This window comes from Stenotrophomonas sp. RIT309 (assembly GCF_000632045.1).
GTDB lineage: Bacteria > Pseudomonadota > Gammaproteobacteria > Xanthomonadales > Xanthomonadaceae > Stenotrophomonas > Stenotrophomonas indicatrix.
Map to the genome: position 1 here is coordinate 166,186 of NZ_JFYS01000041.1, position 55,816 is coordinate 222,001.

Genomic DNA, 55,816 nt, shown 5'->3' on the forward strand with positions numbered 1-55,816 from the left:
TGGCTGGCCCGCTCCAACTTCAGCCGGCAATCGCTGCGTACGCTGTTCGGCGGCAAGGGCGGCATCGACAAGCCGCATCTTTTCATGATGCAGCCGTACGATCCAGACCGCCGCGTGCTGCTGATGATCCATGGCCTGGCCAGCAGTCCGGAGGCGTGGGTCAACGTAGCCAACGAGCTGATGCGTGACGATGAGATCCGCGGCGACTTCCAGATCTGGCAGTTCTACTACCCGACCAACATGCCGATCGCCCTCAGCCACGATGAGATCCGGCGGATCCTGCACGAGGCACTGCAGCACTTCGACCCAACCGGCAAGGCGCTGGCATCGCGCGACATGGTGGTGGTCGCGCACAGCATGGGCGGGGTGATTTCGCGGCTGATGGTGTCCTCCTCCGGCGACCATCTGGTCGACACCCTGCTGGCGACTGCGCAGATGACTCCGGCGCAGCGCGAACTGCTGCGTACGAAGGGCGCGCCAGTGCTCACATTCCAGCCGGAACCGGAAATCTCACGGGTGGTGTTCATCGCTACCCCCCATCGCGGCACCGATGTTGCCGGCACGCGCCTGGGACGCTGGCTCGGCCGCTTCGTGCGCCTGCCGCTGACGGTGCTGGAGGATGTCGCGACATTGGCAAACGACGGCAAGGTCGAGCGCAACGACGACAAGCACGGCTACCAGATGAACAGCATCCAGAACCTGGACAAGGACGATGCCTTCGTCAAGGCCGTGGCCGATCTGCCGATATCGCCGAAGGTGCGTTACCACTCGATCATCGCGCGGACCCAGGCCGAAGGCCCGCTTGAAAAGACCGACGATGGACTGGTTCCCTACTGGAGCTCGCATCTGCCGAAGGCCGTCTCGGAAAAGGTGATCGTGTCCGGTCACAGCGTGCAGGAAGCCACGCCGGCCATCGTCGAACTTCGCCGCATCCTGCATGAGGACATGGAGGCTCATCCTCTGCCGGCGAAGTAGCGCACGACTTACAGCAACCATGGCCCGCGCTTTCCCGTCCGGGCCACCGACAACGAGGCAATGGAATGCATATCTCAACACTGGTCGAGCTGCTCGGCAGCAAGGGCTCGGATGCTCATCTGCAGGCATGGTTCGCGCAGCACGGCATCGGCAAGCCCCCGACCACGATCAGCGCGAACCAGGGGCAGAAATCGGTCAAGGACAAGCTCCACGACATGGAGTTCTACTTTGCCTTCGACATCATCAACGATCGCTTCTATCCGCCCACCGTCGGAGCGCGTGGCAGCCTGCTGAGCCACTTCAAGTCCGCCACCCTGTTCAGTCGCCGGCCCAAGGGCAATCCGCCAAAGCCCGAAGGCTTCTGGGACGGATACGTGCAGCCATCAGCCACACTGCAGGACTGCCTGGCGTACTTCAACGGCCGGTTGGAAGAATTCGGCGACACCGCCTACTTTGAAAAGCCGCTTACCGGGGACGTCGACATCAAGCTCTGGTTCTGCAAGCGCAGGCAGCGCGTGGACACCATCCAGCTCAATCTGCATGAGGACCGCGAGTTCATCGGCCATCATGATTTCGACCCTGGCAATGAACACAACACCACCCCGCAGGCGGCAACGCTGATACTGAAGTGGCTGTTCGATCGCCGGCACCTGCGGGTGCCGCAGGCACTCTACGAGGCCGGGCTGGAGGATGATCACCAGGCGATCCTGCGCTTTGCCGAGCAACATCTTGGCAACCACGTCTGGGCAGGCCAGCTTCACGATTCACCTGCGCTGCGCAGCGTGCTGGCCCACACCAGGACCACCCGCCCCCTGCAACTGGACAACGGCAGCCCGCTGCACCTGTTCGACAAGTGGCTGTACCTGAAGGCAGGCGGAGCATGGGAACGGCATCAGGCCCTCTACAACGACGACACACTGGCGGACTGGAGTGCGAGCGTGGATGCGTTCGAACGCGCGGTGGTGCTTGATGCCGCGCAGCGACAGGCTTTCCTGGCAATGCTGGACGACGCCTACCAGCGGGTTCAGCAAGCGCACCCTGCCTGATCGCATTGGGGGAAATCCCTCATCGTGCGTACGCATCGCTCTGGCTAAGGTGACCACTCTCTTCCGCAGGAGGTCCGCATGAACACGTCAGAACCCAGCCGTCAGCCCAGCCCAGATCCGGCCGAGCGCGATGCGTTTTTCCCGTCGCCGTACTCGCTGTCCCAGTTCACTTCGGCAACCACCGATCTGTCCGGCGCGGACTATCCCGATGCCCGCCGTGACGGACGCTGGAAAGTGCTGATGATCGCCGCCGACGAACGTTATCTGCCGACCGCCAACGGCCACCTGTTCTCGACCGGCAACCATCCGGTGGAGACGCTGCTGCCGATGTATCACCTGCACAAGGCCGGTTTCGACATCGACGTGGCGACGCTGTCGGGCAACCCGGTGAAGTTTGAATGGTGGGCGTTCCCACGCGAAGACCGCGAGATCGGCGGCCTGTACGAACGCTACGAACCCCGCTTCCGCCAGCCTCTGCACCTGGACGACGTGGCGAGGGCACTCGATGCCGGTTCGGACTACGCCGCGGTGTTCATTCCCGGTGGTCACGGCGCGTTGATCGGCCTGCCGGAAAGCCGCGCGGTGAAGGCCACCCTGCAGTGGGCGGTGGACAATCAACGTCACATCATCACCCTCTGTCACGGCCCTGCCGCGCTGCTGGCGGCTGGCGTGGATGAAGCCGGTGGCGGTTCATTGTTCCGCGGTCATCGGATCTGCGCCTTCCCCGATGCGATGGACCGGCAGACCCCGGATATCGGCTACATGCCTGGTCAACTGCCGTGGTTCTTCGGTGAGCGCCTGGCCCAGCAGGGCGTGCAGATCGTCAACGAGGGCATCGATGGCAGCGTGATGCAGGACCGCCTGCTGTTGACCGGCGACAGCCCGCTGGCGGGCAATGCGCTGGGCAAGCTGGCTGCGCGCACCCTGCTGGATGCGTTGGCCGGTCGCTGAGAGGACAGGCACTTCCTGCCGACGCAGGCTGCGTGCTACACAGGACCGCGCCTGTGTTCTGCTGCAGGTGCGGCGCCGGCACGCTGTTGCCAGCGGCGGTCGGCAGTCATTGCATCAATGGAGTCTGGTAGCACCCACGACAACAAGGAGCGTGTTCGATGATGCTGCACAAGAAACTGTTCGCGTGTTCATTCGGTGCCGTGCTGGCGCTTGCCGCGCTGGTGCCTTCGGCACCGGCAAATGCCGCCGAAGAGGTCGGCCTGCAGGAAGAGTGCGTGCCCTTCCGTGCCGGCTTCGGCATCCACCAGCGTTGCACGCTGTACGTGGTCTATGACGATGGCACCCGCGTGGCCAGCGACCACTACAACCGCGACGAGAACGGGATGATGTACGACCCCTGATCGCCCAGTGGCATCTGCCGGGCGGTCGCACGCCGTCCGCCCGGCCCTTGCAGCCGCCCATCCCGGCATACCGCTGCCCTTGCCTTCCATGGCATTCTCCATGAAACCGCTTTCATGGAATGGAGGGATTCCACGATGTTGTCTCGCTTCCGCACGTCCGCGCTCTGCGCACTCCTGGCTTTTGCTCTGCCCGCCGTCACCTGGGCAGCATCGCCCGCGCCGTTGAAGGTGATGTCCTTCAACGTACGCACCCCTGCCGACACCGACCCTGGCAAGCGCTGGGAAGACCGCCGCGATGCCATGGTCAAGGTGATCCAGCAGGCGCATCCGGCGGTGATCGGCACCCAGGAGCTGGTGCTGGAGCAGGCCAATTACCTGGCCGAACATCTGCCCGACTATCGCTGGTTCGGCGAAGGCCGCCGCGGTGGCAGTGGCGACGAACACATGGGCGTGTTCTACGACAGCAAGGTGCTGGCGGTGGAAGAGTCAGGCAATTTCTGGCTGTCCGATACGCCCGAGGTCGCAGGCAGCATCAGCTGGGGCAACCTGTTCCCGCGCATGGTCACCTGGGCCGTGTTCCGCCGCCTGGATGATGGCCGTCGCTTCTACTTCATGAACACCCACCTGCCCTACCGCGACGAGGACGAGCCGCGCCGGATCAAGGGAGCCGAACTGATTGCCACGCGCGTGGCCGCGCTGCCTTCCGACCTGCCGGTGGTACTGACCGGTGATTTCAACAGCGAGCCCGGCGGCGGCACCTATCAGGCCTTCACCCGGGTGCTTCAGGACACCCGTCGCCAGGTCAAGTCGCCGCAGGGTCCGCGCCTGACCTTCCACAACTTCACAGGAACGGCGACCGCCGAGCTGGACTGGGTGCTGGTACGTGGCTTCCACGCGCGCAGCTTCCTGACCGATGACCGCCGCATCGACGGCGTACTGCCCTCCGACCACTTCCCGCTGGTCGTTGAGCTGGACTGGCCGAAGCACTGAACAATGCAGCGACCCTCGCTACGGCGACGGTCGCTTGCCCAGCAGGCGGTACAACGCCTGATGCTGGTCGCGCGCCTGGCAGATGCGTGCGCCGACGGCAAGGAACACCGCAATGCCGACAAGGCCAACACCCAGCATTGAATCGGGCAGGCGCACGAAGCCGATCACCGCGGCCATCGCTGCCAGTACCAATAACACCACCACGCCGACCGACAGCCCGGCCCCTGGCAGGCCGGGATCACCGAGCAGCGTCCGTTGCGCCGATTGCTTCTGTTCGCCCATGTCCTGTGCTCCCGTGGTTTTTCCCCACTAGTTACACGGCGGGCGGCACTTCCGGCAGAGTCAGAAACGTCACAGCGGCGAGAACGTCCACGGCGGCCCACGCGCTACCCTGCCAGCATCCTCGTTGAGCGGAGACAACGCATGACCCATCGCAGCCGACTGGCCGGGTTCATCATCGATTGCCAGGACACACCCGCCGCAGACAGCGCGCGCTTCTGGGCCGCAGCGCTGGGCCTGCAGGCCGAGCCCGCCCGTGCTGAAGGCGACGCAGAGTATGCCGATCTGATGGGCGCGCCGGCGGGATTGAACGTGGAAGTGCAGCGGGTCGATCACCCGTCGCGGGTGCATCTGGATATCGAAAGCGACGACATCGACGCCGAAGCCGAAAGGCTGGAAAAACTCGGTGCCCGCCGGGTCGGTTTCGTCAAACGCTGGTGGGTGATGGAAGCGCCCACCGGTCATCGATTCTGCATCGTGCGCATGCGTGATCACGATGCTCCGGCCAACCACTGGCCATGATGAAAAAAAGGGACGGAAGCAGATGCTTCCGTCCCCTGTCGATCAGCGCGCCTGCGCCACGCTCGGCGCCTGCGGTGACTGGCCCCAGCCACCGAGTGCCTTGTACACACCCACGACACTGACATTGACCTCTGATTCGGCGGCCGCCAGTGCATCATCGGCCACCAGCTGCGTGCGCTGCGCGTCCAGCAGGGTCAGGAAGTCCTCCGACCCTTCGCGGTAGCGGATCTGCGCCAGCGATTCGGCACGCCGTGCCGCCTGCGCCTGCTCGACAACGATGGCCAACCGCGCCTGCTGCTTGGAGTAGCGGGTCAACGCGTTCTCGGTGTCCTCCAGCGCCAGCAGCACCGCCTGTTCGTACTGCGCGGCCACGCCCTCGGCCTCGGCCTTGCTGGCACGCAGGCGTGCCTTGACCGTACCGAAGTCGAATGCCGCCCAGCTCAACGACGGGGTCAGCGACCAGGCCTTGTTGTTGCCGTTGACCAGGCCACTGGCATCGCCGCCGAGGAAGCCGACGAAACCGGACAGCGACAACCGCGGGAACAGATCGGCCGTGGCCACGCCGACACGCGCGGTGGCGGCAGCCAGGCGACGCTCGGCCACGCGCACGTCGGCACGCTGGCGCAGCAGTTCACGGGTATCACCCAGCGGCAGTGCCTTGGCAAACGCCGGCACTTCGTGCGGTGCCAGCATGGCGGTCAGCACCTCCGGACGCTGACCAAGCAGGACAGCCAACCGGTTGCGCGACTGCGTCTCGGCCACTTCCAGCAGCGGGATGTCGGCCTCGATGGCCTTCAACCGTGCGCGGCTGCTCTGCACGTCCAGTTCGCTGCCGGCACCCAGTTCCCAGCGCGCCTCGGTCAGCCGCTGCGTATCGCGCAGGTTGACCAGGGTGCGCTGGGCCACCGCGATGCGCTTCTGGGTGCCACGCAACTCGAAGTAGTTGCGTGCCACTTCGGCAGCGATCAGCACCTGCGCGTCGGCAAGGTTGGCCTGCTCGGCGTCCAGGTCGGCACGCGCGGCCTCTGCAGCACGGCGCTTGCGGCCGAACAGATCCAGCTCCCAGCCCGCATCGAAGCCGAGCTGGTAGCTTTCACTGAACACCCGCTGCCCACCCAGCTGCGGATCGGGTTGCTTGCGGCGGTCGTAGCTGCCGCCAGCGGTAACGTGTGGCGCCTGGTCGAAGCGGCTCTCGACGAACACGGCACGGGCCTGGCTGACACGGGCGACAGCCACGCGCAGGTCCAGGTTGTCCGACAGCGCGCCATGCACCAGTTCTTCAAGCACCGGGTCATCGAACTGCGCCCACCAGCTGGCCACCGGCGAGGTGGTGCTGAAGACCGGCTGCTGTGCACCCTGCAGGACGACGGGCTCCTGCACCGGTGCCTTGTAGTTGGGGCCGACGCTGACACAGCCCGCCAGCACCAGGCTGGAGACGGCCATCGCCAGGGTGCGGATCACCATGGCAGCACCTCGCCCAGGTAGGTGAAGCTGCCGCTGGCGCCGGACTCGCCGATCAGCGCCATCTGCACGCTGGAACGCGCGCCCTCGGCGATTTCGATCTCGCCGTTGCCACCGTTCATATCGGTTTTCACGTAGCCGGGGTGCACGGTGTTGACCTTGATCGGCGTACTGCGCAGTTCATGGGCCAGAGCCAGGGTCCAGCTGTTCACCGCGGCCTTGGACGCGTTGTAGGCCGGGATCTTGAAGTCGTAGATGCCCGAGGTCGGATCGGCATGCAGGGTCTGCGAGCCGAGCATGCTGGAGACGTTGACGATGCGGCCGGACTTGGCCTGCTTGATCAGCGGCAGGAAGGCCTGGGTCACCGCCACCAGCGCATACACGTTGGTCTCGAACGTGCGACGCCAGGTGTCCAGCGACTGCTCCGACGGCAGTTGCGCTGGGTTCTCGATCATGATGCCGGCGTTGTTGACCAGGATGTCCAGACGACCATGGCGCTGGCGCACCTGATCGACCGCCTCGGCGATGCTGGCGCCATCATTGACGTCCAGCTGCAGCGCTTCCACCGGCAGGCCCTCGGCCTGCAGCTTCAACGCCAGTTCCACTGCGGTTTCGCGCTTGCGACCGGCCAGCAGCGTATGCACGCCGGCCTGTGCCAGCTGGCGCACGGTTTCCAGGCCGATGCCGCGGGTTGCGCCGGTGACCAGCGCGATCTTGTTCTGATGGGTGTTCATGGATTCATTGCCTTGGTAGGGGGAAGCGGGCGCCGGTGATTGCCGGCGCCGCTGTTTTCCATGTCAGTGGTGGATGGTCGGCTCGCCGTGCTGCACCAGCTGGCCACCACCGTTGCGGGTGACGAACTTGCGCAGTGCCACGTAGAACACCGGGGTCAGGAACAGGCCGAACAGGGTCACGCCCAGCATGCCGGCGAACACCGTGATGCCGGTCACCGAGCGCACTTCGGCGCCAGCGCCATGCGACAGCACCAGCGGCACGGTGCCGGCGATGAAGGCGATGGAGGTCATCACGATCGGGCGCAGACGCAGGCGGCAGGCTTCCAGTGCCGCTTCGACGATGCCCTTGCCGCCCATTTCCAGCTCTCTGGCGAACTCGACGATCAGGATCGCGTTCTTGCACGCCAGGCCCATCAGCACCACCAGGCCGACCTGCACGAACACGTTGTTGTCGCCGCCGGTCATCCACACGCCGAACAGCGCGGACAGCAGGGTCATCGGCACGATCAGGATCACCGCCAGCGGCAGCGACCAGCTTTCGTACAGCGCGGCCAGTACCAGGAACGCCAGCATGATCGCCACCGGGAACACGATGAAGGCCGCCTTGCCCTGGGTCGCCTGCTGGTAGCTCAGGTCGGTCCATTCGGTAGCCATGCCCACCGGCAGCACCTTGGCGGCGATGGCGGTGAGGTTGTTCATCGCTTCGGCCGAAGACAGCACACGCGGGTCGGCTTCACCGGCCAGGTCAGCGGCCGGGTAGCCGTTGAAGCGCAGCACCGGGTCCGGACCGTAGGTTTCCTTGACGGTGACCATCGAGCCGATCGGCACCATCTCGCCACGGTCGTTGCGGGTCCGCAGCTTGCCGATGTCCTCGACGCTGTCACGGAACTGGCCATCGGCCTGCGCGATCACCTGCCAGGTACGTCCGAACTGGTTGAAGTCGTTGACGTAGGCCGAACCCAGGTAGGTCTGCAGCGTGTCGAACAGCTCGGTCAGCTGTACGCCCTGGGCCTTCGCCTTGACACGGTCCACCTCGGCATCCAGCTGCGGCACGTTGGCCTGGTAGCTGGTGATCGGGAAGGCCATGCCCGGGGTCTGCGCAACCGCACCCTGCATCGACTGCACCGCGTTCTGCAACGCGCCATAGCCGAGGTTGCCACGGTCCTGGATGAACATCTGGTAGCCGTTGCCGTTACCGAGGCCGAGGATCGGCGGCGGCATCATGGCGAAGGCGAACCCTTCCTGCAGGCCTGCGATCTTCTGGTTGATCTCCGCATTGATCTGCGCCGCGGTACGGCCATGGCGCTCGCTGAACGGCTTGAGCGGAATGAACGCAACACCGGTGTTGGGCGTGTTGGTGAACTGCAGGGCATTCAGGCCCGGGAACGAAATGGTGTGAGCCACACCGTCGGTTTCCTGGGCGATCTTGGCGACCTTGCGCAGCATTTCATCGGTACGCGCGATCGACGAACCCTCCGGCAGCTTCACGCCGGCGATCAGGTACAGCTTGTCCTGGGTCGGAATGAAGCCCGGCGGCACCAGCTTGAAGATGAAGCCGGTACCGACCAGCAGCACCGCATACACCACGAACACCGCACCACGACGACCGAGGATCTTCGACACGCCACGCTCGTACTTTTCCGAGCTGGACTTGAAGAAGCGGTTGAACGGACGGAACACCCAGCCGAACAGACGGTCGATGATGCGGGTCGGGGCGTCCTTCGGCGCGCCATGCGGCTTGAGCAGGCGGGCCGCCAGGGCCGGCGACAGGGTCAGCGAGTTGATCGCCGAGATCACCGTGGAGATGGCGATGGTGACCGCGAACTGCTTGTAGAACTGACCGGTAACGCCCGACAGGAACGCCATCGGCACGAACACCGCACACAGCACCAGCGCGATGGCGATGATCGGCCCGGACACTTCGCGCATCGCCTGATGCGCAGCGGCCAGCGGGGTCAAGCCTTCTTCGATGTTGCGCTCAACGTTTTCCACCACCACGATCGCGTCATCGACCACGATGCCGATCGCCAGCACCAGGCCGAACAGGCTCAGCGTGTTGATCGAGAAGCCCAGCAGGTACAGCGCGCCGAACGTACCGACGATCGACACCGGCACCGCGATGAGCGGGATGATCGAAGCACGCCAGGTCTGCAGGAACAGGATCACCACCAGCACCACCAGCGCGATGGCTTCCAGCAGGGTGGAGACCACAGCCTTGATCGAGTCGCGCACGAAGATGGTGGTGTCATACACCGCTTCGTACTTCACGTCGGCCGGCATGGTCTTCTGCATCTCGTCCATGCTGGCCATCACCGCATCGCGGATCTCCAGCGCATTGGCGCCGGGGGCCTGGAAGATACCGATACCCACCGCGTTCTTGCCGTCCAGCTGCGAGCGCAGCGTGTAGTCACCGGCACCCAGTTCGACCCGGGCCACGTCCGCCAGCCGCACCACTTCACCGTCGGTGCCGCTCTTGAGCACGATGTCGCCGAACTCCTGCTCGCTGCGCAGGCGGCCCTGGGCATTGATCAGGGTCAGGAACTGGCTGTTGGGCATCGGCTCGGCGCCGAGCTGGCCGGCCGAGACCTGCACGTTCTGCTCGCGCATGGCGCGCACCACATCGCTGGCGGTCAGGCCGCGCGCGGCAACCTTGTCCGGGTCCAGCCAGGCGCGCATGGCATAGTCACCACCGCCGAAGATCTGTGCGTCGCCGACGCCCTGGATACGTGCCAGCGCGTCCTTGACGTGCAGGCGGGCGTAGTTGCGCAGGTACAGGGTGTCGTACTTGCCGTTGGGCGAGGTCAGGTGCACCACCATCAGGAAGGTGGGTGACTGCTTCTGGGTGGTCACGCCTTGCCGGCGCACGTCCTCGGGCAGTCGCGCCTGGGCCTGGGCAACGCGGTTCTGTACCTTCACCGCCGCTTCGTCCGGGTCGGTGCCCGGGCGGAAGGTGATGGTCATCTGCAGCACGCCGTCGGAACCGGCCACCGACTTGAGGTAGATCATGCCCTCAACGCCGTTGATGGCCTCCTCCAGCGGGGTGGCCACGGTTTCGGCGATCACCTTCGGGTTGGCGCCCGGGTAGACCGTGCGTACGACCACCGACGGCGGCACCACTTCGGGGTACTCACCGATGGGCAGCATCGGAATCGAGATCAGGCCTGCGGCGAAGATCACGATCGACAGCACCGCCGCGAAGATCGGCCTGTCGATGAAGAAACGGGAAAAGTCCATGGAAGAATTCCTGGAAAAGGCCGTCGGCGGGCAACAGCCGCCCTGCCCCTCGCCAATCTGGCGAAGGCAGTGACGGCTGCCGCTGGCACCGGCAGCTAAGCGGGGACGCGGATCAGGAGCCGGCGGATCAGTGGTTCAGTGCGGCAGTTGCATCGCGACCCGGCGCCGGCGCAGCGGTGGGCTGCATCGCCACCGCCTTCGCCTGCACCGGCATACCGGGCATGAAGACCTTCTGCACGCCATCGATGATCACCTTGTCACCGGCGGCCAGGCCCTGCTCGACGATGCGCAGGCCTTCGGCGGTGCGGCCGAGGCGGATGTCACGGCGCTGGGCCTTGCCATCCTTGTCGACCACATAGACGTACTTGCGGTCCTGGTCGGTCAGCACGGCCTTGTCGTCGATCAGCATGGCCTGGAACTGGCCGCTGCCGAGCAGCTGCACGCGGGCGAACAGGCCCGGGGTGAACTGGCGATCGGCGTTGTCCAGCAGTGCGCGGACGCGGATGGTGCCGGTGCTGCGGGTCACCTGGTTGTCGAGGAAGTCGACCTTGCCCGAGTGCGGGTAGCCTTCTTCACCGGACAGGCCGATCTTCACCGGCAGCTCGCTGTCGCGCTCGCTCGGGCGCTCGCCCTTGCGTGCCATCTGCGCGTAGCGCAGGAAGGTGCTTTCGTCGGCATCGAAGTACACGAACACCGTATCCAGCGAGACCAGCGTGGTCAGCACGCTGGCGCTGTCGCCGGCGGTGACCAGGTTGCCGGCGGTGACCATCGCCCGGCCGGCACGGCCGTCGATCGGCGCACGCACCTTGGTGAACTCCAGGTTGAGGCGGGCGGCATCCACCGCGGCCTGCGCAGCCTGCACCGCCGCACCGGACTGGTCGGCGGCCGCGCGACGCTGTTCGGCGGTCTCGGTGGAAATCGCCTGCTGTTCGGCCAGGCGCTTGGCACGCTCGGATTCGCTGCGGGCCAGCACCGCCTGGGTACGCGCACGGGCCAGTTCGGCGTTGGCGCGGTCGTACTCGGCCTGGTAGCTGCGGGCATCGATGGTGAACAGGACGGCGCCCTTCTTCACTTCTTCGCCTTCAACGTAGTTGACCTTGTCGATGTAGCCGGACACGCGCGGGCGCAGCTCGACGCTCTGCACGGCCTCGACGCGACCGCTGAATTCATCCCACTGGCTGACCTGCTTGAGCAGCACGGGGGCAGCTGAGACCTGCGGCGGGGGCGGCGCGCCGGCTTCTTCGGCATGGCCACCGCTGCAGGCCGCCAGGACGGCGGCGGCGAGGATCGACACGCCAGCCATCGCGATGCGATGACCGAAACGATGTGGAGTGGTATTGGGGGAAGTCATGGCATGCATCCGTACGGAGGGGTGGTACAGCTATTTGAGAATTGCTATCAACTTTCGGCGGCGTATCCTGCGACCTCAACCAAAGTCGAGGTCAAGCAACGCCTGCGGTGTCGCGCCACAGCGGCGGTATTTCCAGGTGCAGCAGGCCGCGTGGCAGTTCGGCATCACTGCTGTCGCAACGGACGATTGCGCGGTTGTCGCGGCACCCGTCGAGCAGGGACACCACGCGGCGACCGACCAGCAGTGAACTCGGCCATTCAATACAGGCGTTGGCAGCGTTGGCCGGCGTGCAGACCGGACTGCACACTTCCAGCATCTGCGCGCGTACGCCTACGGCCTGCGCTTCCTGGTGCACCACCTGCGCGTACATGCGCAGCGCGGCGGTGGTGATCGAGGTCTCGCCATAGCCTGCCCAAGGCTTGAGCCCGGCCGGGCTGCCGATCATCACGTAGCGGCGGGCGTGCACGTTGTCCTGCAGCAGCGGCAGCAGGTGGTGCACTGCGTGCACATGCGGCATCAGGTCCGCCTGCAATGCCGCCGACAGGGCGTCACCGCCACGCTCGACCACGCGGCCACGGTTGTACGGGCCGCCCATCGCGGCAACCACCGCTGCCAGCGGGCGCGGGCGCTGTGCCACGCGTTCGGCCAGCGCACGTGCCGAACTGTCGTCGCTGAGCGAGCCCAGCATCGTCTGCAGGCCCGGCTCATCAGCAAACTGCTCGTGCAACGCCGCCAGGCGGCCGGGATCGCGGCCGACCACCAGCACGGGGCTGCCGGCCTCCAGCAATGCGCCGACCACACCCTGGCCCACGGCACCGGTGCCGCCGAGAACCAGGACCTCGGGCGTCAGAATCCCATTCACGGGACATTTCCTCCCAAATCCGGGATAGTCCCGATTCGGCGCAGTCGGTCACCCTTGTGCGAGGCAAGGTGCAAGGCACCGCCACGCTGCTGACGCATGGGTGCGGTAAACTCCCGAAAATCCTTGTTAACCAAGGAGCTGGGACGGGATTCAACGGTCATTGCCAGGTCCAGGGCGTTCTGGCCGGCAATCCGGAAGCGGGCAAGAATGTTGCGCAGGCTCATGGCGGACGGGCTCCAATTAGCGAATGGCGCCACGATAGACCTCAAACCCCTACTTGATTAGTCCTGATTAAGGGGAATAATCATCCCGTCCCCGGTCCAATCGTTCTGTCACGATTGCCCCATCCCCGACGTCCAGGATCCCTGACCATGTCCCACGATCTCAACGAGACGCTGATCTTCGTCAAAGTGGTCGAGCAAGGCAGCTTCATCGCGGCTGCCAAATCGCTCGGCCTGCCCAAGACCACGGTCAGCCGCAAAGTGCAGGAACTGGAAACGCGCCTCGGTGCGCGCCTGCTGCACCGGACCACGCGCCGCCTCGGCCTCACCGAAGCCGGTTCGATCTATCACGAGCATTGCCAGCGCATCGCGCGCGAACTTGAAGAAGCCGAAAGCGCGGTCAGCCAGCTGCAGTCTGGTCCACGCGGATGGTTGCGCTTCACCGTGCCCTATTCGATCGGCATCACCTGGATCGCACCGCTGCTGGGCCAGTTCCATGCGCAGTACCCGGAAATCCGCCTGGACATGCACATGGGCAACGAGAAGCTGGACCTGATCGCCGGTGAGGCCGATCTTGCCCTGCGCGTGGGTGCCCTGCCCGATTCCAACCTGGTGGCGCGCAAGCTCGGCAGCCTGCGCACGCAGGTATTCGCCAGCCCGGCCTACATCGAGCGCTACGGCGAGCCGCTGCATCCGGAAGAGCTGCAGTTCCACCGCATCCTGGCCATGCGCAAGCCGTACCACACCGGCAATTCGCCACGCTTTACCTGGCAGCTGGGCGAGAACGGTGGCGAGCTGCGCGACTTCCCGGTGACGCCGCTGATGACGGCCAACGACATGTCTGCGCTGAATGGCGCGCTGGTGTGTGGCGAAGGTCTGCTGCTGACCGGAGACGTGATGGCCAAGCCGTTCGTCGAGTCGGGCATGGTGCGCCGGGTTCTGGCCGGCTGGACCGGCCCGGAAGTGGATTTCAACGCGGTGTTCGCCGGTGGCCGGCTGGTCTCGCCGAAGGTGCGCGCGTTCGTCGATTTCCTGGTGGAGAAGCTCAACTTCGATGCCAACTACATGCTGGCGCAGTGCCCCGGTGCGAAGCTGGCACGGCAGCAGCAGGAACAGGAAGAAGCGGCGCTGGCGAGCAGCGGCAAGCGGATCCTGGAGAAGGTGGCTGCTTCGGCGGCGTAAGCTGCAGCGATGCCGCCTGTACCCTGCTCCTGGATCGCCTCCGGTAGATGCCGACCTTGGCCGGCACGGCTCTCCACATGGGCTATCGGCGTGCCGAGCACACTCGGCACCCACAGAAAATGCCGCCTGCAAGGGCGGCATTTTCGTTCCGGCTGCGCCGGAACAGCAATAACGCTGCGCGTTATTGCTTGAGAGGAATCACGCGGATCTCGACGCGGCGGTTCTTGGCACGGCCGGCATCGGTGCTGTTGTCAGCGATCGGGTAGGCCTTGCCCGCGCCCAGGGTTTCGATGCGCACGCTCTGCACGCCCTGTCCGATCAGGTACTGCGCAACCGAATCAGCACGCTCCTTGGACAGGCGGTTGTTGACCGCGTCGCTGCCGATGCTGTCGGTGTGGCCGACCACTTCGATCATGGTCTGGTTGTAGTCACGCAGGGTGCCGGCAACGCCATTGAGCGAGCCGTAGAACTGCGGCTTCAGTGCCGATTTGCCGAAGTCGAAGGTGATGCCGTCGGGCAGGTTCAGCATGATGTTGTCGCCCTGGCGCTCGACGTCGATGCCGGTGTTGGCGGTGCGCTCGCGCAGCGCGCGCTCCTGGCGATCCTGGTACTGGCCCACCGCGGCGCCACTCAGTGCACCGATGCCCGCGCCGATCAGCGCATGCTGGCGACGCTCGGTCGCGCTGTCGCCGGACAGCAGGCCCGCGGCCACGCCGATGGCGGTACCGATCAGGGCATTGCGGCCGGTGCGGTTCTGCTGCTCGGTCGGGTTGCCGTACGGATCACTCTGCACATAGGAGCCGCCGGTGGCGCAGGCCGACAGGACGGCCGCACTCATCAGGGCCAGTGCGACGTTGCGGGTGGTGTTGCGGATCATGGTGTTCTCCTTGGTTTCCGGTCGGGCCGGCGGCTTGCGGGCGGCAACGAGGATAAACAGCCGGACGCGATGTCGGGATGATGATCACGCCGGTCGACAGGGGCGTGTTCAGCTAGCTGTCTGGACCGCTCAGCCAGCGCTTTACCCCGCCGCCGACTGACGGTAGGCGGCCAGAGCGGCATCCCGGCCAGCGGCGAGGTCCACCAGCGGCGTGCGTGGGTAGCCCGGCGCGCGTTCGGCCAGCAGGTGCGGATGCTGCCATGGAGCGAACCGCGCCTTTACCGGCAGCGCCGCCAGCTCAGGCACCCAGCGGCTGATGTAGCGCGCCTGCGGATCGAACTTCTCGGCCTGTGTGACGGGATTGAACACGCGGAAATACGGAGCCGCGTCGGCACCGGTGCCGGCCACCCACTGCCAGCCCATCGTGTTGTTGGCCAGGTCGGCATCCACCAGCGTGTCCCAGAACCAGCGCGCACCGTGCAGCCAATGCGCACGCAGGTGCTTGCACAGGTAGCTGGCAACGATCATCCGCACCCGGTTGTGCATGTAGCCGGTATGCCAGAGCTCGCGCAGGCCAGCATCGACGATGGGGACGCCGGTGTTGCCGCGCTGCCAGTCGTGCAGCTGGGCGGCACTGGGACTGGCCCACGGGAAGCGATCGAAGCGTGGATTGAGGTTGTCGGTCGGCGTCTTCGGGAAGTGGTGCAGCAGGTGATGGGCAAAGTCACGCCAGCCAAGCTGGCGCAGGTAGCCATCGATGTCAGCATCGGTACCGGCACTGCGCAGGCCTTCCAGCGCGTGGGCGATGCGCCACGGCGCGATTTCGCCGAAATGCAGGTGCGGCGACAGCCGCGAGGTACCGACCCGATCCGGCAGGTCGCGCTGCTCGCGATAGCCGCGCAGCGCACCATCCTCGAACACGGACAACGCCTCGAGCGCACCGGTCTCGCCCGGCTGCCAGTGTTCCCAGAACCCGGTATCCCAGTGAAGCGTGGGCGCCAGCTGCAGCGTATCCAGCGCGAGGCTGTCGACCGTATGCGCCGGCAGCGTCTCCGGTGCGGCCCGCAAGGCGGGCAAACGCCAGTGGCTGAGTACGTTGCGCCAGTACGGAGTGAATACCTTGTAGGGCTGCCCCTGCTGGGTGGCGATGTCCCAGGGCTCGAACAGCAGGCTGCCGTTGCAGCTCTGCGCATCTATGCCCTGCTCGCGCAGCGTGCGTTTGATGGCGGCATCGCGCGGTTGCGTGGCCGGTTCGTACTTGCGGTTCCAGTACACCGCTTCGGCGCCGGTCTGCTGCACCAGCTCCAGCAGGGAAGGCAGGCTGTCACCGGCACGCAGCACCAGCGATGAACCCCGTGCACGCAGGCCGGCATCCAGTGCCGCCAGCGAACGATGGCGCCACGCATTGGAGGCCGCGCCCGGCGCCCACTCGCCCTCTTCGTGCGGCGCGTGGATGTACACCGGCACCACAGCGTGGCCCGCTTCCAGCGCCGCCTGCAGCGCCGGATTGTCCTGCAACCGCAGGTCCCGACGGAACCATACCAACGCTACCGACACGTGCACTGCCTCTCAGTTGCTGGGCGGCCATGATAGCCAGTGACGGTGAAGGCGATGCGTGCGACCGGCTCTGCTAGGCTGCGCGCTCTTCCGCTTCCGCCCGGCCCACGTCATGGATGATCTTCGCGCCACGTTTGCCCGCTTCGGCGCCCTGCAGCCGCAATCTGCCGACGCGTGGCAGGGGCCGTTCCCGCTGCCGGACGTGCTGGCCGGATTCTACGCACACGTCGGCCCGTTCGGCGAGGTATTCAATCCTGCAAAAGGCCCCTGCGGCATCACCATTCCAGGCCTTGAGGTGTGGATACCGCCCTTGCAGCGCCTGTGGGCCTACCAGGCAGGCTATCGCTGGAACGGCAACGATGGCGAACCGATCAGCGACTGGCCGGCGCAGTGGCTGGTGATCGCCGACCGTGGCGCCGATCCCCTCATCCTCGACATCGACGACGGCCGCGTACTGTTCGCCCGTCATGGTGCGGGCCACTGGGACGCCGGCGGGTTCGCCGCCGACGTGCCGACCCTGATGGCCGCGTTGGCTGCGGCCGGCAGCGTTTACCTCGAGGCTGATGAGGATCTGTACAGCGATGACGATGATGGCGGGATCCGTCCGGTTCATCGCGAAGCGGCGCTGCGCGCTGTCGCTGTGGTGCTGGGCAGCACGGATGAAGCAGAACTGTTCCTGGACGCAATGCAGTAGAGCCACGCCATGCGCGGATGGTGCACGGAAAGGTTCAATCCACGCGTGGCGTGGATCTGCTTCTGGACTGCTGCATCGCTTCGCTGATCACTCGTCCGTCGTTCTTTCCTGCGGCACCTGCTCCGGCTGAGCGGCCAGGAACGGGTGCAGTACGGTATCGGCAGCAGCCACCGCGCCCACCACCAGCAGCAGGGCAACGGCGATGGCGGCCATCGGAACGAGGCGCGGGCGCGCGCTCATCGGTCGTTCCTCACTCCCAGCACCGGTCGGTGCGGCCCTTGGCGGTTTGGGCACGCGCGCAGTCACGCGGCGTGATCCGTCCCTCTCGCTGCTCCACCCGTTGCTTGCCGCCATTGTCATCGCGCTTCAGCTCGAAGGCGTCGTACAGGCGCCCGGTCACCGTGCGGGCCTCGTAGCGAAGGCGCTGCGGATCGATGCGCAACACCTGGAACAGCTGGGTGTCTTCGCCCACAGGGTCCATCGTCCTGCGTGCCTCGTCCGACAGGCGGTACTGCTTCGGTCCAGCCACCGTCACCACGTACTGCGGTGTTGCCGCCTGCCCTTCGCCGCGACGGCCGTAGGTATGGTCATGCCCCTGCAGTACCAGATCCACCTTGTGACGGCGCACCACCGGCAGCAGCACCTTGCGCAGGGCAGCATTCTCGCGGCCCTCGCGCGGCGAATAGAACGGCTGGTGCAGCAGCACGATCGTCCACGGCTGCCGGTTGCCGGCCAGCACCTTGTCCAGCCACTGTGCCTGCGCCTTGGCGGTACCCAGATCCAGCGCCGAGGTCCCATCGACCACGGCCACGCGCACGCCCTGTGCATCGAACCAGTAGCTGGTACCCGCCGCCGCGCTGGCACCGTTGCCCGGCAGGGCGAAGGTCACCGGCCAATGGCGGCCCAGCACACGGCGCTCCTGTGGCGTGTCCTCGAATTCCTCGAAGTACTCGTGGTTGCCGATCGCCGGCGCCACCAGCGTCTCCTGTGCCAGCCAGCTGGTGGCGGCAAACCATTCGCCCCATTCGCTGTCGTCCATGTTGTCGCCACCGCTGACCAGGTCGCCGGCAAACAGACTGATCCGCGCATCCGGCGCGGCCTTCTGTGCGGCCCGCACCACGCGGCTTACATGGCTGACGTTCTTGTTCTGGGTATCGCCGAAATACAGCAGGGTCAGCGGCTGGTCGGCAGCGGCCATCGTACGCAGCTGGTTCCACGCGCTCCAGCTGCCATTGCCCTGTACGCGGTAGACATACAGGGTGTCCGGCTGCAAACCGTCGATGTCGGCGCGATGATGATGCGACAGGCCGTTCTCGGTCTGCAGCACCTGGGTCTTCGCGCGCACCTGGACGATGCCCTCGATGGCCGGCGAATCGTCGGCCCGTGCGATTTCCAGCAGCGGCGACTGCACGCTGCCATCGGTGCGCCAGGCCACTGCGAAGCCGTGGCTGGGGTCGACCGATGGAGAGGCAACGATGCGGTCCGGCACCGGTGTGGCCGCGTAGTAGCGGCTGCCCGACGGCACCCGCGTATTGGGCTCGGCCGCAGCCATCGCCATCGATGGCAATGCGAGCAGCAGCCCGATCGCAAGCAAGCGCACCAAACGCGCGCTCACGAGCCACACTCCAGCGGCAGGGCCAACTGCTTGGCGATGCTCTCCCAGTCGAAGGCCACCACACCCTGGTCATCGTGCACCGCATACAGGGCACCGTGCGGGAACCTTGGCGTCGGCTGCTGCATCATCCAGATGCCATCGGTGTTGGCCACGGTATTGCCCTGGAACGCACCCACCGGCTTCAGCGTATGGCGGTCGAACAGATGGAACACGCTGCGCTGCTTGCCCTGCTCGGTGGTGATCCACCAGCCGTCCTTGCCGCAGGTGCGCAGCATCACGCCTTCGGCCTGCGCCTTGAACACGTCGCGGCCGAAGGTGGTGCCGGTGAAGCGCCCCGCCAGGGTGTAGACCTTGAATTCGCTGGCGTAGCTTTCGTCCTCTTCGGCGATCAGCAGGCGATCATTGGCCGGATCCCCCCAGATCGATTCGACCACGCGCAACGCACCGGCTTCGCTGGTATCACCGATGCTGGCCGACAGTGTTGCCTGCACCTTCGTGCCATCGCGGGACACGTGGTACTGGCGCACGCGCTTGTCCAGCTCAGCCAGCGGCGGCAGGATGTCCTTGCCCTGTGCGTCCTCGCCGTTGTCCCAGGAGTCGGTGACGTAGACGCTGTAGCCATCGGCACGGCGGTCCACCCACAGGCCGTAGGGCTTGCGCAGGTCGTCGGCACCGAAGGTGGCCAACGGAGTGAAGTCCGGCAGCGAAAGCACCTGCACACGGTGGTTGTCGCGCTCGACGATCCACAGCAGGTCATCGATCACCGCGATGCCGTTGGGACGATCGAACTGGCCCAGGCCGGTGCCGGTGCTGCCGACGTCGCGCAGGTGCTGGCCGTTGCTGCCATCGTAGACCACCAGCTTGTCGGTGGCCTTGGCCGTGGCGATCAGCCAGGTCTTGCCATCCGGGGCCTGCCAGGACGCGGGCGAATCGATGTTGTCGGCCGGGGTCATCGGGGTCAGGAAAGCCTCGGCGATGGTCGCCACGTTGCGCTTGACCGGTGCCACAGCGCCGGTCGCTGCAGCCGCTGCCGGCGCCTTGTCCGCGGCCGGCGTGCAGCCGGCGGCAAGAACGGCTGCCAGCGAGGCCGCCATCAGGGTCATGCAACGCGCCATCACAGCGCCACCTTCAGGCCCACGGCGTAGGTGCGGCCATACTCTTCCATCTGCAGGGTGCGCGAGCGCGTGCCCTGGTACAGCTCCAACGGCTTGTCCAGCAGGTTCTGCGCTTCAAAGTACACGCTCACGTTCGCGTTGAACTTGTAGTCCAGCGAGAAGTCGAGCTGGGTGTTGGGCGCCACGTAGATGTCGAACGCACGGCCCTTGCCGATGCTGTCCAGGTACTCGCTGCGGTACACCGCCGCCAGACGGGTGCTCAGGCCGTACTTTTCATAGCCGATGTGGGCGCTGTACACGTGCTTGGAGGCACGCGGCAGGGTGAAATCCTCACCGGCGCGATCCTCGATGCCAGCGTCGAATCCGGTATCCAGCCAGGTGCCGCTGGCGCCCACCAGCAGACCGTCCAGGCCAGCGGGCAGGAAGGCCAGCTGCTGCTGCCAGTTCAGCTCCGCACCACGCACGGTGGCTTTGCGGCCATTGATCGGCTGGGTCACGTCAAAACCACCGTAGGCCGGATCATTGGTGCGCACCGTCTCGACGATATAGCCGTCGATGGACTTGTGGAACAGACCTAGCGAAACGATGCCGGTACTGCCGAGGTACTTCTCCACCGACAGGTCGATGTTCTTCGACTCGTACGGGTCCAGCTCAGGATTGCCCAGGCGCACTTCCTCGTCGCCGCGGCTGTAGCCGACGCGCGGCGAGATATCGCCGAAGGACGGGCGCGAAACGGTCTTGTTGGCCGAGGCGCGCAGCACCCAGTCATCGGCCGCGTCATAGCGCAGGTGCAGGCCCGGCAGTACGTTGGTATAGCTGCTGTTGGCCACGCGCGGGGTTACGGTGTAGCTGCGGCCGTTGGCCGCCACATCGACCTGGTTGCCTTCGGCCCTGAAGCGCGTGTTCTCCACACGCACGCCACCGATGATGCGCAGCGCACCGACATCCCAGGTCCCCATGGCGTAGCTGGCGAAGATGTCTTCACTGGCGGTGTAGTCCTCTTCCAGCGAGGTCATCGCGTTGGCGCCGACATCCTGCGGGCGAGCACTGAACTGGCCACGGTTGGCCGCCCAGTACGCGCGCATCGCGTCCGAATCCATGCCGTCACCCAGGGTGCCGTGGCGGTGATCCGGGGAGCCGGTGGTCCAGCTGGACAGGGCAACCTTCGGGCCGACGCGCAGTTCGCTTTCGTCGACGTTGACGTCGCGGTCGCGCCAGCGCCCCAGCAGGCCGAACTTGATGCTGCTGCTGTCGCCGTCGAAGCGCACGTTGACCTGTGCGCTGTGCTCCTTGTCGTTCACCTGCTTGGGTGAAATCACGAAGCGGTCGAACGCGTAGTTCGCGTTGTCCAGCCACTGCGGATTGTCGAAGCTGTAGCTGGGCATTCGACTGCTCTGGTCCAGCGTACCGTTGAAGGCCTTGCCGTTGAGCTTGAAGCGCGCCTCCATTTCATCGTTCACCCGCTCTTCGGTGCGGGTGAAACCCACCTTGTAATCGACCACGGCGTTGGTCAGCGTGTTCTCGCCGCCCAGGCTGGCCGCAAAGGTGTTCTCTTCCTTGGTGCGGTAGCGCATGCGCCTGTCGATGGAATCCTTCGGCATGCCGTCCAACCGGTACTGGTCGGTACCGGTCTTCACCATCTTGGCGTCATCGAAGTTGAAGATCACCCGCTGGCGGGTTTCGGCATCATCGAACTGGCTGTACAGCGCACGCAGGTAGTACTTGCTGTCCTCGTTCGGGCGCCAGTCCAGGTTGAGGTTGGCGCCGATGCGCTTGCGCTCGATTTCGTATTTGCGGTGCTGCAGGTTGATCGCGGTGACGTCGCCCGGTGCGGCATCGTCTTCGCCGTCGTACTCCACTTCGGTGTTGTCCGATTCGAACGTGCGCTTCTGGTAGTTCACGCCCAGCGCGACGCCGAAGGTGTCGTTGAACACTTCGCTGTAGTTGAAGGCCGCCTTCGGGCTGGTTTCGCCGGACAGCTGCTGGTGGCTGGCTTCGATCTTGCCACGCAGGCTGCGGCCGTCACGATCGAAGGCCGAGGCCGATTCAACCAGGATCGCGCCGCCGATGGCGTCGCCCGGCATGTCCGGGGTGGGCGACTTGACCACGCGCAGGCGCTCGGTCGAATCGGACGGAATCACATCCAGCGGCGCCGCGCGGCTGGAATCTTCCGGGGTGCCGATGGCGATGCCGTCGACGCTGACGCTGTTGAGGTTGGCATCCAGGCCACGCACCACCACGAACCGGCCTTCCCCCTGGTCGCGGGTCACGCTGATGCCCGGCAGGCGCTGCAGCGACTCGGCCACGTTCTTGTCCGGGTACTGGCCCAGCGCGTCGGAGGACACGGCGTCTTCGATGGCATCGCTGCTGCGCTTCAGGTCGACGGCGCGTACCTGCGATTCCAGCTGCGCGCGCACTTCGACGCGGTCCAGATCGGTCGCTGCGGCGGCACCCCCTGCCACGGCAGCGGCAGCGTTTTCGGCCGCCAGCACCGACGGGCTGGCCGTCACCAGCAGCGAGAGGCTGATTGCCAGGCCCAACGTGTTCTTCTTCTGCACAGCTATCCCCAACGGTGTAAAGATTGGGTCAGCACGGTATGTCCGGCAGGTTGCATGGGCATGACACCGGTGGAGCCTGGCCTGCCGGACCCGGCTCGGCACCACCGCGCATTCCGCTTAAAATGGGGGCCTCCCCTTCTGCCAGACCATCCCATGAAGATCGTCGAAGTGCGCCACCCGCTGGTGCAGCACAAGATCGGCCTGATGCGCAACGCCGCGCTCAGCACCAAGGATTTCCGCGAACTGGCCAACGAACTGGGCACGCTGCTGGCCTACGAGGCCACCGCCGACCTGGAAACCGAGCCGCACACCCTGCCGGGCTGGTCCGGCCCGGTCACCGTGCAGCGCATCGCCGGCGCCAAGATCACCGTGGTGCCGATCCTGCGCGCCGGCCTGGGCATGCTCAGCGGCGTGCTGTCGCTGATCCCGGCCGCCCGTGTCAGCGTAGTCGGCCTGCAGCGCGATGAGGAAACCCTGCAGCCGGTGCCTTACTTCGAGCGCCTGACCGGCCGCCTGGAAGAGCGCGACGCGCTGATCCTCGACCCGATGCTGGCCACCGGCGGCACCCTGATCGCCACCATCGACATGCTCAAGCGCGCCGGCGCACGCCGGATCAAGGGCATCTTCCTGGTTGCCGCGCCGGAGGGCATCGAAGCGGTGAAGGCCGTGCACCCGGACGTGGAGATCTACACCGCCGCGATCGATGCGCAGCTCAACGACAAGGGCTACATCCTGCCGGGCCTGGGTGATGCCGGCGACCGCATCTTCGGTACCCGCGTGGGCTGAGATCGACCGGGTCGGAGCGCTTTCGAAAGGAAGTGCTCCACCTGCTCCAGGCACCTTCACGCCGGCTTTGCGGCGACGGGCGAATGCTCCGCGCACCCGCCCTGCCCTGGAGCCACCATGAAAGCCTCTTTGCTGCTCGCCGCCGCCCTGCTGGTCGGCCTCCCGATTGCCGCCAACGCAGCCACCCCACAGCAGCAGCGCATGGCCGACTGTTCGGCAAAGAACAAAGGGCTGAAAGGCGACGCCTACAAGTCCGCGCAGAGCGCATGCCTGAGTTCGCACGCAGCCGCACCGGCAACCCCTGCCACGCCGCAGGAGCGCATGAAGAAGTGCAACGCAGACGCCGCCACCCAAAAGCTCGCCGGCGACGCCCGCAAGACCTTCATGAGCAGCTGCCTCAAGGCATCGTAAAAACAGCGAAGAAAGGCCCCATCCACGCATGGCGTGGATCTACTGCCGATCCATACAACGAGAGTCGCATCAGTCACCTGGAACCCGTCGTCGAATGGGGTCAGAGCCCGAAAGATCCACCGGGTGTCCCATCCGTCACCGGAAAACTGTCGAAGGCGGGGCGGTGTCGGATTGCGGGGTGTCAGCCGCATGGATGCGGCTGCCAAGCCTACAAGGACGTACTTGCGGCGTCCCCGCCATCCGACACCGCCCCGCCAACCCACGGATAGCCCGCTGTTGCTGTTGCTTCGGCTCCGGCCTCTGCAGGTGCAGGGCGCAGCCCTGCCGGCCAACCTCACCCCAGCGCGCGCGCCTTCAGTTCGCCCTGCTCATGCAGCGTCACGAAACGTCCCTTCTCATCCCGCCCGACCTGCGCCAGCGCCACCTGCGGATCATGGGTGAAGAACAGATGCACGTTGCGCGCCAGCTTGTCTTCCAGGAACTGCCGCTTCTCGTCGATCAGCAGCTCGGCGTTGCGGTCGTACCCCATGGTGATCGGCACGTGCACCCACGATCGACCCGGAATCAGATCGGCGCAGAACACCACGCCGCCGTGCGCCCCCTCGCCTGCGCGTGCCTGCCCCACGATCTCGGCCAGCATCAGCCCCGGCGTGTGCCCGTCGCTGTAGCTGAAACGCACGCTGTGGCCCAGCACCTTCGAATACTCGCCGTCCACCACTTCCAGGCGGCCACTGGCCTGCAGCAGGCCCGGCAGTTCTGGAATGAAGCTGGCGCGATCGCGCGGGTGCGGCTGCAGCGCGCGCTGCCAATGCTGCGCCCCGACCACGTACGTCGCATTGGGGAACAGCAGTTCCGGTTCACGGCCTTCGTGCCACGCGGCCAACAGGCCGCCGGCATGGTCGAAGTGCAGATGGCTGAGCACCACCACGTCGATGTCTTCGTGCTCGAAGCCGGCTTCGCGCAGCGAATCGATCAGCACATGCTGGCTTTCCTGCACGCCATAGCGCTCGCGCATGCGCGGCTCGAAGAACGCACCGATGCCGGTTTCGAACAGCACCGTCTTGCCTTCCAGCGGGCTCGCCAACAACGCACGACAGGCCAGCTCGATGCGGTTGAGCTCATCCGGTGCTGCCCACTTTTCCCACAACGCGCGCGGCGCGTTGCCGAACATTGCACCGCCATCCAGGCGTTGTGTATTACCGCGGATCGACCATAGTTTCATGACGCAATTATCGGTGGCCGCTCGTTAAATAATCGCTAGTGGGAAAATGAAAAACCCCGCCGTTGCGGGCGGGGTTCTCAGGTTTGCGTCCGCCGGGCCTAGCCCGGCGCAACCGCCGGCTCAGGGAGCCGGCACGACCTGGGCACTGCCGACCGGGTTGCGCGGGTCACTGCCGCCAAACAGTTTGTTGGCCTTGCGATCCCATTCCACCGTCTGCAGGTTGCCCCACACGTGGCTGGAACCGCGGCCGCCGGCAGCGACCTCGCCCGGCAGGTCGATCTTGTGGCCCATCGCCTGCAGCTGCTTGATGGTGCCAGCGTCGAAAGCATTGCTTTCCGCTTCGATCAGGTCCGGCAGCCACTGGTGGTGGTAGCGCGGCAGCGCGGCGACCTGCTGCGCATCCAGGCCAGCGTCGTAGCCCAGGATACCCAGCAGCACCATGGTGATGATGCGGCTGCCACCGGGCGTGCCCAGCACGATCACCTTGTCGTCGTTTTCCATGAAGGTCGGCGTCATCGAGCTGAGCATGCGCTTGCCCGGCTTCGGCGCGTTGGCCGCGTAGCCCATCACGCCAAAGGCATTGGGCGTTCCCGGCTTCAGCGCGAAGTCGTCCATCTCGTTGTTCAGCAGCACGCCGGTGCCCTTCGGAATCAGGCCCGAGCCGTACAGCAGGTTGACGGTCTGGGTGGCACCGACACGGTTGCCATCACGGTCGATGATCGAGAAGTGGGTGGTCTCATCATCCTCCAGCGGCGTCGGGTTGCCCGACAGCAGGTCGCTGGGGGTCGCCTTTTCCGGGTGGATGGTCGCGCGCAGGCCCTGTGCGTAATCCTTGCTGGCCAGCACCTTCTGCGGGATCTGCACGAAATCCGGATCGCCGAGGAAGAAGGTGCGGTCACGGTAGGCACGACGCATCGACTCGACCACCAGATGGGTGCGGTGCGCGGCATCCATCTGCTTGATGTCCCAGCCTTCCAGTATCTGCAGCATGCTGGCCAGGGCGATGCCACCGGAGGACGGCGGCGGTGCGGTGGTGATCTTCCAGCCGTTGTAGTTGAAGACGATCGGCGCACGCTGCTTGACGCGGTAGCCGGCCAGCTCTTCGGCGGTCCACTTGCCTCCCGCCTGCTTCACGCCGGCCAGCAGCAGCTTGCCGGTCTGGCCCTTGTAGAAGCCGTCGAAGCCACCGGCCGCCAGGCGCTCCAGGGTCTGCGCCAGTTCCGGCTGCTTGAACAGGTCACCGGTGGCGATCGGCTTGCCATTGCGCAGATAGACCTCGCGCGTACCGGGATAACGCTCCATCACTTCACGGCGCGAGGCATATCCCTTGGCCATGCGGTCGTACACCGGGAAGCCTTCACGCGCGATGCGGATCGCCGGCTGCAACGATGCCGCCAGCGGCAGCTTGCCGTGCTTGGCCGACAGTTCGACCAGCGCCGCCGGCAGGCCCGGAATGCCGGCCGACCACGGGCCGTTGACCGAGCGGTCGCGGTCCAGGTCACCCTTCTTGTCGAGGAAGGCCTGCGGCGTGGCCGCGGCCGGCGCGGTCTCGCGCGCGTCCAGCATCACGTCCTTGCCGGTAGCCGCATCATGCAGCAGGAAAAAGCCGCCGCCACCGAGGCCGGAGCTGATCGGCTCGACCACTGCCAGGGTCGAGGACACCGCCACCGCCGCGTCGAAGGCGTTGCCGCCCTGGGCCAGGATGTCGACACCGGCCTGGGTGGCCAGGGCGTGACCGCTGGCGATGGCCGCGCCATCGGGGCGCTCGGCACGGACCGGGGCATCAGCCCAGGCGACGGAACTCAGCAGCAGGCCGAGCAGCAACAGGGGGCGGGCGAACGACTTCATTCGGATGGGGGCTCCGCATAGAGTTCGGGATGATCGTGCTGCAGTTGGCGCAACTTGGCCAGCAGCTCGATTTCGGTTTCGACGATGTCCGGATCGGGGTCGATGCATTCGACCGGGCAGACGACCACGCACTGCGGTTCGTCGAAATGGCCCACGCACTCGGTACAGCGGGCGGGGTCGATCACGTAGATGGTTTCACCCATCGTGATGGCCTGGTTCGGGCAGGCCGGCTCGCATACGTCGCAGTTGACGCAGAGCTCATTGATTTTCAGCGACATGGCGATACTCCACGCCCGCGCCTTGGGACAAGGACCGGCCTGCGCGGGCGCGCGGGCCGGTCAGGTCATCAGCGGCGCCCATCGCAGGGCGCCGCCCGGGCCGTGCCGAAGCACGACCGCCTCGGCTCGGTCTTACTTGGCTTCGACGAAAATGTACTCGGCACCGGTCGGCTGGACCACGGCCTGCACGCGGGCGTTGTCGGCGGACTGGCCGATGAAGACGACGCGCACGCCCTTCATCGAATCCGGCGAGACATCCTTGAACACGGTCTGGATCATGTCAGCCATCTTGCCCGAGGCCGACGAACCGAAGGCCAGCATGTTGCCCGGCTGCACGCCACGGGCCACGGCCTGGGTCGCGCTTTCGGTCTGGCGCTCGTACTTGGCCTGGAAGTCCGGATCCGATTCCGGCGACAGGTAGTACAGGAACGGGCTGTTGGTGATGTTGCCCATGTTCTGGATGGCCACTTCCTGCAGGTACTTCTTCCAGCCTGCGTCGTCTTCCTTGGCCGGCGCGACCAGCGCCTGCTTGGCTTCGTCGACCGGAGCGGCTTCTTCCTTCTTGCAGGCGGTGAAAGCCAGGGCAAACGAAGCGATCAGCATCGCGCGCATGGTGTTGTTCATGGGTTTCCTCCCGGAATGTTGCGTGTTGGTGTGCGTAATGGAATGCGTGGTGCTACAGGATCTACTGCTGGCCAGGGCTTACGACTGGGCCGACTTCGCTTCGCGGACCTTGCGCAGCGCCTCGAGCACGGCGGCCGGCACGAAGCCGGACACATCGCCACCCAGGCGTGCGATCTCGCGGACCAGCGAGGACGAGATGAAGCTGTGCTGCTCGGCGGGGGTGAGGAACAGGGTCTCGACCTCCGGAATCAGGTGGCGGTTCATGCTCGCCATCTGGAATTCGTACTCGAAGTCGGACACCGCGCGCAGCCCGCGCAGCAGCACACCGCCCTGCACCGAACGCACAAAATGGGCCAGCAGCGTATCGAAGCCGATGACCTCGACGTTGCTGTGGTGGCCCAGGGCGCCACGCGCCAGCTGCACGCGCTGTTCCAGCGGCAGGGCCGGTCCCTTCGAGGGGCTCTGCGCCACGCCCACCACGACCTTTTCAAACAGCGGCGCGGCCCGGCTCACCAGGTCGATATGACCATTGGTGATGGGGTCGAACGTGCCGGGATAGACGGCGATGCGGCGGTTGGCCACGGTCATGGGCGGTAGCAGATGTTCAGATGAGGTCAAAGTGTAGCAGCGGCGCGGCGGTACAGGGCAAAGCGCACCTCGCGGGTGCCGCCATCGCGGTGCAGCAGCCATTCCGGGGGCAGCACCGGCACGTGGCTGGCCGGCGATTCCAGGTACAGCCAGGCGTCGGCGGCCAGGTGCCGCGGCAGCTGGGCCAGCACGTCCTGCCACAGGCCATCGGCGAACGGCGGGTCGATGAACACCAGATCCGCCTGCTGTGCCGGCGCGGCCTGCAGCCAGCGCAGCGCATCGGCCTGGGCGACCGTCACGACGTCACCCGCCTGCAGTCTGGCCACGGCCGCCGACAGGTTGCGCGCCAGCTGCGGGTCGCGCTCGACCAGGGTGGCATGCGCGCCCCCCCGCGAGACCGCCTCCAGCCCCAGCGCGCCGCTGCCGGCGAACAGGTCCAGCACGCGCGCCCCGCCCAGCTTGGGCATCAACCAGTTGAACAGGGTCTCACGCACGCGGTCGCTGCTGGGCCGCAGGCCCGGCAGGGTCGGAACCGGCAGTCGGGTATTGCGCCAGCGCCCACCGATGATGCGCACCTGGCCTTCGTTGCCACCGCGGCCGCTCACAGGCGCCCCTGGCGAGGTTCATTCGAGAATTTCAGCATGAGCGGGATTGTAGTTCGGCCGGGCTGCGCCCGGCACCCGCAGAGGCCGAAGCAACGTCAAAAGCTGGTTTCCTGTGGGTTGGCGGGGTGGGTCCGGTTGAGGGGGACGCTGCAAGTACGTCCCTGTAAGCTCGGTCGCCGCATCCATGCGGCTCACGCCCCCTCAACCGGACCCACCCCGCCTTCGACAGTTTTCCGCGATCTGCAGTAGATCCACGCCATGCGTGGATGAACATCTGTCAGATTTCGAAGGTTTGATGAGATCAGAAGCCCAGCCGTTGTCACCGTCACCGGGAATCTGTCAGAGGCGGGGCGGTGTGGGTTGGCAGGACCGCAGGCGCCATGGATGGCGCCTACGAGCCCCCATGGAAGGGTTTACGGCGCGTCCTGCCAACCCACATCGCCCCGCCAAGCAAACAGACAACCCAGAGCCAGCTGTTGCTGTTGCTGTTGCTGTTGCTTTGGCCTCGGCGGGTGCCGGGCGCAGCCCGGCCGACCAACCCCTTGATTTCGGGACAATCACCCCTACCCCTTGGCGAGGCCGCACGCGCTTGCGCGGCACCGCACATGGAGCCCTACCCGATGACCGAGACGACCCAGACCGAAACCCTTGGCTTCCAGACCGAAGTCAAGCAGCTGCTGCAGCTGATGATCCACTCGCTGTACTCCAACAAGGAGATCTTCCTCCGCGAGCTGGTCTCCAATGCCGCCGACGCCGCCGACAAGCTGCGCTTCGAAGCCCTGACCCAGCCTGAGCTGCTGGAAGGCGACAGCGAACTGCGCGTGCGCGTCAGCTTCGATCCGGCCGCCCACACCATCACCATCGAAGACAACGGCATCGGCATGAGCCGCGCCGATGCCATCACCCACCTCGGCACCATCGCCAAGTCCGGCACCGGCGACTTCCTGCGCCAGCTGTCCGGCGACCAGAAGAAGGACTCGCAGCTGATCGGCCAGTTCGGCGTCGGCTTCTACAGCGCCTTCATCGTCGCCGACGAAGTGGAAGTCACTTCGCGCCGCGCAGGCCTGGCCGCCAATGAAGGCGTGCGCTGGACCTCGCGTGGCGAAGGCGATTTCGATGTCGCCACCATCGACAAGGCCGAGCGCGGCACCCGCATCGTCCTGCACCTGAAGGACGGCGAGCACGACTTCGCCGACGGCTGGCGCCTGCGCAGCATCCTCAAGAAGTACTCCGACCACATCGGCCTGCCGATCCAGATGCCCAAGGAAGGCGGCGAAGAAGGCGCCGCGATCGAGTGGGAAACCGTCAACCGCGCCAGCGCGCTGTGGACCCGCCCGCGCACCGAGATCAGCGATGCGGAGTACACCGAGTTCTACAAGCACGTCGCCCACGACCACAGCGACCCGCTGGCGTGGAGCCACAACAAGGTCGAAGGCAAGCTGGAGTACACCTCGCTGCTGTACGTGCCGGGCCGCGCGCCGTTCGACCTGTACCACCGCGATGCGCCCAAGGGCCTGAAGCTGTACGTGCAGCGCGTGTTCGTGATGGACCAGGCCGAGCAGTTCCTGCCGCTGTACCTGCGTTTCATCAAGGGCGTGGTCGATTCCAACGACCTGTCGCTGAATGTCTCGCGCGAGATCCTGCAGTCCGGCCCGGTCATCGATTCGATGAAGGCCGCGCTGACCAAGCGTTCGCTGGACATGCTGGAGAAGCTGTCCAGCGACAAGCCCGAGCAGTACGCCACGTTCTGGAAGGAATTCGGCCAGGTGCTGAAGGAAGGCCCGGCCGAGGACTACAACAACCGTGAGAAGGTCGCCGGTCTGCTGCGCTTCGCTTCCACCCGTGGCGAGGCCGATGCGCAGACCGTCTCGTTGGCCGACTACATCGGCCGCATGGCCGAAGGCCAGGACAAGATCTATTACCTGACCGGCGAGAGCTACAGCCAGGTGCGCAACAGCCCGCACCTGGAAGTGTTCCGCAAGAAGGGCATCGAAGTCCTGCTGCTGACCGATCGCATCGACGAGTGGCTGATGGGCTACCTGACCGATTTCGACGGCAAGGGCTTCGTCGACATCGCCCGCGGCGACCTCGACCTGGGCGCGCTGGAGAGCGAAGCGGACAAGCAGGAGCAGGAAGCCGCAGCCAAGGACAAGCAGGGCCTGGTCGAGCGCCTGAAGAACGTGCTCGGCGATGACGTGGCCGAAGTGCGCGTGTCGCACCGCCTGACCGATTCGCCGGCGGTGCTGGCCATCGGCGAACAGGACCTGGGCCTGCAGATGCGCCAGATCCTGGAAGCCAGCGGCCAGAAGGTACCCGACAGCAAGCCGGTGCTGGAGATCAACCCGGGTCATCCGCTGATCGCCAAGCTGGATGCCGAAGCCGATGGCGCACGTTTCGACGACCTGGGCCGGGTGCTGTTCGACCAGGCCGCACTGGCCGCCGGCGACAGCCTGAAGGACCCGGGTGCCTACGTGGCCCGTCTGAACAAGCTGCTGCTGGAACTGTCGGCCTGACCGATGCCGGGATCGCCCGGCCTGGCGGTGCCAACCTCGGTTGGCACCGCCATTGCCCCGGTAGATGCCAACCTTGGCTGGCGCTGCTGTTGACCTGGTAGATGCCAACCTTGGTTGGCGTTGCTGTTGGCCTGGTAGATGCCAACCTTGGTTGGCGCTTGAAAAGCTGCCGAGCAGGGCTTGACTGCAAAAGCGTGCCAACCAAGGTTGGCACCTACCAGAGCCGGTCGGATCAGGCACGCACCAGAGCCGGTCGGATCAAGCCCGTCCCAGATGCGGTCGGATCAGACCCATCCCAGATGCGGTCGGATCAAGCCTGCCGATCCAGCAGCGAGCCCAGCATCTGGTCCTCGCGGCGGATCAGCGCGGCATTGGCGGCGAAGGCCACCACCTCGGCCTTGGCAGCCAACAGATCGCCCAGCGGTGCGGTCGGATCGGTGTCGCCATGGGACGTCACGCGGGTGTCCACCCCGCCCTGCGCTGCGGCATCGCGCTGCAGCTGCAGTCGTGGCGCATCCGGGGTCGCCAGGTTGGCCACATTGTGCGCTGCCACCTGCACGCCCTGCTGGGCCGCACGCATCCCGCTGAGCGCAACACCTGTCACATCGTTCATCGGCGGTCTCCCAGGCCACCCAACGCAGCCCTCCGGACCGGTTAACGGCCGCGTAGCTGCGACCTTGAGTCCACGCCGGCCATACAGGCCCGGGTGGTAGCATATCCCTCTGATTTCAGCGCCTTTTGCCAATGCTCAGTTTTTTCCGCCGCAAGAAGCCCCAGGACGCCGCCACACCGGACGCGCCCAAGACCCAGCATTACTCGGCTGAAGAGCTGGCGGCGGCATTCCCGTCGGCAGCGCCACCCGAGCAGGCCCCGGCCGCACCGGTAGCCCCGCCGATGGTGGAAGCGCCTGTGCCAGCTGCCACGCCCGAGGTCGTTGCGCCCGCAACGTCAATCGCGCCGGCCCCGCAAGCACCACTGCGGACGGCGCAGGAAACCATCCCCGAAGCCGCGCCCGCCCGCGTGCTGGCGCCGGAGAACTTCGAAGCCGAAGCGGCCGCCGCCGCCGCGGTGCTCGCCCCGCTGGCCCCGGTCATCCCGGCGCAGGAACCAGCCGCCCCCGCCGCCGATCTGCCGGTACTGGTCGATGCCCCGGCTGCTGCGGCGGGCAAGCCCGGCTGGCGCGAGCGCCTGCGCAACAGTGCGTTCGCCCGCAGTTTCGGCGGCCTGTTCTCGCGCAACCCCAAGCTCGATGACGACCTGCTGGACGAGATCGAGACCGCGCTGCTGACCGCCGACGTTGGCGTTGCCGCCACCACCGACCTGATCGCCGACCTGCGCAAGCGCATGAAGGCGCGCGAGTTCATCGATGCCAATGCCCTGCTGGCGGCACTGCGCGCGGACCTGATCGCGATCCTGCAGCCGGTATCCAAGCCGCTGGTCATCGACCGCAACGCCAAGCCCTTCGTGGTGCTGACCGTGGGCGTCAACGGCGTCGGCAAGACCACCACCATCGGCAAGCTGGCCAAGCGCTTCAAGGACGAGGGCCACAGCCTGATGCTGGCCGCTGGCGATACCTTCCGCGCCGCCGCCGTCGCCCAGCTGCAGATCTGGGGCGAGCGCAACGGCGTGGCCGTGGTCGCGCAGGGGCAGAACGCTGATGCCGCCTCGGTGGCCTACGATGCGCTGCAGGCCGGCAAGGCCCGCGGCACCTCGGTACTGATCGCCGATACCGCAGGCCGCCTGCACACCCAGTCCGGGCTGATGAACGAGCTGGGCAAGATCCGCCGCGTGCTCGGCAAGATCGACGAGAACGCGCCGCACGAAGTGCTGATGGTGATCGACGGTACCACCGGCCAGAACGCGCTTTCGCAGCTGCGCCAGTTCAATGCCGCGGTCAAGGTGACCGGCCTGGTGGTGACCAAGCTGGACGGTACCGCCAAGGGCGGCGTGGTGTTCGCGCTGGCCCGCGAGTTCGGCATTCCGATCCGTTTCGCTGGCATCGGCGAGCGCCCGGAGGACCTGCGCGTGTTCGATCCGGAAGCCTTCGTCGACGCCCTGTTGCCCGAAGCGCTGGGCACTGCCTGACGCGTCCGCATCCACGCATGGCGTGGCTCTACTGCAACCCGGTAGAGCCACGCCATGGGTGACCGGCCGCTGCCGTAGTAGAGCCACCCCATGGGTGGCTGCCTTTTGGAGTACCGATGCCCCGCCAGCCGAACGCCAGCGCCACGTCCGCCCCTGAGCACGGCTTCGTTGCCCGCCTGCTGCACTGGTTCGACGACCACGGCCGCCACGACCTGCCCTGGCAGCATCCGCGCAGCCCGTACCGGGTGTGGTTGTCGGAGATCATGCTGCAGCAGACCCAGGTGGCCACGGTCATTCCGTACTTCCATCGGTTCCTGCAGCACTTCCCCACCCTGCCCGACCTTGCCGCCGCCAGCAACGACGCGGTAATGGCGCAGTGGGCCGGCCTTGGCTACTACGCCCGTGCACGCAATCTGCACGCCGCCGCCAAGCGCTGCGTCGCCGAGCACGGCGGCGACCTGCCGCGTGATTTCGATGCCCTGCACGATCTGCCCGGCATCGGCCGCAGCACCGCCGGCGCTATCCTCAGCCAGGCCTGGAACGACCCGTTCGCGATCCTCGATGGCAACGTCAAGCGCGTGCTCAGCCGCTACCACGGCGTCGAGGGCTTCCCTGGCCTGCCCGCCATCGAGAAGCAGCTGTGGGCCATCGCCGAAGCGCAGGTCGCCCAGGTGCCGGCTGGACGCATGGCCGACTACACCCAGGCGCAGATGGACCTCGGTGCCACGGTCTGCAGCCGGTCCAGACCGGCCTGCGTGATCTGTCCGCTGCAGGCCGATTGCGTGGCACGTCGCGAAGGCCGTACCGCCGAGCTGCCAACCGCAAAGCCAAGCAAGACGCTGCCCGAACGCGAGGCGGTGGCCCTGCTGTTGCGCGACAAGCAGCAGCGCGTGCTGCTGCAGAAGCGGCCGGACACCGGCATCTGGGCACAGTTGTGGACGCTTCCCCAGGCCGATGCGGGCAGCGAACTGCAGGACTGGTTCGACGTCCACGTCGATGGTTCGCTGGAAGATGCCGAGGAACTGCCAGTGCTGCAGCACACCTTCAGCCACTACAAGCTGCACCTGCAGGTATTGTCACGGCAGGTGCGCGGCCTGCGCGTGGAAGAACCCACGCTGCGCTGGGTTGGCGCCGCCGAACTGCCTGCACTGGGCTTGCCTGCCCCCATCCGCAAACTGCTTGAGGGCGCGCCCATCAAGAGCCCGAAGCGAACTTCCGCAAAATCCCGCAACCACGAGTGAGTGCCATGCCCCGAACCGTCTTCTGCCAGTACGAACAACGCGATGCCGAGGGCCTGGACTTCGTGCCTTACCCGGGGGAACTGGGCCAGCGTGTGTTCAACCACATCGGCAAGCCGGCGTGGACCGCATGGCTGGCACACCAGACCATGCTGATCAACGAGAACCGCCTTTCCCCGCGAAAGCCGGAGCATCGCGCCTTCCTGGAGACGGAACTGGTGAAGTTCCTGTTCGAGAAGGACGCGGAGAAGCCCGCCGGGTTCACCCCCGAAGCCTGACCTACCGGTAGCGCCGGGCCATGCCCGGCGTCCAGCCATCCGCCGGGCATGGCCCGGCGCTACCGCTCTATTTCGCGGATTCCTCGCGCTCCTGCACCTGCGCCTGGCGCAGCTCCTGCTCGGAGGCGCGTAGCGCCTTCACGTCCAGCTTGCGTATGGTCTTGATGAAGCACGGCATGCGCGGGCCAGCGGTCGGGTCACGTACCAGCACCTTGTCGAACGGCGCCGAGACGCGGTTCATCCGGCTGGTCAGGCCGATGGCGGTCGCATACGACAGATCCTGGCAGGGACCATTCAATTCCAGCAGGTAGGCCTCGCTCGGACGCGTCCAGACCGCCAGCGCACTGTCGCCCAGCTCGGTCCAGCCATTGAGGCTGCCGAAGAACTGCATGTCCTTCTGCGGTGCGCCGGCGTGGGCACGATACAGCTCCAGCTTCTCGGCACTGCCCAGGCGGCCGGTGGTGGCACAGCCAGCCAGAGCCAGGCACAGCCCGGCGATCAACAGTGGTGTCTTCATGGCCATCTCCACGGGGGAACTGTGCCGATCATGCACCCGCCGGGGTGGTGCCGGCGCAACGGCCGGCAGCCTGGTTCAGGCCCTGCATCGAATCCGGTAGTCGCCAACCTTGGTTGGCGCTTGCCCGGCCGCTCAGACGTCGGCGTGGGCCAGCGCGTGCAGGCGCCCTTCGCGCAGCTCCAGCACCCGGTCCAGACGCCGTGCCAGCGAGCGGTCATGGGTCACCAGCACCAGGCTGGTATGCCGCGCACGGTTGAGCTCCAGCATCAGCTCGAACACGGTCGCAGCGGTGCGGTCATCCAGGTTGCCGGTCGGCTCGTCGCCCAGCACGCAGGCCGGGTGATTGACCAACGCGCGCGCCACCGCAGCACGCTGGCGTTCGCCACCGGACAGTTCGCCGGGCTTGTGGTCCAGGCGATGGCCGAGGCCGACCGATTCCAGCAGCGCAGTCGCACGCGTGCTGGCCTCGGCCACCGCGGTACCGGCCAGCATCACCGGCATCATCACGTTTTCCAGCGCGGTGAATTCCGGCAGCAGGTGGTGGAACTGATAGACGAAACCCAGCGCCTGGTTGCGCAGCAGGCCGCGCGAGGTGTCCGACAGCGCCGACATGCGCTGGCCGGTGACATAGACCTCGCCCGCAGTCGGCGTATCCAGCCCGCCCAGCAGGTGCAGCAGCGTGCTCTTGCCGGCACCGGAGGCACCGATGATCGCAACCGTCTCACCTGCAGTCACCGTCAGGTCCAGCCCGTCGAACACCGGTGTCTGCATGCGCCCTTCGGCGTAGGTCTTGCCCAGCCCTTCGGCACGGATCACTTCATCGCCGCGGTTGAAGACCTTATTCATAGCGCAGGGCCTCCGCCGGCTGGGTGCGTGCTGCCCGCCAGGCGGGATACAGAGTGGCCAGGAAGCTCATCAGCAGCGCGACCAGGGTGATCACCACGATGTCGCTGGTCTGCATGTCGGTCGGCAGGCCGGTGATGTAGTACACATCCTCCGGCAGCAGCTTGACGTTGAACACCGACTCGATGGCGCCGAGGATGCGTTCCAGGTTCAAGGTCAGGGTGATGCCGCCGATCAGGCCGGCAAGGGTGCCGAAGATGCCGATCAGCGAGCCCTGCACCATGAACACCTGCATCACCCCGCCCGGGGTCAGGCCGAGGGTGCGCAGGATCGCGATGTCGGCCTGCTTGTCGGTCACCAGCATCACCTGCGAGGACACCAGGTTGAACGCGCCCATGGCGATGATCAGCGAGAGCAGGATGCCCATCACCACTTTTTCCATGCGCAGCGAGTGGTACAGGTTGGCGTTCTGCTGGGTCCAGTCGCTGACCCGATAGGCACCGCCGAGGTTCTGCGCCAGGTCCACGCCCACCTCCAGCGAGCGGTCCATGTCATGCAGTTTCAGGCGCACGCCGGTGGCGCCATCGGAACGCAGTACGCGCTCCAGGTCTTTCATGTTGGCAAAACCCACACCGCGATCGACCTCGTTGTAACCGGCCTCGAAGATGCCGCTGACGGTGAAGCGCTTCATCCGCGGCACCGCGCCCGCTGGCGTGCCCTGCACTTCCGCGAAGGTCACCAGCACCTGGTCACCGACGTCCACGCCCAGCCAGACGGCCAGTTCCTTGCCCAGCAACAGGTTGAAGCTGCCCGGGGTCAGGCTGCCGTAGCTGCCCTTGGTGACCTTCTTGTCGATCACCGACACCTTCGGTTCCAGTGCCGGGTCGATGCCCTGGATGATCGCACCCTGCACGCGCGGGCCGCTGATCATCGACTGGATCTCGATATACGGCGCAGCACCGGCCACGCGCGGATCCTTGTTGGCCACATCGACCACGCGCATCCAGTCCGGCATCGGTTCGCCGTCGCGGCTGATGGTGGTGTGCGCGGTCATCTGCAGCAGGCGGCTGCGGATTTCCTTCTGGAAACCGCTCATGACCGCCAATGTGGTGATCAGCACCGTCACCCCGAGCGCGATGCCCAGGATCGATGCCATCGAAATGAAGGAGATGAAGCCGTTGCGGCGCTTGGCGCGCAGATAGCGCAGGCCAATGGCCACGGGAATGGGTTTGAACATGCAGGCACGCCAGTCGATTCAGCCTATGGTGCCACCGACCGGGGCCGACGGGAAACGCTTCGTGCGGCCACGGCCAGTCGCAGTTCACGTCGTTGTGCGCGATCAAGCACGTCCGGCCAGAACAACAGGCGCCTGCGACGCCAGCCCTCGCGCCAGTGCAGCAGCAGCCAGGGCCCGCGCACCACCAGCCGCGGCTCGGCAATATCGCCGCCGTCCAGCCGCAGCAGCTCTGGCAGGGGCGGCAACTGCAGCACGACAGGGCGCCGCCGCAGGCGCCAGGCCAGCTCAGCCAGGCCAAGCGCCCAGACCCCGATCAACGCCGGAAGCAGATGCGCGGATGGCAGATCCGAAGCATGCAGCAGCCACGGTGCGGCCAGCAGTACCGCCAGCTGGGCGCCGGCCTGCAGCCGCGACGGGCGCCACTCAAGGCTTGAGGGCGAGGATCCTGTGCATGAGGGGGACGGCGTGTGCATGCGGGCAGGCCTCGTAGCCCATGAACCAGCGCCACAACTTATCGTCCTCGCAATCGAGCAGGAACAGGAAAACCTCGCGGTCTTCGGTCGGCGCACTGCTCCATTCGCGGTCCAGGTAGCGACCGAACAACTGGTCCAGTTCGCGCATGCCGCGCCGGCAACGCCAGCGCAGCTTCTTCAGCAGGACTTCTTCATCCATTGTGTTTCTCCAGATACAGCAAAGCCACGCATGGCGTGGCTCTGCTGGGGTCATGCAACTACCCGGCACCGTATCAGGCGCGGCGTTCCATCATCAGCTTCTTGATCTCGGCGATCGCCAGCGCCGGGTTCAGGCCCTTCGGACAGGTCCGGGCGCAGTTCATGATGGTGTGGCAGCGGTACAGCTTGAACGGATCTTCCAGATCGTCCAGGCGCGCACCGGTGTCCTCGTCGCGCGAATCGATGATCCAGCGGTAGGCCTGCAGCAGGATCGCCGGGCCCAGGTAACGCTCGCCGTTCCACCAGTAGCTCGGGCAGCTGGTCGAGCAGCACGCGCACAGGATGCACTCGTACAGACCATCGAGCTTCTTGCGGTCTTCCGGCGACTGCAGACGCTCACGGTCCGGCGGTGCCGGGGTCTGGGTGCGGATCCACGGCTTGATCGAGGCGTACTGCGCGTAGAAGTGGGTCAGGTCCGGAACCAGATCCTTGACCACGTTCATGTGCGGCAGCGGGTAGATCGGCACTTCCTTCTTGCCGCAGTCCGAGATGGCTCGGGTGCAGGCCAGGGTGTTGGTGCCGTCGATGTTCATCGCGCACGAACCACAGATGCCTTCGCGGCACGAGCGGCGGAAGGTCAGGGTCGGGTCGATCTCGTTCTTGATCTTGATCAGCGCGTCCAGGACCATCGGGCCGCAGGCGTCCAGATCGACGTCATAGGTGTCGGTGCGCGGATTGCTGTCGTCGTCCGGACTCCAGCGGTAGATCTTGAAGGTGCGCACGTTCTTGCCGCCGGTCTTGGCGGGGAAGTGCTTGCCCTTCGTGATCTTGGAATTCTTGGGGAGTGAAAACTCGGCCATGGCTGCTCTCGTTGGCTCAGGCGGCCCGCGCCCGGGGGCGCGGATTGCATGTTAGGCGGGGTCGGATCAGTACACGCGCGGCTTCGGCGGCACCACGGACACGTCATCAGTCAACGTGTACATGTGCACCGGACGGTAGTCGAAGCTGCACTTGCCCTTCTCGTCCACGCTGACCAGGGTGTGCTTCTGCCAATTGACGTCGTCGCGGTCCGGGAAGTCCTCGTGCGCGTGTGCGCCGCGGCTTTCCTTGCGCTGCTCGGCCGAGTTGATCGTCGCCACTGCATTCAGCAGCAGGTTGTTCAGCTCGTAGGTCTCGATCAGGTCCGAGTTCCAGACCAGCGAACGGTCGGAGACCTTCACGTCCTGGAACGAGTCGAAGATCTTGTCCATCTTCTCGCAGCCTTCCTTCAGCGTCTGGCTGGTACGGAAGACCGCCGCGTCGGCCTGCATGGTGCGCTGCATGCGATCGCGGATGACCGAAGTCGGGGTATCGCCGTTGGCGTGACGCAGCTTGTCCAGCAGGCCCAGCGCCTTGTCGCAGGCGTCGGCCGGCAGGGTCTTGTGCGCCGCGCCCGGGGTGATCGTCGCCGCGCAACGGTTGGCCACCGCACGCCCGAACACCACCAGGTCCAGCAGCGAATTCGAACCCAGGCGGTTGGCACCGTGCACCGAAACGCAGGCCGCTTCGCCGATGGCGTACAGGCCCGGCACGACCGCATCGGGGTTCTCGCCGTCCTTGCGCACCACTTCACCGTGGTAGTTGGTCGGGATGCCGCCCATGTTGTAGTGCACGGTCGGAATCACCGGGATCGGCTGCTTGTGCACGTCGACGCCGGCGAAGATGCGCGCGCTCTCGGCGATGCCCGGCAGCTTGTCGTCGATCACGCCCGGGCCGAGGTGGGTCAGGTCGAGCAGGATGTGGTCCTTGTGCTCGCCCACGCCACGGCCTTCGCGGATCTCGATGGTCATCGAACGGCTGACCACGTCGCGCGAAGCCAGGTCCTTGTAGTGCGGTGCGTAACGCTCCATGAAGCGCTCGCCGCTGCTGTTGCGCAGGATGCCGCCTTCACCGCGGACACCCTCGGTGATCAGGCAGCCGGCGCCGTAGATGCCGGTCGGATGGAACTGCACGAACTCCATGTCCTGCATGGCGATGCCGGCGCGCATGGCCAGGCCGCCACCGTCGCCGGTGCAGGTGTGCGCCGAGGTGGCGCTGAAGTAGGCGCGGCCGTAGCCGCCGGTGGCCAGCACCACGCCCTGGGCGCGGAACAGGTGCAGCGTGCCGTCGGACATGTCCAGCGCCAGCACACCACGGCAGGCGCCTTCGTCATCGAAGATCAGGTCGAGTGCGAAGTACTCGATCATGAAGCGTGCGTCGTGCTTCAGCGACTGCTGGTACAGCGTGTGCAGCATCGCGTGGCCGGTACGGTCGGCCGCCGCGCAGGTACGCTGCGCCGCCGGGCCTTCGCCGTACTGGGTGGTCATGCCACCGAACGGACGCTGGTAGATCTTGCCTTCGGCGGTGCGGCTGAACGGCACGCCGTAGTGCTCGAGCTCGATGATCGCCGGAATCGCTTCACGGCACATGTACTCGATGGCGTCCTGGTCGCCCAGCCAGTCCGAACCCTTGATGGTGTCGAAGAAGTGGTAACGCCAGTCGTCCTCGCCCATGTTGCCGAGCGCAGCGGAGATACCGCCCTGGGCGGCAACGGTGTGCGAACGGGTCGGGAAGACCTTGGTCAGGCACACGGTCTGCAGGCCCTTGGCGGCCAGGCCGAACGTGGCACGCAGGCCGGCGCCGCCGGCGCCCACCACGACCATGTCGTACTTGTGTTCGGTAATCTTGTAAGCGGACATCTAGTCTGGATTCCTGTCTTGGCGCCTGGGCTCAGGCAACGCCGAGGGCGATGCGGCCCACCGCAAACACACTGACGATCATGCCGAGCACGGCAACGAACTTCACCGCGGTCTGCAGCACCAGGGCCAGCAGCGATTCGTGGATGTAGTCCTCCAGCACGACCTGCAGGCCGAGCTGGGCATGCCAGAACATGGCGATCAGCAGGCCGATCAGCGGAACGGCGTTCCACGGCTTGGCGATCGCGGCGGTGGCGGTCACGTAATCCGAGCCCAGCAGGCCCAGCACGAACACCAGGAACCAGATGCCCAGCACCACCAGCGCGGCGGCGGTCAGCCGCTGATGCACGAAGTGCTCGGTGCCGGTCTTGGCCGAACCGAGACCGCGCACGCCCTTCAACGGGGTACGGAACTTGCTCATGCGGCACCTCCGAACAGCACATAGGCCCACACGGCCAGGGTGATCAGCAGGCTGCCGATCACCGACATCCAGCTGCTGCGGATGAAGGTGGCAATGCGGAATCCGATCGCGAAGTCCTGCACGATATGGCGGATGCCATTGCACAGGTGATAGGCGAACGACCATGTCCACGCGAACAGGAACACGCGGCCATACCAGGCCCCGGCATGGCCGGTGAAGCAGTTCCAGGATTCGGGCCCCATCATCAGAGCCAACAGGCCTCCGGCGATGATGAGGGCACCAACAGACAGAAAGACGCCAGTGGCTCGATGCAGGATCGAGGTGGCCATCTGAATCTGCCAGCGATACACCTGAAGGTGCGGAGAAAGGGGACGTTGTCTGGTCGCCATTCGCTGGGCTCGTTGTCTCGGCTGGGCGGCATAAGGCCGCGTTGGCTCAATGCTGATCAAAAATCGATGCAGCGTCCGTTTTTTTCCCAATCGCCATACCGCACCGGATCAAGTCCGCCGCGGCCACCGAATTCTTCTTCCACCTCTGGTTGTTCCACGGGCACAGGGACCGGGGGAACCAGCGGGGCTTCAGCTTCGGCGTCGGGAGTGGGGGTTGTTTGGCCTATCATGATGGGTCTCGCAACGCACAAATTTTAGACCTCGTTCACGTGCCTGACAACCTTCCCCCTGCTTTCGTCGCATATCCGCGCCTGCCCGGCCATCAATTGCTGAGCCTGCAGGGCGTGGATGCAGTGGCTTTTGCCCATGCCCAGTTCAGCAGCGACGTGACCGCCCTGCCCCTGCTGCACTGGCAGTGGAGCGCGTGGCTGAGCGCCAAGGGCCGCACCCTGGCGGTGTTCCAGCTGCTGCGGCTGGCCGATGACCATGTGCTGCTGGTGCTCGCCGACGGTGATGCCGATGCGATTGCGTCGCAACTGCAGCGCTTCGTGTTCCGCCGCAAAGTGAAACTGCAGGTGCATGCAGACCTGGCCGTGGCCGGTGCCTTTACTGCGCCGGAAGCCGCCGCTGGCGCCGCCATCGCGCTGGTCGGCAGTCAGGGTTGGGAGCTGGATCTGGGCAGCGACGCACTTCCCCGTACGCTGCGCATCGGCCCGGTCGAGGCCTTCCCGGCCAGCGACGAAGCCGAAGATGCCGCCTTCGCCCTGGCCTGGCGCCAGGCCGACCTGCGCTTTGGTCTGCCACGCTTGGCAGAGAGCCAGCGTGAGGTGTGGACCCCGCAGCAGCTGGGTCTGGACCGCCTCAACGGCTACAGCGTGAAGAAGGGCTGCTACCCCGGCCAGGAAATCGTCGCGCGCACCCATTTCCTCGGCAAGGCCAAGCGCGCGGTGCAGCTGCTGCATACCGCTGCACCTGCGCAGGCAGGCGATGGCGTGCAGCAGGACGGGGTCGCGCTCGGCACCCTGGCCAGCGTGGCCGGCGATCTGGCACTGGCTGTGCTGCCGCTGGAGACCGGCGACAGCGAACTGCAGGTGGGCAACGCGGTCGCGCAGCGGATGCCGCTGCTGGACGGCCTGGCGCGCTGAGGCGCCCGCCGGGCATGGCCCGGCGCTACCACTGGCCTGGCGGGTGCGGAACGTTGGTCCGCACCGGATGGGTAGTGCCGGCCACTGGTCGGCAACCACGCCGGGTTGAGGTTGCCGGCCAGCGGCCGGCACTACCGGTTACAGGCGCTCGCCGGTTTCCGGGTTGAAGAAATGCAGGCCCTGCGGGTGGATCGCCACCCGGATGTCCTCGCCCACGCCCGGCAGCGACTGCGGCGCCACGCGCATGGTCAGCGCGTGCTGGCCGCTGCTCATGTTGACGAAGATCTCGTTGCCGACCGGCTCGATGCCTTCGATGCGCGCGGTGAACGCATGCGTGTCTTCGCTGCCTGCCGGCTGCAGGTGCTCGGGACGCACGCCCACGGCGATCGGCTTCTGCAGCCACGCCGGATCGATCGTCGCCTGTCCTAGCGGAGCACGCCACTGGCCATCGACCACGGTCACGCCACCGGCGTCGCCCCGCAGCGTGCCGCGCAGCACGTTCATCGCCGGGCTGCCGAGGAAGCCGGCCACGAACAGGTTGGCCGGGCGGTCGTACAGCGCCATCGGCGTATCGATCTGCTGGATGATGCCGTCCTTCAGCACCACGATGCGCTGGCCCAGGGTCATCGCCTCGACCTGATCGTGGGTCACGTAGATCATGGTGGTGCCCAGCTTGCGGTGCAGCTGCGCGATCTCGGTGCGCACGCTGTGGCGCAGCTTGGCATCCAGGTTGGACAGCGGCTCGTCCAACAGGAACACCGCCGGCTCACGCACCAGCGCACGGCCCAATGCAACGCGCTGGCGCTGGCCACCGGACATCGCCTTGGGTAGCTTGTCCATCATGTCGGTCAGGCCCAGCGTCTGCGCGGCTTCGCTGATGCGCTTGTCGATGGTCGCCTTGTCATGGCCGCGCAGCTTCAGGCCAAAGGCCAGATTCTCGGCCACGGTCATGTGCGGATACAGCGCGTAACTCTGGAACACCATCGCGATGTCGCGATCCTTCGGCGCCACGTCGTTGACCACGCGATCACCGATGGTCAACGTGCCGCCGCTGATCTCTTCCAGCCCGGCCACCATCCGCAACAGGGTCGACTTGCCACACCCCGACGGACCGACCAGCACCATCAACTCGCCGTCGGCGACCTCGAAGGTGGCGTCCTTCACTGCAACCTGGCCGTTGTCGTAGACCTTGCGCACACCCTGCAACTGCACTTTTGCCATTTCACTCATCCAGTCCGCCCGACGCCGGGCTGTCTTTTGGGACTGCCTCGGCCCTCCCGATGGCAGTGATGATTGCGCGGTTGCCGCATGACGGCGACCACTGCAATCGAATACAGTTGCCCATTCTGCCATGTAAACGTTTTCACGTGGCACTATCCGACAGTCGGTGCGCGCCGACCTGCATCGTCGACCGAACGAAGGGTTGCCGCTGTAGTGGTTTCGATTGGAACGGTGCTCCGGCAAGCCGGAAAACCGATCCAGATGAGCCTCGGACAGGCAGTTGCGCGGATGTCCCCCGAACCCAGCCATGAAGCGATTGACAACGATGTCACCCGGATCTGAAACTCGAGCGATGCACGACACACTCTTCCTGTTTGGTGCCACAGGCGATCTGGCCCAGCGCTACCTGTTCCCTTCGCTGCTGCGCCTGCTCGGCGACGGCCTGCTGCCGGAGGATTTCCGCATCCGTGCGCTGGCCCTGTCGGGCCACGACACCGAAGCCTTCCATGACATCCTGCGCCCGCGCCTGCAGCAGGCCATGCCGATGGCCAGCCAGGAGGACATCGCCTCCCTGCTGCGCCGCATCGACTACCGCTCGGTGGACCTGCGCGACGTCGACTCGGTCGCCGCTGCCGTGTCCGACCTGGTCGACCGCCGCTGCGTGAGCTACCTGGCGATCCCGCCGGGCCTGTACATCTCCACCTGCGAGGGCCTGGCCAAGGGCGGCGCGCTGGCCGCACCCGCGCGCCTGATGCTGGAGAAGCCGATCGGCAGCGACAGCGAAAGCGCCGAGGAGATCATCACCACCATCGGCCAGTGGATCGACGAAGACCGCGTGTTCCGCCTCGATCACTACCTAGGCAAGGCAGCGGTACAGAACCTGATCGCGCTGCGCTTCGGCAACACGCTGCTGGAAGCGGTGTGGAACCGCAATTACATCGAATCGGTGCACATCCTGGTCGCCGAAAGCGAAGGCGTGGATGGCCGCGATGCCTACTACGCGCGCTCCGGCGCCCTGCGCGACATGGTGCAGAGCCACATCCTGCAGCTGCTGTGCATGGTGGCGATGGAGCCGCCGGCGTCACTGGAAGCCGACCGCATCCGCGATGAGAAGGTCAAGGTGCTGCGCGCACTGCGCCCGCTGGATGCCAAGCACGCCGCGCGTGACAGCGTGCGCGGCCGCTATACCGCCGGCAGCATCAACGGCCAGCCCGCACAGGCCTACCAGCCGCCGGAAGGCAGCGACGTGGAGACCTTCGCCGGTGTCACCGCGCACATCGACAACTGGCGCTGGAGCGGCGTGCCGTTCCACCTGGTCACCGGCAAGCGCCTGCCCGAGCGCACCACCCGCGTGGTGGTGACACTCAAGCCGGTCACGCATTGGTTGTTCGAGCGTCCGCAGCGTGCGCAGGCCGCACCGAACCGCCTGGTGTTCCAGCTGCAGCCGCAGGAGAACATCGAACTGGGCCTGATGAGCAGCCTGGCCGGGCCGGAATGGGGCGCGCTGGAACTGCAGCCGCTGGAGCTGGAGCTGTCGGTGCCGACCGGCCTGCATCGCCGTATCGCCTACGAGCGCCTGTTCCTGGACGCCTTCAACGGCAACCACACCCTGTTCGTGCGCGATGACGAAGTGCGTGCCGCCTGGGCCTGGATCGACAGCGTTGCCGATGCCTGGAAGGCGGCCAACCTGCCGCTGGAACCCTACCCTGCCGGCCAGTGGGGCCCGGCCAACGCGGTCGACTTCCTGCCGCAGGGCGTGGATGCGCCAGATAGCGGAGCGTCGGAATGAGTGCCAGCTCGCAGCCCGTGCTGGTCGCCGACATCGGTGGTACCAATGCCCGCTTCGCCCTTGCCGACACCTCGCAGGACGCCCCGCTGCTGAAAGAGAGCATCCGCGAGTACGCCGTGGCGGAGTTCCCGTCGCTGGGTGATGCCGCGCGCCACCATCTGGAGCAGATCGGCGCCACCGCAAGCCGTGGCGTGTTCGCAGTCGCCGGTCGTGTCGATGGTGACGAAGCCCGGATCACCAACCATCCGTGGGTGATCTCGCGCAGCCGCACGGCCGCGATGCTTGGTTTCAACGAACTGCACCTGATCAACGACTTCGCCGCGCAGGCGATGGCGATTTCGCTGCTGCAGCCTGATGACGTGGTCCAGGTCGGCGGTGCCGCCTGGGTTCCGGGCAAGCCGGGTCAGCCGCGCAACTACGCAGTGATTGGCCCAGGTACCGGCCTCGGCGTCGGCGGCCTGATCCTTCGCCACGGCCGTTGTTACCCGCTGGAAACCGAGGGCGGCCATGTCAGCTTCCCGCCGGGAACGCCGGAAGAGATCCGCATCCTGGAGATCCTGTCCGAGCAGTTCGGGCGCGTCTCCAACGAGCGGCTGATCTGCGGCCCCGGCCTGGTCAACATCCATCGCGCAATCTGCGAGATGGCGGGTATCGACCCGGGCCAACTGCAACCGGTGGACGTGACCGCCCGCGCCCTGCACGGCGATCCACAGGCGATGCGTACCGTGGATGTGTTCTGCGCGGTGTTCGGCGCCATTGCCGGTGATCTGGTGCTGACCCAGGGCGCCTGGGATGGTGTGTTCCTGACCGGTGGGCTGACTCCGAAGATGCTCGATTCATTGCAGCACTCCGGTTTCCGCCAGCGCTTCGAACACAAGGGCCGGTTCTCTTCGATCATGGCGCGGGTGCCGTCGCTGGCCGTGATGCATCCCCACGCCGGACTGCTCGGCGCCGCTGCCTATGCTGCCGACGCCGAACGTGACGCACCAGGAGTTGCCGCATGACCCCCATCTTCCAGGACGACCGTATCGACTTCATCAACCACGGCGATGCCGATGGCTGGATCGAGGCGGTTGCAGCCGAAATGGCCCAGGCGATCAACCACGACATCACCGAACTGGGCCGCGCACGCATCCTGTTGTCCGGCGGTACTACGCCGGCACCGGTGTACCAGGCGCTGGCCGAGCTGGACGTGCATTGGGACCGCGTTGAAGTGAGCCTGGCCGACGAGCGCTGGTTGTCGCCGCAGGATCGCGACAGCAATGCATGGCTGGTGCGCGAGAACCTGCTCACGCGTGCCGAAGGTGCGCACTTCGATCCGCTGGTGCGGATCGGCAAGCCGCTGCCCGAATGCGTGTACACCGCCAACCTGCAGGCCCAGCACAGCCAGGCGCCAAGCCTGGTCGCACTGGGCATGGGCAACGACGGCCATACCGCCTCGCTGTTCCCGGGCTCGAAGGACCTGACCCGCGCGCTGGAAAGCACCCTGCCGTACGCCGCGCTGGATGCCACCGGATGCCCCGGTGCCAACCAGTGGCCGCTGCGCATCACCCTGACCCCGCGCGGCCTCGGCCAGTGCCGCCAGCGCCTGCTGCTGCTGCGCGGCAAGCAGAAGCTGCAGGTGCTGCGCCAGGCATTGGACAGCAACGACCCGCAGCAGTATCCGATCCTCAACGCGATCAACCTGGAAGGCGCGCGCCTGCGCGTCCACTGGGCTGATTGATGTCGGCGGCGGCGCCCTGCTGCCGCTTGCCTCTCGCCACCTCGAACGCCGGTAGCCAATGAGCCTCCATCCGCAACTGCAAGCCATCACTGAGCGCGTCATCCGCCGCAGCGCCGCTTCGCGCGCCGCCTATCTGGCAGCGATCGACGCCTCCCTGCGCGATGGCCCGTTCCGCAGCCGCCTCAGCTGCGGCAACCTCGCCCACGGTTTCGCCGCCTGTGGCGGCACCGACAAAAGCCGCCTGCGCGGCGGCGTGACGGCCAACCTGGGCATCATCACCGCCTACAACGACATGCTGTCGGCGCACCAGCCGTTCGAGACCTATCCCGAACAGATCCGTGCGGTGGCCCGCGAACTGGGCGCGACGGCACAGGTTGCCGGCGCTGTGCCGGCGATGTGCGACGGCGTCACCCAGGGCCGTGGCGGCATGGAGCTGTCGCTGTTCTCGCGCGATGTCATTGCCCAGGCCACCGCGATCGGGCTCAGCCACGACATGTTCGATACCACCGTGTACCTCGGCGTGTGCGACAAGATCGTGCCGGGCCTGCTGATCGGCGCCCTCGCCTTCGGCCACCTTCCGGCGGTGTTCGTGCCGGCAGGCCCGATGACGCCGGGCATTCCCAACAAGCAGAAGGCCGAAGTGCGCGAGCGCTACGCCGCCGGCGAAGCCACCCGCGAAGAACTGCTGGAAGCCGAATCGGGGTCCTACCACGGCGCGGGCACCTGCACCTTCTACGGCACCGCCAATTCCAACCAGGTGCTGCTGGAAGCGATGGGCGTGCAGCTGCCGGGCGCATCGTTCGTCAATCCGGACACGGCGCTGCGCGATGCACTGACCCGCGAAGCCACCGAGCGCGCACTGGACATCACCGCGCTGGGCGACGACTTCCGTCCGCTGGGCCGGATCATCGACGAGCGCGCGATCATCAACGCGATCATCGCGCTGATGGCCACCGGCGGCTCGACCAACCACACCATCCACTGGATCGCGGTGGCACGTGCGGCCGGCATCGTGCTGACCTGGGACGACTTCGACGAGCTGTCGCAGCTGATCCCGCTGCTGGCGCGCGTCTATCCGAACGGCGAGGCCGACGTGAACCGCTTCGCTGCAGCGGGTGGCCCGGCGTTCGTGTTCGGTGAACTGATCAAGGCCGGCCTGATGCATGGCGACCTGGTCAGCGTCGCCCGTGGCGGCATGGCCGACTACGCGCGCGAGCCGCAGCTGCGTGATGGCAAGCTGGTGTACCTGCCGGGCCTGGAGCGCAGCGCCGATGAAGAAGTGGTGCGCGGTGTCGACAACCCGTTCGAGAGCCAGGGCGGCCTGCGCCTGCTGCGCGGCAACCTGGGCAAGTCGCTGATCAAATTGTCGGCAGTGAAGCCGCAGTACCGCACCATCGAAGCGCCGGCCGTGGTGGTTGATGCGCCGCAGGTGCTGAACAAGCTGCACGCCGGCGGCCTGCTGCCCGAGCATTTCGTGGCGGTGGTGCGTTACCAGGGTCCGCGCGCGAACGGCATGCCGGAACTGCATTCGCTGGCGCCGCTGCTGGGCCTGCTGCAGAACCAGGGTCGGCGCGTGGCGCTGGTCACCGATGGTCGCCTGTCCGGTGCGTCGGGCAAGATTCCCGCCGCCATCCACGTGACGCCGGAAGCTGCACGCGGTGGTCCGCTGGGCAAGGTGCGCGAGGGCGACATCATCCGCCTGGATGGTGAGGCCGGCACGCTTGAAGTGCTGGTGGACGCAGCCGAATGGGCCGCGCGTACACATGCGCCGAATACGGCGCCGGCCGCCAATGACCTGGGCCGCAACCTGTTCGCGATCAACCGGCGCGTGGTGGGTCCGGCCGATCAGGGCGCGATCTCGATTTCGTGCGGTCCGGCGGCGGCTGACGGTGGGCCGTGGGACTACGACGCGGAGTATGAGCTGGGGCACGATGCTGCTGCGGCGGCGGCGCCGCATGAGGCGAAGGACGCCTGAGGGATTGAAGCGCGTTGCGGGTATGTGGCGGCGGTTGGTTTCCAGGGGGCGGCGAAGGGCAGGCCGTCGCCAGGACACGCCGTAAATACATCCCTGTAGGCTCGATCGCGCCATCCATGGCGCGAACGGTCCTGGCGACGCCCTGCCCTCCGCCGCATCACAGTTTCCGGCGCCGATACGCCGCGAAGTGATCATTGAAAGCACAACTAGAGCGAAAGCAAAGGCAGAAGCAGAGCTATGGGTATCGAACAACATCAGGTGCGGGCGGCGGAGCTGTTGCATGCGGCCGGCATCCTGCCGGTGGTGACGATTCATACGCTGGACCAGGCACGTGCGGTCAGCGCGGCGCTGCTGGAAGGCGGATTGCCGGCGATCGAGCTGACGCTGCGTACGCCGGTGGCGATGGAAGCGCTGGCGATGCTCAAGCGTGAGCTGCCGGATGTGGTGGTCGGCGCCGGTACGGTGCTGACGGTGGAGCAGATGCAGCAGTCGATCGATGCGGGCGCCGATTTCCTGGTGACCCCGGGCACGCCGCCGGTGCTGGCCGATGCGTTGGCTGCGGCACCGCTGCCGGTGGTACCGGGTGCGGCGACGCCGACCGAACTGCTGGCGCTCTACGCGCGCGGTTTCCGCGTGTGCAAGCTGTTCCCGGCCACGGCCGTGGGCGGCCTGGCGATGATCAAGGGCGTAGCCGGCCCGATCGCCGACCTCAAGCTGTGCCCGACCGGTGGCATCACCGAGAACACCGCCGCCGAGTACCTGGAGCAGAAGAACGTGGTCTGCATCGGTGGCTCGTGGATGGTGCCGGGCAACTGGATCGACGCCGGCCAGTGGGACAAGGTGCGCGAAAGCGCCGCGCAGGCCGCGAAGATCGTCAAGCGCGTACGCGGTCACTGACCCACTGCGGGGTCAGAGCCCTTTCCCGCCGGGAAAGGGATCCGACCCCAAGCGCGCAAAGCGCGCGACCCGCTCCTTCCGTTCCCTTCTTCATTCCGCGGTGGCGACACACGGAACCTGTCCGTGGCCCTGCGGAGGGATCGCGCAGGGGCGTAAGCGCCATGGATGGCGCGCCCGAGCCTCCAGGGATGGATTCACGGCGTCCCCTCCGCGATCCCTCCGCAGGGCCAACCCCACGAACTCCGTCCCACCACCGCGAGGGGTTCAGCCGTTGGCCGAAACCCTTACAGCGGCCGTGCCGGATCCACCAGCCCGTACTGGCTGGCCATCCGCGCCAACGCGATGTTGTCGTGGATTCCCATCTTCTCGAACAACCGCGCCTTGTGCGTGTTGACCGTCTTCGCGCTCAGGCTCAGACGACGGGCGATATCTTCCTGGCGCAGGCCCTGGGTCAGCAGCAATGCCACTTCCAGCTCACGCGGCGACAGGTTGTCGAACGGCGAGCCGTTGCCTTCCACGGTGGACAACGCCAGGTTCTGCGCGATGCTCGTGCCCAGGTAACGTCGTCCGGCGGCCACGTCGCGCACCGCACGCAGCAGTTCCTGCGCATCGCAGCCCTTGCCGATGTAACCGGCGGCGCCGGCCTCGAGCAGGCGCTTGGGCAGCGGACCGTCTTCCAGCACCGACACGATCACCACCCGCGTGCTGCGGTGGCCACGAACGATGCGCTCGGTTACTTCCATCCCGCTCACGCCGGGCAGGTGCAGATCACACAGCACCACGTCCGGTTGCAGCTGGCGGATCGCGGGCAGCGCGTCTTCGCCCGTTTCGGCCTCGCCCACCACTTCAATGTCGGTTTCACTCGACAGTATCATTTTCATCCCGGTGCGGACCAACGCATGGTCATCCACCAGGTAGACTCGAATCGTCATTCACGTACCTCTTCGAATGCGGCCAATACGGGTCAACCTAGGCAGGAGCACCTGACCACTGCAAGCGCGGATGTTGCGCAATTCCGGCGTTCTGCCTTGCGCATCACATTCTTCACGCACTGATCGTGCCCCTTGCCCTGCAGAACCCGTTACAACGAAACAACCCGTCCCTCAGGTAGACGCCCTTGGGAGGGCATCCACGTCACTCCCCTTGCGTGATCGCTTCGCTGGCCGTCGCTGGCGGCGAACCGTGCCGTCGCCATGGATGACGACGGCTGAACATGACCAGATAGCACCCTACCACCCAAACCAGCGCGGCACACCACCCGGCGAGGATGTCCGAGGGGTAATGCACCCCCAGATAGACCCGGGAAACGCTTACCAGCAGGCTGAACGACGGCGCCAGCAGCAGCACCGGCCAGCGCCAGCGGGTATTCCAGGCCAGCAGCACCAGGGTGACCGCCAGGGTCATCGAGCCCATCGCGTGGCCACTGGGGAAACTGAACGTGGATTCCGGCGCGATCGATTCCCACAAGCTGGGCCGGTCGCGCTGGAAGAAGTGCTTGCTGCCCATGTTGAGCAGCGCCGACCCTACGAAGCTCACCGCCACGAAGGTCGCTTCACGCCAACGCCGGTGCCAGGCCAGTGCACCGACAATCAGCACATCGGCCGGGATCAGGAACCACTCGTAGCCCAGCTTCGACAGCAGCACGAACACGTGGTCCAGCCACGGCGAATGCAGGCCGTGCATCTGCCACAGCAGCGGCGCATCGAAATGGAAGGATTCGAACTCGTGCACCTCGTCGGCCAGGGCGACGAATCCGGCCAGCGGCAGCAGCACGCCGGCAAACAGCAGCAGCAGCCGCCAGGCATTGCGCGCCATCCAGTGGCGGAAGCCGGAGGCGGGCTCCGGTGCAGCGAGGATCGTCGGCTTACCCGGCGCTTCGGACATAGGTGCGTTCAACGTAATCATCGATCAGGGCGACAAATTCCTGGGCGATGTTCTCGCCACGCAGGGTCACCTTCTTCTCGCCATCGACGAACACTGGTGCCGACGGTGCTTCACCGGTGCCCGGCAGCGAGATGCCGATGTTGGCATGCCGCGACTCACCCGGCCCGTTGACCACGCAGCCCATCACCGCCAGGGTCATGTTCTCCGCACCCGGGTGCTGGATCTTCCACAGCGGCATCTTTTCGCGCACGTGGTTCTGCACCACCTTGGCCAGCTCCTGGAAGAATTCCGAGGTGGTACGGCCGCAGCCCGGGCACGCCGTGACCAGCGGAGTGAAGGCGCGCTGGCCGGTGGTCTGCAGCAGTTCCTGGGCGACGATCACTTCCTGCGTGCGCGACTGGCCCGGTTCGGGCGTCAGCGAAATGCGGATGGTGTCGCCGATGCCTTCCTGCAGCAGCACGCTGAGCGCCGCCGCCGAGGCGACGATGCCCTTGCTGCCGATACCGGCTTCGGTCAGGCCCAGATGCAGGGCGAAGTCCGAACGCTGGGCCAGGTCGCGGTAGACCGCGATCAGCTCCTGCACGCCGCTGACCTTGGCCGACAGGATGATGCGATCGCGCGGCAACCCCAGCTCGACGGCCTGCTCGGCCGAATCCAGTGCCGAACGGATCAGCGCCTCGCGCAGCACGCGGCCGGCGTCCCAGGGCTGTTCGCGGTGGTTGTTCTCGTCCATCAGCTTGGCCGCCAGGGCCTGGTCCAGCGAGCCCCAGTTGGCGCCGATGCGCACCGGCTTGTTGTAGCGGATGGCGAACTCGATCAGCTGCGCGAACTGCAGGTCCTTCTTCTTGCCGAAGCCTACGTTGCCCGGGTTGATGCGGTACTTGGCCAGTGCTTCGGCGCAGGCCGGCTCGGCCGTCAGCAGCTGGTGGCCGTTGTAGTGGAAGTCGCCGATCAGCGGCACGTCGATGCCCATCATCGCCAGCTTGTCGACGATGCGCGGGATCGCCGCGGCCGCTTCGACCGTGTTGACGGTCAGGCGCACCATTTCCGAGCCGGCACGCCAGAGCTCAGCGACCTGCTTGACGCTGGACGCCACATCGGACGTGTCGGTATTGGTCATCGACTGCACCACGACCGGCTTGCCACCGCCCACGGTGACTCCACCGATCTGGACCGCTTGGGTCAGGCGACGGGGCCAGGAAGTGGCATCGGAGGGGGCTGTAGGGCGGGTGACGGCGTCATGCATGCCGGCATTCTAACGCCCGCCCCGACCTTCCGGGTGTGTCGCATTCAGGCGACAGTCCGGCTGCGGCCGATTGTCGCAGGCAGCCGTCCCCGCGAACGCATACGATGGGCGCGAATGACCGGTCCCGACGCCCCGTTTCTCCGAACCCTGTGCAGCCTGCGCTGGTTGGCCGTGGCTGGCCAGGCGGCCACCATCCTGGTTGCGACCTGGGTGCTGGGGCTGCCCTTGCCGCAACTGCCGCTGTGGTCGGGCGTGGCCGTGCTCGCCGTATTCAACCTGTATACGCAGCTGCGCCCGGAGCCGGCCGATACCGCGCCGCTGACCGCCTTCGGCCACATCCTGGTGGACGTGATCATCCTCACCTGGATGGTCAGCTGGAGCGGCGGCATCGCCAATCCGTTCGGCTCGCTGTTCCTGATCCTGATCGCCCTGGCGGCCTTCGCCCTGCCCCTGCGCTGGGCACTGGCCGTGGCCAGCGCCTGCCTGCTGGGCTACGCCGCCAGCGGACTGTTCGGGCAACCGCTGCCGGCGGGCTATTTCAACGCACTGGACCTCAATCGCTGGGGCGTGATCGCCACCTTCCTGCTGTCCGCTGCGGTCGTACTGATCTTCTCTACCCGGCTGGCGATCGCGCTGCGCGAGCGCGAGCTGGAACTGTCGGCACTGCGCGAACGCTTCGCGCGCAACGAGGGCATCGTCGCCCTGGCCACGCATGCAGCCTCGGTGGCGCACGAACTGAACACGCCTCTGGCGACGATGACCCTGCTCGCCGACGACGTGGCCGAACGCAGCGAAGAACCGGAAGTGCGCGAGGACATGGAAACCCTGCGCGAACTGCTGGTGCAGTGCCGGGAGCGCGTGCTGGCCCTGGCCGCCCCGGCCTCCAATGACGGCCCCGGGCGCGCCCACTCCACGGCCCAGCAGGTGCTGGAGCAATGGCGGCTGGTGCGCCCGACCATCGACCTGCATCGCAACGACGACGCACCGCTGCGCCTGCCGCTGGACCCGGGCGTCGGCCACCTGCTGATGGTGCTGCTGAACAACGCGGCCGATGCCGGCGAGCAGGCCGGCCGACCGCGCGTCGATCTCAGCCTGCGCATCGAAGGCGACGACCTGATCGGCGAAGTGCGCGACTACGGCCACGGCTTCAACGCCCGCGCCGCCGTGCTGCCGGGCAAGCTGTTCGGCAGCAGCAAGAGTGAAGGCATGGGCGTCGGTCTTGCCCTGTCCCATGCCACCATCGAACGCCTGGACGGCGAGATGTGGATGCGCCCGGCCCAAGGGGCCGGCAGCCGCGTCGGCTTCCGCCTGCCGCTGGCCCCCCGCGAGGAATGACCATGACTGCTTCCACCCTTGGCCTGCTGGTCGACGACGACGAACTCTACCTGCGCACCCTGCAGCGCAGCCTGGCCCGCAAAGGGCTGGAGACGCAGACCGCACAGGATGCGGCCAGTGCGCTGGCACTGGCCCGCCAGCATCCGCCGGCGTTCGCGTTGATCGACCTGAAGCTGGGCAGCGATTCCGGCCTGGCCCTGATACAGCCGTTGCGCGCGCTGCGCGCAGACATGCGGATCCTGCTGGTGACCGGCTATGCCAGCATCGCCACCGCAGTGGAGGCGATCAAGCTGGGCGCCGACGACTACCTGCCGAAGCCATCGACGGTGCCGATGATCCTGCGTGCGCTGGGCGAGGAAGACGATGGCCCCGCCGATGACGGCGAGATGGAAGTGCCCGATGCGATGACCCCGATCAGCCGCCTGCAGTGGGAACACATCCAGCAGGCGATGCATGAAACCGGCGGCAATGTGTCGGCGGCCGCGCGGCTGCTCGGCATGCACCGGCGTTCGCTGCAGCGCAAGCTGGCCAAGCGGCCGAGCCCGGAACGCGATCCGAGCCGGTGATGCGTCGTCGTATTCGCCGGGCATGGCCCGGCGCTACCGGCATGACGAAGGGTAGCGCCGGGCCATGCCCGGCGGCATTCCCCGCCCGCGTCAGCCCTTCAGCTGCGCCAGCAGCCCACGGGTCAGCGGATCATTGATCTGG

The 55,816-nt window shown here is 66.3% G+C and carries 56 protein-coding genes and 1 pseudogene (2 of these 57 running past the window's edge); 22 read left to right on the plus strand and 35 right to left on the minus strand.

The genetic code is table 11. From position 1 onward, the window contains the following. The 5 genes from BW38_RS03200 to BW38_RS03180 all read left to right on the plus strand — a co-directional run. On the plus strand, positions 1–975 hold the end of the coding sequence (locus BW38_RS03200; RefSeq protein ID WP_032977820.1) for a hypothetical protein. 1,029 nt of this gene lie to the left of the window's left edge; only the last 975 of its 2,004 coding nucleotides appear in the window; its start codon lies off the left edge, out of view; it ends in the stop codon at positions 973–975. 65 nt (positions 976–1,040) lie between these two features. Further along, positions 1,041–2,021, plus strand: a complete 981-nt coding sequence (locus BW38_RS03195; RefSeq protein WP_032977823.1) for a hypothetical protein — start codon at positions 1,041–1,043, stop codon at positions 2,019–2,021. A gap of 78 nt (positions 2,022–2,099) precedes the next feature. Continuing rightward, the gene (hchA, locus tag BW38_RS03190) at positions 2,100–2,972 is read left to right on the plus strand and encodes a glyoxalase III HchA (protein WP_032977826.1); all 873 of its coding nucleotides are present in this window, start codon (positions 2,100–2,102) and stop codon (positions 2,970–2,972) included. Positions 2,973–3,130: 158 nt separating this feature from the next. Continuing rightward, on the plus strand, positions 3,131–3,373 hold the full coding sequence (locus BW38_RS03185; protein ID WP_025878849.1) for a hypothetical protein: 243 nt from the start codon (positions 3,131–3,133) through the stop codon (positions 3,371–3,373). Between the two features lie 135 nt (positions 3,374–3,508). Continuing rightward, positions 3,509–4,363: an endonuclease/exonuclease/phosphatase family protein gene (locus tag BW38_RS03180; protein WP_032977829.1), complete on the plus strand. Its 855-nt coding sequence runs from the start codon at positions 3,509–3,511 to the stop codon at positions 4,361–4,363. Between the two features lie 18 nt (positions 4,364–4,381). Here BW38_RS03180 and BW38_RS03175 read toward each other — a convergent pair whose 3' ends face one another. Then, the gene (locus BW38_RS03175; RefSeq protein WP_025878847.1) at positions 4,382–4,645 is read right to left on the minus strand and encodes a hypothetical protein; all 264 of its coding nucleotides are present in this window, start codon (positions 4,643–4,645) and stop codon (positions 4,382–4,384) included. Between the two features lie 141 nt (positions 4,646–4,786). Between BW38_RS03175 and BW38_RS03170 the strand changes: the two genes are divergently transcribed. Beyond that, positions 4,787–5,164: a VOC family protein gene (locus tag BW38_RS03170; protein WP_032977831.1), complete on the plus strand. Its 378-nt coding sequence runs from the start codon at positions 4,787–4,789 to the stop codon at positions 5,162–5,164. Positions 5,165–5,206: 42 nt separating this feature from the next. Here BW38_RS03170 and BW38_RS03165 read toward each other — a convergent pair whose 3' ends face one another. The 6 genes from BW38_RS03165 to BW38_RS03140 all read right to left on the minus strand — a co-directional run bounded on the left by BW38_RS03165 (position 5,207) and on the right by BW38_RS03140 (position 13,030). Continuing rightward, on the minus strand, positions 5,207–6,628 hold the full coding sequence (locus BW38_RS03165; RefSeq protein WP_025878845.1) for an efflux transporter outer membrane subunit: 1,422 nt from the start codon (positions 6,626–6,628) through the stop codon (positions 5,207–5,209). Further along, entirely contained in the window at positions 6,622–7,359 is a 738-nt protein-coding gene (locus BW38_RS03160) for an SDR family oxidoreductase (RefSeq protein ID WP_032977834.1), read from the minus strand. The genes BW38_RS03165 and BW38_RS03160 overlap by 7 nt, the downstream gene beginning before the upstream one ends. 63 nt (positions 7,360–7,422) lie before the next feature. Then, entirely contained in the window at positions 7,423–10,593 is a 3,171-nt protein-coding gene (locus BW38_RS03155) for a multidrug efflux RND transporter permease subunit (protein WP_025878843.1), read from the minus strand. A 127-nt stretch (positions 10,594–10,720) separates the two neighbouring features. Next, entirely contained in the window at positions 10,721–11,944 is a 1,224-nt protein-coding gene (locus BW38_RS03150; protein ID WP_025878842.1) for an efflux RND transporter periplasmic adaptor subunit, read from the minus strand. Positions 11,945–12,035: 91 nt separating this feature from the next. Beyond that, positions 12,036–12,806, minus strand: coding sequence for an SDR family NAD(P)-dependent oxidoreductase (locus BW38_RS03145; protein WP_025878841.1), 771 nt, complete (start codon positions 12,804–12,806; stop codon positions 12,036–12,038). Beyond that, positions 12,803–13,030 (minus strand): hypothetical protein, encoded by a 228-nt coding sequence (locus BW38_RS03140; RefSeq protein WP_025878840.1) that lies wholly within the window; start codon positions 13,028–13,030, stop codon positions 12,803–12,805. Before BW38_RS03140 ends, BW38_RS03145 begins: the two co-directional genes overlap by 4 nt. Before the next feature lie 147 nt (positions 13,031–13,177). On the opposite strand from BW38_RS03140, the gene BW38_RS03135 reads away from it, so the two are divergent. Beyond that, positions 13,178–14,209 (plus strand): LysR family transcriptional regulator, encoded by a 1,032-nt coding sequence (locus tag BW38_RS03135; RefSeq protein WP_025878839.1) that lies wholly within the window; start codon positions 13,178–13,180, stop codon positions 14,207–14,209. 181 nt (positions 14,210–14,390) lie between these two features. Here the strand turns inward: BW38_RS03135 and BW38_RS03130 are convergent, their stop codons facing one another. Continuing rightward, positions 14,391–15,086 carry an OmpA family protein gene (locus BW38_RS03130; RefSeq protein ID WP_025878838.1) on the minus strand — a complete coding sequence of 232 codons (696 nt, stop codon included), beginning with the start codon at positions 15,084–15,086 and terminating at the stop codon, positions 14,391–14,393. A gap of 141 nt (positions 15,087–15,227) precedes the next feature. Continuing rightward, a complete protein-coding gene (locus tag BW38_RS03125) occupies positions 15,228–16,643 on the minus strand; it encodes a deoxyribodipyrimidine photo-lyase (RefSeq protein ID WP_032977962.1) in 1,416 nt (471 codons plus the stop codon). A gap of 112 nt (positions 16,644–16,755) precedes the next feature. Here BW38_RS03125 and BW38_RS03120 point away from each other — a divergent pair, with 112 nt between their 5' ends. Further along, positions 16,756–17,337, plus strand: coding sequence for a hypothetical protein (locus BW38_RS03120; protein WP_032977837.1), 582 nt, complete (start codon positions 16,756–16,758; stop codon positions 17,335–17,337). A 105-nt stretch (positions 17,338–17,442) separates the two neighbouring features. Here BW38_RS03120 and BW38_RS21870 read toward each other — a convergent pair. The 4 genes and pseudogenes from BW38_RS21870 to BW38_RS03105 all read right to left on the minus strand — a co-directional run. Beyond that, a pseudogene (locus tag BW38_RS21870) lies at positions 17,443–17,577 on the minus strand (inorganic diphosphatase); the annotation flags it as partial. A 10-nt stretch (positions 17,578–17,587) separates the two neighbouring features. After that, the gene (locus tag BW38_RS03115; RefSeq protein WP_081794600.1) at positions 17,588–18,895 is read right to left on the minus strand and encodes a metallophosphoesterase family protein; all 1,308 of its coding nucleotides are present in this window, start codon (positions 18,893–18,895) and stop codon (positions 17,588–17,590) included. Between the two features lie 53 nt (positions 18,896–18,948). Next, on the minus strand, positions 18,949–20,067 hold the full coding sequence (locus tag BW38_RS03110) for a phytase (RefSeq protein ID WP_032977842.1): 1,119 nt from the start codon (positions 20,065–20,067) through the stop codon (positions 18,949–18,951). Next, the gene (locus BW38_RS03105; RefSeq protein ID WP_032977845.1) at positions 20,067–22,625 is read right to left on the minus strand and encodes a TonB-dependent receptor; all 2,559 of its coding nucleotides are present in this window, start codon (positions 22,623–22,625) and stop codon (positions 20,067–20,069) included. The genes BW38_RS03110 and BW38_RS03105 overlap by 1 nt, the downstream gene beginning before the upstream one ends. A gap of 153 nt (positions 22,626–22,778) precedes the next feature. On the opposite strand from BW38_RS03105, the gene upp reads away from it, so the two are divergent. Then, positions 22,779–23,411: a uracil phosphoribosyltransferase gene (gene upp / locus BW38_RS03100; protein ID WP_025878832.1), complete on the plus strand. Its 633-nt coding sequence runs from the start codon at positions 22,779–22,781 to the stop codon at positions 23,409–23,411. Between the two features lie 117 nt (positions 23,412–23,528). Further along, positions 23,529–23,822, plus strand: a complete 294-nt coding sequence (locus BW38_RS03095) for a PsiF family protein (RefSeq protein ID WP_025878831.1) — start codon at positions 23,529–23,531, stop codon at positions 23,820–23,822. A 334-nt stretch (positions 23,823–24,156) separates the two neighbouring features. Here the strand turns inward: BW38_RS03095 and BW38_RS03090 are convergent, their stop codons facing one another. The 6 genes from BW38_RS03090 to rsmD form a co-directional block, all read right to left on the minus strand. Then, positions 24,157–25,044: an MBL fold metallo-hydrolase gene (locus BW38_RS03090; protein WP_025878830.1), complete on the minus strand. Its 888-nt coding sequence runs from the start codon at positions 25,042–25,044 to the stop codon at positions 24,157–24,159. Between the two features lie 120 nt (positions 25,045–25,164). After that, positions 25,165–26,892 (minus strand): gamma-glutamyltransferase, encoded by a 1,728-nt coding sequence (gene ggt, locus BW38_RS03085; RefSeq protein WP_032977848.1) that lies wholly within the window; start codon positions 26,890–26,892, stop codon positions 25,165–25,167. Then, positions 26,889–27,170 (minus strand): YfhL family 4Fe-4S dicluster ferredoxin, encoded by a 282-nt coding sequence (locus BW38_RS03080; protein WP_025878828.1) that lies wholly within the window; start codon positions 27,168–27,170, stop codon positions 26,889–26,891. Before BW38_RS03080 ends, ggt begins: the two co-directional genes overlap by 4 nt. A 132-nt stretch (positions 27,171–27,302) precedes the next feature. Further along, the gene (locus BW38_RS03075; RefSeq protein ID WP_025878827.1) at positions 27,303–27,794 is read right to left on the minus strand and encodes a hypothetical protein; all 492 of its coding nucleotides are present in this window, start codon (positions 27,792–27,794) and stop codon (positions 27,303–27,305) included. A 78-nt stretch (positions 27,795–27,872) separates the two neighbouring features. Further along, entirely contained in the window at positions 27,873–28,382 is a 510-nt protein-coding gene (coaD, locus tag BW38_RS03070; RefSeq protein WP_008267036.1) for a pantetheine-phosphate adenylyltransferase, read from the minus strand. Between the two features lie 26 nt (positions 28,383–28,408). Further along, positions 28,409–28,987: a 16S rRNA (guanine(966)-N(2))-methyltransferase RsmD gene (gene rsmD / locus BW38_RS03065; RefSeq protein WP_032977851.1), complete on the minus strand. Its 579-nt coding sequence runs from the start codon at positions 28,985–28,987 to the stop codon at positions 28,409–28,411. 620 nt (positions 28,988–29,607) lie between these two features. Between rsmD and htpG the strand changes: the two genes are divergently transcribed. After that, positions 29,608–31,500, plus strand: a complete 1,893-nt coding sequence (htpG, locus tag BW38_RS03060; protein WP_032977853.1) for a molecular chaperone HtpG — start codon at positions 29,608–29,610, stop codon at positions 31,498–31,500. A gap of 310 nt (positions 31,501–31,810) precedes the next feature. On the opposite strand, the gene BW38_RS03055 is transcribed toward htpG, so the two are convergent. Then, a complete protein-coding gene (locus tag BW38_RS03055; RefSeq protein WP_025878824.1) occupies positions 31,811–32,113 on the minus strand; it encodes a hypothetical protein in 303 nt (100 codons plus the stop codon). Between the two features lie 131 nt (positions 32,114–32,244). On the opposite strand from BW38_RS03055, the gene ftsY reads away from it, so the two are divergent. The 3 genes from ftsY (at position 32,245) to BW38_RS03040 (ending at position 35,101) form a co-directional block, all read left to right on the plus strand. Next, the gene (ftsY, locus tag BW38_RS03050) at positions 32,245–33,585 is read left to right on the plus strand and encodes a signal recognition particle-docking protein FtsY (protein ID WP_032977856.1); all 1,341 of its coding nucleotides are present in this window, start codon (positions 32,245–32,247) and stop codon (positions 33,583–33,585) included. A 116-nt stretch (positions 33,586–33,701) separates the two neighbouring features. Further along, the gene (gene mutY / locus BW38_RS03045) at positions 33,702–34,826 is read left to right on the plus strand and encodes an A/G-specific adenine glycosylase (RefSeq protein WP_032977859.1); all 1,125 of its coding nucleotides are present in this window, start codon (positions 33,702–33,704) and stop codon (positions 34,824–34,826) included. A 5-nt stretch (positions 34,827–34,831) separates the two neighbouring features. Beyond that, a complete protein-coding gene (locus BW38_RS03040; protein WP_025878821.1) occupies positions 34,832–35,101 on the plus strand; it encodes an oxidative damage protection protein in 270 nt (89 codons plus the stop codon). Positions 35,102–35,168: 67 nt separating this feature from the next. Here the strand turns inward: BW38_RS03040 and BW38_RS03035 are convergent, their stop codons facing one another. The 10 genes from BW38_RS03035 to BW38_RS22180 form a co-directional block, all read right to left on the minus strand. Beyond that, positions 35,169–35,618 carry a DUF6491 family protein gene (locus BW38_RS03035; RefSeq protein WP_025878820.1) on the minus strand — a complete coding sequence of 150 codons (450 nt, stop codon included), beginning with the start codon at positions 35,616–35,618 and terminating at the stop codon, positions 35,169–35,171. 132 nt (positions 35,619–35,750) lie between these two features. Next, a complete protein-coding gene (gene lolD, locus BW38_RS03030) occupies positions 35,751–36,464 on the minus strand; it encodes a lipoprotein-releasing ABC transporter ATP-binding protein LolD (RefSeq protein ID WP_032977862.1) in 714 nt (237 codons plus the stop codon). Further along, complete coding sequence (locus BW38_RS03025) at positions 36,457–37,698, minus strand: lipoprotein-releasing ABC transporter permease subunit (protein ID WP_025878818.1); 1,242 nt, start codon at positions 37,696–37,698, stop codon at positions 36,457–36,459. The genes lolD and BW38_RS03025 overlap by 8 nt, the downstream gene beginning before the upstream one ends. A 23-nt stretch (positions 37,699–37,721) precedes the next feature. Further along, positions 37,722–38,171 carry a hypothetical protein gene (locus BW38_RS03020; RefSeq protein ID WP_032977865.1) on the minus strand — a complete coding sequence of 150 codons (450 nt, stop codon included), beginning with the start codon at positions 38,169–38,171 and terminating at the stop codon, positions 37,722–37,724. Further along, positions 38,122–38,370, minus strand: a complete 249-nt coding sequence (locus tag BW38_RS03015; protein WP_032977868.1) for a succinate dehydrogenase assembly factor 2 — start codon at positions 38,368–38,370, stop codon at positions 38,122–38,124. Before BW38_RS03015 ends, BW38_RS03020 begins: the two co-directional genes overlap by 50 nt. Positions 38,371–38,443: 73 nt before the next feature. Next, the gene (locus tag BW38_RS03010) at positions 38,444–39,229 is read right to left on the minus strand and encodes a succinate dehydrogenase iron-sulfur subunit (RefSeq protein ID WP_025878815.1); all 786 of its coding nucleotides are present in this window, start codon (positions 39,227–39,229) and stop codon (positions 38,444–38,446) included. 66 nt (positions 39,230–39,295) lie between these two features. Then, the gene (sdhA, locus tag BW38_RS03005) at positions 39,296–41,086 is read right to left on the minus strand and encodes a succinate dehydrogenase flavoprotein subunit (protein ID WP_025878814.1); all 1,791 of its coding nucleotides are present in this window, start codon (positions 41,084–41,086) and stop codon (positions 39,296–39,298) included. A 31-nt stretch (positions 41,087–41,117) separates the two neighbouring features. Next, positions 41,118–41,504 (minus strand): succinate dehydrogenase, hydrophobic membrane anchor protein, encoded by a 387-nt coding sequence (sdhD, locus tag BW38_RS03000; protein ID WP_025878813.1) that lies wholly within the window; start codon positions 41,502–41,504, stop codon positions 41,118–41,120. Continuing rightward, the gene (gene sdhC / locus BW38_RS02995; RefSeq protein WP_025878812.1) at positions 41,501–41,893 is read right to left on the minus strand and encodes a succinate dehydrogenase, cytochrome b556 subunit; all 393 of its coding nucleotides are present in this window, start codon (positions 41,891–41,893) and stop codon (positions 41,501–41,503) included. Before sdhC ends, sdhD begins: the two co-directional genes overlap by 4 nt. Positions 41,894–41,949: 56 nt before the next feature. Further along, the gene (locus BW38_RS22180; protein ID WP_080149151.1) at positions 41,950–42,123 is read right to left on the minus strand and encodes a DUF1674 domain-containing protein; all 174 of its coding nucleotides are present in this window, start codon (positions 42,121–42,123) and stop codon (positions 41,950–41,952) included. Between the two features lie 39 nt (positions 42,124–42,162). On the opposite strand from BW38_RS22180, the gene BW38_RS02990 reads away from it, so the two are divergent. After that, entirely contained in the window at positions 42,163–43,038 is an 876-nt protein-coding gene (locus BW38_RS02990) for a folate-binding protein YgfZ (protein WP_025878811.1), read from the plus strand. 138 nt (positions 43,039–43,176) lie between these two features. On the opposite strand, the gene ugpC is transcribed toward BW38_RS02990, so the two are convergent. Then, positions 43,177–44,259 carry a sn-glycerol-3-phosphate ABC transporter ATP-binding protein UgpC gene (gene ugpC / locus BW38_RS02985; protein ID WP_032977871.1) on the minus strand — a complete coding sequence of 361 codons (1,083 nt, stop codon included), beginning with the start codon at positions 44,257–44,259 and terminating at the stop codon, positions 43,177–43,179. Between the two features lie 352 nt (positions 44,260–44,611). Between ugpC and zwf the strand changes: the two genes are divergently transcribed. The 5 genes from zwf (at position 44,612) to BW38_RS02960 (ending at position 50,643) form a co-directional block, all read left to right on the plus strand. Next, positions 44,612–46,048 carry a glucose-6-phosphate dehydrogenase gene (zwf, locus tag BW38_RS02980; RefSeq protein ID WP_025878809.1) on the plus strand — a complete coding sequence of 479 codons (1,437 nt, stop codon included), beginning with the start codon at positions 44,612–44,614 and terminating at the stop codon, positions 46,046–46,048. Further along, the gene (glk, locus tag BW38_RS02975) at positions 46,045–47,052 is read left to right on the plus strand and encodes a glucokinase (protein WP_025878808.1); all 1,008 of its coding nucleotides are present in this window, start codon (positions 46,045–46,047) and stop codon (positions 47,050–47,052) included. Before zwf ends, glk begins: the two co-directional genes overlap by 4 nt. Next, positions 47,049–47,771, plus strand: a complete 723-nt coding sequence (gene pgl, locus BW38_RS02970) for a 6-phosphogluconolactonase (RefSeq protein WP_032977874.1) — start codon at positions 47,049–47,051, stop codon at positions 47,769–47,771. Before glk ends, pgl begins: the two co-directional genes overlap by 4 nt. 58 nt (positions 47,772–47,829) lie before the next feature. Further along, positions 47,830–49,746 (plus strand): phosphogluconate dehydratase, encoded by a 1,917-nt coding sequence (gene edd / locus BW38_RS02965; RefSeq protein ID WP_032977877.1) that lies wholly within the window; start codon positions 47,830–47,832, stop codon positions 49,744–49,746. 237 nt (positions 49,747–49,983) lie between these two features. Continuing rightward, positions 49,984–50,643: a bifunctional 4-hydroxy-2-oxoglutarate aldolase/2-dehydro-3-deoxy-phosphogluconate aldolase gene (locus BW38_RS02960; protein ID WP_032977879.1), complete on the plus strand. Its 660-nt coding sequence runs from the start codon at positions 49,984–49,986 to the stop codon at positions 50,641–50,643. Between the two features lie 284 nt (positions 50,644–50,927). On the opposite strand, the gene BW38_RS02955 is transcribed toward BW38_RS02960, so the two are convergent. The 3 genes from BW38_RS02955 to ispG all read right to left on the minus strand — a co-directional run bounded on the left by BW38_RS02955 (position 50,928) and on the right by ispG (position 53,773). Next, entirely contained in the window at positions 50,928–51,575 is a 648-nt protein-coding gene (locus tag BW38_RS02955; protein WP_025878804.1) for a response regulator, read from the minus strand. Between the two features lie 202 nt (positions 51,576–51,777). Further along, the gene (locus BW38_RS02950) at positions 51,778–52,527 is read right to left on the minus strand and encodes a phosphatase PAP2 family protein (RefSeq protein ID WP_025878803.1); all 750 of its coding nucleotides are present in this window, start codon (positions 52,525–52,527) and stop codon (positions 51,778–51,780) included. Continuing rightward, positions 52,508–53,773 (minus strand): flavodoxin-dependent (E)-4-hydroxy-3-methylbut-2-enyl-diphosphate synthase, encoded by a 1,266-nt coding sequence (ispG, locus tag BW38_RS02945; RefSeq protein WP_025878802.1) that lies wholly within the window; start codon positions 53,771–53,773, stop codon positions 52,508–52,510. The genes BW38_RS02950 and ispG overlap by 20 nt, the downstream gene beginning before the upstream one ends. A 114-nt stretch (positions 53,774–53,887) precedes the next feature. Between ispG and BW38_RS02940 the strand changes: the two genes are divergently transcribed. After that, positions 53,888–55,108: an ATP-binding protein gene (locus tag BW38_RS02940; RefSeq protein WP_032952097.1), complete on the plus strand. Its 1,221-nt coding sequence runs from the start codon at positions 53,888–53,890 to the stop codon at positions 55,106–55,108. Beyond that, complete coding sequence (locus BW38_RS02935; RefSeq protein ID WP_032952096.1) at positions 55,105–55,674, plus strand: response regulator transcription factor; 570 nt, start codon at positions 55,105–55,107, stop codon at positions 55,672–55,674. The genes BW38_RS02940 and BW38_RS02935 overlap by 4 nt, the downstream gene beginning before the upstream one ends. A gap of 90 nt (positions 55,675–55,764) precedes the next feature. Here the strand turns inward: BW38_RS02935 and BW38_RS02930 are convergent, their stop codons facing one another. Further along, positions 55,765–55,816: the end of a hypothetical protein gene (locus tag BW38_RS02930; RefSeq protein WP_152543331.1), read on the minus strand. It continues 908 nt past the right edge of the window; the window shows 52 of its 960 coding nt (coding positions 909–960); its start codon lies beyond the right edge, outside the window — the gene reads right to left on this strand; its stop codon occupies positions 55,765–55,767.

Coding starts and splice junctions, on each gene's coding strand:
- htpG (WP_032977853.1), top strand. CDS start 29,608: ATGACCGAGACGACCCAGACCGAAACCCTTGGCTTCCAGACCGAAGTC.
- BW38_RS02940 (WP_032952097.1), top strand. CDS start 53,888: ATGACCGGTCCCGACGCCCCGTTTCTCCGAACCCTGTGCAGCCTGCGC.
- BW38_RS03020 (WP_032977865.1), bottom strand. CDS start 38,171: ATGCACACGCCGTCCCCCTCATGCACAGGATCCTCGCCCTCAAGCCTT.
- BW38_RS03175 (WP_025878847.1), bottom strand. CDS start 4,645: ATGGGCGAACAGAAGCAATCGGCGCAACGGACGCTGCTCGGTGATCCC.
- BW38_RS03055 (WP_025878824.1), bottom strand. CDS start 32,113: ATGAACGATGTGACAGGTGTTGCGCTCAGCGGGATGCGTGCGGCCCAG.
- sdhC (WP_025878812.1), bottom strand. CDS start 41,893: ATGGCGACCAGACAACGTCCCCTTTCTCCGCACCTTCAGGTGTATCGC.
- BW38_RS03040 (WP_025878821.1), top strand. CDS start 34,832: ATGCCCCGAACCGTCTTCTGCCAGTACGAACAACGCGATGCCGAGGGC.
- mutY (WP_032977859.1), top strand. CDS start 33,702: ATGCCCCGCCAGCCGAACGCCAGCGCCACGTCCGCCCCTGAGCACGGC.
- zwf (WP_025878809.1), top strand. CDS start 44,612: ATGCACGACACACTCTTCCTGTTTGGTGCCACAGGCGATCTGGCCCAG.
- BW38_RS03110 (WP_032977842.1), bottom strand. CDS start 20,067: ATGGCGCGTTGCATGACCCTGATGGCGGCCTCGCTGGCAGCCGTTCTT.
- ispG (WP_025878802.1), bottom strand. CDS start 53,773: ATGCATGACGCCGTCACCCGCCCTACAGCCCCCTCCGATGCCACTTCC.
- BW38_RS02950 (WP_025878803.1), bottom strand. CDS start 52,527: ATGTCCGAAGCGCCGGGTAAGCCGACGATCCTCGCTGCACCGGAGCCC.
- BW38_RS03120 (WP_032977837.1), top strand. CDS start 16,756: ATGGATGATCTTCGCGCCACGTTTGCCCGCTTCGGCGCCCTGCAGCCG.
- pgl (WP_032977874.1), top strand. CDS start 47,049: ATGACCCCCATCTTCCAGGACGACCGTATCGACTTCATCAACCACGGC.
- BW38_RS03195 (WP_032977823.1), top strand. CDS start 1,041: ATGCATATCTCAACACTGGTCGAGCTGCTCGGCAGCAAGGGCTCGGAT.
- hchA (WP_032977826.1), top strand. CDS start 2,100: ATGAACACGTCAGAACCCAGCCGTCAGCCCAGCCCAGATCCGGCCGAG.
- BW38_RS03160 (WP_032977834.1), bottom strand. CDS start 7,359: ATGAACACCCATCAGAACAAGATCGCGCTGGTCACCGGCGCAACCCGC.
- sdhA (WP_025878814.1), bottom strand. CDS start 41,086: ATGTCCGCTTACAAGATTACCGAACACAAGTACGACATGGTCGTGGTG.
- BW38_RS03170 (WP_032977831.1), top strand. CDS start 4,787: ATGACCCATCGCAGCCGACTGGCCGGGTTCATCATCGATTGCCAGGAC.
- BW38_RS03115 (WP_081794600.1), bottom strand. CDS start 18,895: ATGGCGATGGCTGCGGCCGAGCCCAATACGCGGGTGCCGTCGGGCAGC.
- BW38_RS02935 (WP_032952096.1), top strand. CDS start 55,105: ATGACCATGACTGCTTCCACCCTTGGCCTGCTGGTCGACGACGACGAA.
- BW38_RS03180 (WP_032977829.1), top strand. CDS start 3,509: ATGTTGTCTCGCTTCCGCACGTCCGCGCTCTGCGCACTCCTGGCTTTT.
- BW38_RS03185 (WP_025878849.1), top strand. CDS start 3,131: ATGATGCTGCACAAGAAACTGTTCGCGTGTTCATTCGGTGCCGTGCTG.
- upp (WP_025878832.1), top strand. CDS start 22,779: ATGAAGATCGTCGAAGTGCGCCACCCGCTGGTGCAGCACAAGATCGGC.
- glk (WP_025878808.1), top strand. CDS start 46,045: ATGAGTGCCAGCTCGCAGCCCGTGCTGGTCGCCGACATCGGTGGTACC.
- BW38_RS02960 (WP_032977879.1), top strand. CDS start 49,984: ATGGGTATCGAACAACATCAGGTGCGGGCGGCGGAGCTGTTGCATGCG.
- sdhD (WP_025878813.1), bottom strand. CDS start 41,504: ATGAGCAAGTTCCGTACCCCGTTGAAGGGCGTGCGCGGTCTCGGTTCG.
- edd (WP_032977877.1), top strand. CDS start 47,830: ATGAGCCTCCATCCGCAACTGCAAGCCATCACTGAGCGCGTCATCCGC.
- BW38_RS03075 (WP_025878827.1), bottom strand. CDS start 27,794: ATGAACAACACCATGCGCGCGATGCTGATCGCTTCGTTTGCCCTGGCT.
- BW38_RS03090 (WP_025878830.1), bottom strand. CDS start 25,044: ATGAAACTATGGTCGATCCGCGGTAATACACAACGCCTGGATGGCGGT.
- BW38_RS03140 (WP_025878840.1), bottom strand. CDS start 13,030: ATGAGCCTGCGCAACATTCTTGCCCGCTTCCGGATTGCCGGCCAGAAC.
- coaD (WP_008267036.1), bottom strand. CDS start 28,382: ATGACCGTGGCCAACCGCCGCATCGCCGTCTATCCCGGCACGTTCGAC.
- BW38_RS03150 (WP_025878842.1), bottom strand. CDS start 11,944: ATGACTTCCCCCAATACCACTCCACATCGTTTCGGTCATCGCATCGCG.
- BW38_RS03095 (WP_025878831.1), top strand. CDS start 23,529: ATGAAAGCCTCTTTGCTGCTCGCCGCCGCCCTGCTGGTCGGCCTCCCG.
- BW38_RS03010 (WP_025878815.1), bottom strand. CDS start 39,229: ATGGCCGAGTTTTCACTCCCCAAGAATTCCAAGATCACGAAGGGCAAG.
- BW38_RS03135 (WP_025878839.1), top strand. CDS start 13,178: ATGTCCCACGATCTCAACGAGACGCTGATCTTCGTCAAAGTGGTCGAG.
- BW38_RS03130 (WP_025878838.1), bottom strand. CDS start 15,086: ATGATCCGCAACACCACCCGCAACGTCGCACTGGCCCTGATGAGTGCG.
- BW38_RS03025 (WP_025878818.1), bottom strand. CDS start 37,698: ATGTTCAAACCCATTCCCGTGGCCATTGGCCTGCGCTATCTGCGCGCC.
- BW38_RS02955 (WP_025878804.1), bottom strand. CDS start 51,575: ATGACGATTCGAGTCTACCTGGTGGATGACCATGCGTTGGTCCGCACC.
- ggt (WP_032977848.1), bottom strand. CDS start 26,892: ATGAAGTCGTTCGCCCGCCCCCTGTTGCTGCTCGGCCTGCTGCTGAGT.
- ugpC (WP_032977871.1), bottom strand. CDS start 44,259: ATGGCAAAAGTGCAGTTGCAGGGTGTGCGCAAGGTCTACGACAACGGC.
- lolD (WP_032977862.1), bottom strand. CDS start 36,464: ATGAATAAGGTCTTCAACCGCGGCGATGAAGTGATCCGTGCCGAAGGG.
- BW38_RS03165 (WP_025878845.1), bottom strand. CDS start 6,628: ATGGTGATCCGCACCCTGGCGATGGCCGTCTCCAGCCTGGTGCTGGCG.
- BW38_RS03015 (WP_032977868.1), bottom strand. CDS start 38,370: ATGGATGAAGAAGTCCTGCTGAAGAAGCTGCGCTGGCGTTGCCGGCGC.
- BW38_RS03080 (WP_025878828.1), bottom strand. CDS start 27,170: ATGTCGCTGAAAATCAATGAGCTCTGCGTCAACTGCGACGTATGCGAG.
- BW38_RS22180 (WP_080149151.1), bottom strand. CDS start 42,123: ATGATAGGCCAAACAACCCCCACTCCCGACGCCGAAGCTGAAGCCCCG.
- BW38_RS03035 (WP_025878820.1), bottom strand. CDS start 35,618: ATGAAGACACCACTGTTGATCGCCGGGCTGTGCCTGGCTCTGGCTGGC.
- ftsY (WP_032977856.1), top strand. CDS start 32,245: ATGCTCAGTTTTTTCCGCCGCAAGAAGCCCCAGGACGCCGCCACACCG.
- BW38_RS03155 (WP_025878843.1), bottom strand. CDS start 10,593: ATGGACTTTTCCCGTTTCTTCATCGACAGGCCGATCTTCGCGGCGGTG.